Annotated in this window: 50 protein-coding genes and 1 tRNA gene; 24 read left to right on the top strand and 27 right to left on the bottom strand. The window is 56.7% G+C overall.

The genetic code is table 11. The annotated features are described in order from the left end of the window. Window positions 1-22: 22 nt before the first annotated feature. The gene (gene paaA / locus KKW20_RS12850) at window positions 23-1024 is read right to left on the bottom strand and encodes a 1,2-phenylacetyl-CoA epoxidase subunit PaaA (protein ID WP_214568307.1); all 1002 of its coding nucleotides are present in this window, start codon (window positions 1022-1024) and stop codon (window positions 23-25) included. Between the two features lie 2 nt (window positions 1025-1026). Further along, a complete protein-coding gene (gene pcaF / locus KKW20_RS12855) occupies window positions 1027-2229 on the bottom strand; it encodes a 3-oxoadipyl-CoA thiolase (RefSeq protein WP_214568308.1) in 1203 nt (400 codons plus the stop codon). Window positions 2230-2592: 363 nt separating this feature from the next. Between pcaF and KKW20_RS12860 the strand changes: the two genes are divergently transcribed. Further along, a complete protein-coding gene (locus KKW20_RS12860; protein ID WP_214568309.1) occupies window positions 2593-3408 on the top strand; it encodes a helix-turn-helix domain-containing protein in 816 nt (271 codons plus the stop codon). Between the two features lie 2 nt (window positions 3409-3410). Here the strand turns inward: KKW20_RS12860 and KKW20_RS12865 are convergent, their stop codons facing one another. The 7 genes from KKW20_RS12865 to KKW20_RS12895 are packed head-to-tail and all read right to left on the bottom strand — an operon-like array spanning window position 3411 to window position 9858. After that, the gene (locus tag KKW20_RS12865) at window positions 3411-4343 is read right to left on the bottom strand and encodes an AEC family transporter (RefSeq protein ID WP_214568310.1); all 933 of its coding nucleotides are present in this window, start codon (window positions 4341-4343) and stop codon (window positions 3411-3413) included. Continuing rightward, window positions 4344-5144 (bottom strand): MBL fold metallo-hydrolase, encoded by an 801-nt coding sequence (locus KKW20_RS12870; RefSeq protein WP_214568311.1) that lies wholly within the window; start codon window positions 5142-5144, stop codon window positions 4344-4346. Further along, the gene (locus KKW20_RS12875) at window positions 5144-5947 is read right to left on the bottom strand and encodes a TatD family hydrolase (protein WP_214568312.1); all 804 of its coding nucleotides are present in this window, start codon (window positions 5945-5947) and stop codon (window positions 5144-5146) included. Before KKW20_RS12875 ends, KKW20_RS12870 begins: the two co-directional genes overlap by 1 nt. A 46-nt stretch (window positions 5948-5993) precedes the next feature. Beyond that, complete coding sequence (locus tag KKW20_RS12880) at window positions 5994-7124, bottom strand: DNA polymerase III subunit delta' (RefSeq protein WP_214568313.1); 1131 nt, start codon at window positions 7122-7124, stop codon at window positions 5994-5996. Further along, entirely contained in the window at window positions 7121-7756 is a 636-nt protein-coding gene (tmk, locus tag KKW20_RS12885) for a dTMP kinase (RefSeq protein WP_214568314.1), read from the bottom strand. The genes KKW20_RS12880 and tmk overlap by 4 nt, the downstream gene beginning before the upstream one ends. Continuing rightward, complete coding sequence (locus KKW20_RS12890) at window positions 7756-8973, bottom strand: D-alanyl-D-alanine carboxypeptidase family protein (protein WP_214568315.1); 1218 nt, start codon at window positions 8971-8973, stop codon at window positions 7756-7758. Before KKW20_RS12890 ends, tmk begins: the two co-directional genes overlap by 1 nt. A gap of 18 nt (window positions 8974-8991) precedes the next feature. Continuing rightward, window positions 8992-9858, bottom strand: coding sequence for an SPOR domain-containing protein (locus KKW20_RS12895; protein ID WP_214568316.1), 867 nt, complete (start codon window positions 9856-9858; stop codon window positions 8992-8994). 165 nt (window positions 9859-10023) lie between these two features. Here KKW20_RS12895 and KKW20_RS12900 point away from each other — a divergent pair. After that, window positions 10024-10113: transfer RNA gene (locus KKW20_RS12900), tRNA-Ser, on the top strand. A gap of 285 nt (window positions 10114-10398) precedes the next feature. On the opposite strand, the gene KKW20_RS12905 is transcribed toward KKW20_RS12900, so the two are convergent. Together KKW20_RS12905 and mepK are read right to left on the bottom strand one after the other, a co-directional pair. Continuing rightward, on the bottom strand, window positions 10399-11142 hold the full coding sequence (locus KKW20_RS12905; RefSeq protein ID WP_214568317.1) for a glutamine amidotransferase: 744 nt from the start codon (window positions 11140-11142) through the stop codon (window positions 10399-10401). 251 nt (window positions 11143-11393) lie between these two features. Beyond that, on the bottom strand, window positions 11394-11981 hold the full coding sequence (mepK, locus tag KKW20_RS12910; protein ID WP_246534600.1) for a peptidoglycan L,D-endopeptidase MepK: 588 nt from the start codon (window positions 11979-11981) through the stop codon (window positions 11394-11396). A gap of 434 nt (window positions 11982-12415) precedes the next feature. Here mepK and KKW20_RS12915 point away from each other — a divergent pair, with 434 nt between their 5' ends. The 4 genes from KKW20_RS12915 (at window position 12416) to KKW20_RS12930 (ending at window position 16671) form a co-directional block, all read left to right on the top strand. Then, window positions 12416-13960: a L,D-transpeptidase family protein gene (locus tag KKW20_RS12915; RefSeq protein WP_246534601.1), complete on the top strand. Its 1545-nt coding sequence runs from the start codon at window positions 12416-12418 to the stop codon at window positions 13958-13960. Window positions 13961-14029: 69 nt separating this feature from the next. After that, a complete protein-coding gene (locus tag KKW20_RS12920) occupies window positions 14030-15136 on the top strand; it encodes a UDP-3-O-(3-hydroxymyristoyl)glucosamine N-acyltransferase (protein ID WP_214568319.1) in 1107 nt (368 codons plus the stop codon). 39 nt (window positions 15137-15175) lie between these two features. Then, the gene (locus KKW20_RS12925; RefSeq protein WP_214568320.1) at window positions 15176-15454 is read left to right on the top strand and encodes an acyl carrier protein; all 279 of its coding nucleotides are present in this window, start codon (window positions 15176-15178) and stop codon (window positions 15452-15454) included. A 5-nt stretch (window positions 15455-15459) separates the two neighbouring features. Continuing rightward, window positions 15460-16671 carry a beta-ketoacyl-[acyl-carrier-protein] synthase family protein gene (locus tag KKW20_RS12930; protein WP_214568321.1) on the top strand — a complete coding sequence of 404 codons (1212 nt, stop codon included), beginning with the start codon at window positions 15460-15462 and terminating at the stop codon, window positions 16669-16671. Window positions 16672-16737: 66 nt separating this feature from the next. Here KKW20_RS12930 and KKW20_RS12935 read toward each other — a convergent pair whose 3' ends face one another. Continuing rightward, window positions 16738-17373, bottom strand: a complete 636-nt coding sequence (locus KKW20_RS12935; protein WP_246534602.1) for an invasion associated locus B family protein — start codon at window positions 17371-17373, stop codon at window positions 16738-16740. 478 nt (window positions 17374-17851) lie between these two features. Here KKW20_RS12935 and KKW20_RS12940 point away from each other — a divergent pair, with 478 nt between their 5' ends. Continuing rightward, window positions 17852-19402: a helicase HerA-like domain-containing protein gene (locus KKW20_RS12940; protein WP_214568322.1), complete on the top strand. Its 1551-nt coding sequence runs from the start codon at window positions 17852-17854 to the stop codon at window positions 19400-19402. A gap of 69 nt (window positions 19403-19471) precedes the next feature. Here the strand turns inward: KKW20_RS12940 and KKW20_RS12945 are convergent, their stop codons facing one another. After that, window positions 19472-20749 (bottom strand): HlyC/CorC family transporter, encoded by a 1278-nt coding sequence (locus KKW20_RS12945; RefSeq protein WP_214568323.1) that lies wholly within the window; start codon window positions 20747-20749, stop codon window positions 19472-19474. Window positions 20750-20820: 71 nt separating this feature from the next. Between KKW20_RS12945 and KKW20_RS12950 the strand changes: the two genes are divergently transcribed. Continuing rightward, complete coding sequence (locus KKW20_RS12950) at window positions 20821-22131, top strand: MmgE/PrpD family protein (protein ID WP_214568324.1); 1311 nt, start codon at window positions 20821-20823, stop codon at window positions 22129-22131. Window positions 22132-22279: 148 nt separating this feature from the next. Here the strand turns inward: KKW20_RS12950 and KKW20_RS12955 are convergent, their stop codons facing one another. The 5 genes from KKW20_RS12955 to ispD all read right to left on the bottom strand — a co-directional run bounded on the left by KKW20_RS12955 (window position 22280) and on the right by ispD (window position 25762). Then, on the bottom strand, window positions 22280-23461 hold the full coding sequence (locus tag KKW20_RS12955; RefSeq protein ID WP_214568325.1) for an ammonium transporter: 1182 nt from the start codon (window positions 23459-23461) through the stop codon (window positions 22280-22282). A gap of 177 nt (window positions 23462-23638) precedes the next feature. Beyond that, window positions 23639-24109 carry a CinA family protein gene (locus tag KKW20_RS12960; RefSeq protein ID WP_214568326.1) on the bottom strand — a complete coding sequence of 157 codons (471 nt, stop codon included), beginning with the start codon at window positions 24107-24109 and terminating at the stop codon, window positions 23639-23641. A gap of 3 nt (window positions 24110-24112) precedes the next feature. After that, window positions 24113-24610 carry a phosphatidylglycerophosphatase A family protein gene (locus KKW20_RS12965; RefSeq protein WP_214568327.1) on the bottom strand — a complete coding sequence of 166 codons (498 nt, stop codon included), beginning with the start codon at window positions 24608-24610 and terminating at the stop codon, window positions 24113-24115. A gap of 3 nt (window positions 24611-24613) precedes the next feature. Further along, window positions 24614-25093 (bottom strand): 2-C-methyl-D-erythritol 2,4-cyclodiphosphate synthase, encoded by a 480-nt coding sequence (ispF, locus tag KKW20_RS12970; protein WP_214568328.1) that lies wholly within the window; start codon window positions 25091-25093, stop codon window positions 24614-24616. Between the two features lie 3 nt (window positions 25094-25096). Continuing rightward, entirely contained in the window at window positions 25097-25762 is a 666-nt protein-coding gene (ispD, locus tag KKW20_RS12975; RefSeq protein WP_214568329.1) for a 2-C-methyl-D-erythritol 4-phosphate cytidylyltransferase, read from the bottom strand. 166 nt (window positions 25763-25928) lie between these two features. On the opposite strand from ispD, the gene dusB reads away from it, so the two are divergent. The 10 genes from dusB to hflX all read left to right on the top strand — a co-directional run bounded on the left by dusB (window position 25929) and on the right by hflX (window position 37993). Beyond that, on the top strand, window positions 25929-26906 hold the full coding sequence (gene dusB, locus KKW20_RS12980; protein ID WP_214568330.1) for a tRNA dihydrouridine synthase DusB: 978 nt from the start codon (window positions 25929-25931) through the stop codon (window positions 26904-26906). Next, entirely contained in the window at window positions 26903-27967 is a 1065-nt protein-coding gene (locus KKW20_RS12985; protein ID WP_214568331.1) for a two-component system sensor histidine kinase NtrB, read from the top strand. The genes dusB and KKW20_RS12985 overlap by 4 nt, the downstream gene beginning before the upstream one ends. 11 nt (window positions 27968-27978) lie before the next feature. Then, a complete protein-coding gene (locus KKW20_RS12990; RefSeq protein WP_214568332.1) occupies window positions 27979-29349 on the top strand; it encodes a response regulator in 1371 nt (456 codons plus the stop codon). A gap of 170 nt (window positions 29350-29519) precedes the next feature. After that, window positions 29520-31751 (top strand): sensor histidine kinase NtrY-like, encoded by a 2232-nt coding sequence (locus KKW20_RS12995; RefSeq protein WP_214568333.1) that lies wholly within the window; start codon window positions 29520-29522, stop codon window positions 31749-31751. Between the two features lie 15 nt (window positions 31752-31766). After that, on the top strand, window positions 31767-33221 hold the full coding sequence (gene ntrX, locus KKW20_RS13000) for a nitrogen assimilation response regulator NtrX (protein ID WP_214568334.1): 1455 nt from the start codon (window positions 31767-31769) through the stop codon (window positions 33219-33221). After that, window positions 33208-33411, top strand: a complete 204-nt coding sequence (locus tag KKW20_RS13005) for a hypothetical protein (RefSeq protein ID WP_214568335.1) — start codon at window positions 33208-33210, stop codon at window positions 33409-33411. Before ntrX ends, KKW20_RS13005 begins: the two co-directional genes overlap by 14 nt. Beyond that, a complete protein-coding gene (gene trkA, locus KKW20_RS13010) occupies window positions 33408-34784 on the top strand; it encodes a Trk system potassium transporter TrkA (protein ID WP_214568336.1) in 1377 nt (458 codons plus the stop codon). Before KKW20_RS13005 ends, trkA begins: the two co-directional genes overlap by 4 nt. Next, window positions 34784-36316: a TrkH family potassium uptake protein gene (locus tag KKW20_RS13015; RefSeq protein ID WP_214568337.1), complete on the top strand. Its 1533-nt coding sequence runs from the start codon at window positions 34784-34786 to the stop codon at window positions 36314-36316. Before trkA ends, KKW20_RS13015 begins: the two co-directional genes overlap by 1 nt. Window positions 36317-36473: 157 nt before the next feature. Continuing rightward, window positions 36474-36710, top strand: coding sequence for an RNA chaperone Hfq (gene hfq, locus KKW20_RS13020; protein ID WP_055192264.1), 237 nt, complete (start codon window positions 36474-36476; stop codon window positions 36708-36710). A 41-nt stretch (window positions 36711-36751) separates the two neighbouring features. Further along, window positions 36752-37993: a GTPase HflX gene (gene hflX, locus KKW20_RS13025; RefSeq protein WP_343207594.1), complete on the top strand. Its 1242-nt coding sequence runs from the start codon at window positions 36752-36754 to the stop codon at window positions 37991-37993. 94 nt (window positions 37994-38087) lie between these two features. Here hflX and KKW20_RS13030 read toward each other — a convergent pair whose 3' ends face one another. Then, window positions 38088-40559, bottom strand: coding sequence for a penicillin acylase family protein (locus tag KKW20_RS13030; protein ID WP_214568338.1), 2472 nt, complete (start codon window positions 40557-40559; stop codon window positions 38088-38090). A gap of 78 nt (window positions 40560-40637) precedes the next feature. Between KKW20_RS13030 and KKW20_RS13035 the strand changes: the two genes are divergently transcribed. After that, on the top strand, window positions 40638-41510 hold the full coding sequence (locus KKW20_RS13035; RefSeq protein WP_214568339.1) for an NAD(P)-dependent oxidoreductase: 873 nt from the start codon (window positions 40638-40640) through the stop codon (window positions 41508-41510). A 62-nt stretch (window positions 41511-41572) separates the two neighbouring features. On the opposite strand, the gene KKW20_RS13040 is transcribed toward KKW20_RS13035, so the two are convergent. Beyond that, window positions 41573-42163 carry a lipid-binding SYLF domain-containing protein gene (locus tag KKW20_RS13040; protein ID WP_214568340.1) on the bottom strand — a complete coding sequence of 197 codons (591 nt, stop codon included), beginning with the start codon at window positions 42161-42163 and terminating at the stop codon, window positions 41573-41575. A 211-nt stretch (window positions 42164-42374) separates the two neighbouring features. Then, window positions 42375-43391: a porphobilinogen synthase gene (gene hemB / locus KKW20_RS13045; RefSeq protein ID WP_214568341.1), complete on the bottom strand. Its 1017-nt coding sequence runs from the start codon at window positions 43389-43391 to the stop codon at window positions 42375-42377. A gap of 252 nt (window positions 43392-43643) precedes the next feature. Here hemB and KKW20_RS13050 point away from each other — a divergent pair, with 252 nt between their 5' ends. Both KKW20_RS13050 and mfd read left to right on the top strand, forming a co-directional pair. Then, the gene (locus tag KKW20_RS13050; protein ID WP_246534603.1) at window positions 43644-44132 is read left to right on the top strand and encodes a component of SufBCD complex; all 489 of its coding nucleotides are present in this window, start codon (window positions 43644-43646) and stop codon (window positions 44130-44132) included. Between the two features lie 68 nt (window positions 44133-44200). After that, window positions 44201-47650 (top strand): transcription-repair coupling factor, encoded by a 3450-nt coding sequence (mfd, locus tag KKW20_RS13055; protein ID WP_214568343.1) that lies wholly within the window; start codon window positions 44201-44203, stop codon window positions 47648-47650. A gap of 53 nt (window positions 47651-47703) precedes the next feature. Here mfd and KKW20_RS13060 read toward each other — a convergent pair whose 3' ends face one another. From KKW20_RS13060 to KKW20_RS13070, 3 genes are all read right to left on the bottom strand, one after another. Beyond that, the gene (locus tag KKW20_RS13060) at window positions 47704-48921 is read right to left on the bottom strand and encodes a multidrug effflux MFS transporter (RefSeq protein ID WP_246534604.1); all 1218 of its coding nucleotides are present in this window, start codon (window positions 48919-48921) and stop codon (window positions 47704-47706) included. Continuing rightward, window positions 48918-49574 carry a DsbA family oxidoreductase gene (locus KKW20_RS13065; RefSeq protein WP_214568344.1) on the bottom strand — a complete coding sequence of 219 codons (657 nt, stop codon included), beginning with the start codon at window positions 49572-49574 and terminating at the stop codon, window positions 48918-48920. Before KKW20_RS13065 ends, KKW20_RS13060 begins: the two co-directional genes overlap by 4 nt. A gap of 186 nt (window positions 49575-49760) precedes the next feature. Beyond that, complete coding sequence (locus tag KKW20_RS13070) at window positions 49761-51320, bottom strand: class I adenylate-forming enzyme family protein (RefSeq protein ID WP_214568345.1); 1560 nt, start codon at window positions 51318-51320, stop codon at window positions 49761-49763. Between the two features lie 64 nt (window positions 51321-51384). Here KKW20_RS13070 and KKW20_RS13075 point away from each other — a divergent pair, with 64 nt between their 5' ends. Beyond that, a complete protein-coding gene (locus KKW20_RS13075; RefSeq protein ID WP_214568346.1) occupies window positions 51385-52011 on the top strand; it encodes a helix-turn-helix domain-containing protein in 627 nt (208 codons plus the stop codon). Between the two features lie 92 nt (window positions 52012-52103). Here KKW20_RS13075 and KKW20_RS13080 read toward each other — a convergent pair whose 3' ends face one another. Continuing rightward, on the bottom strand, window positions 52104-53921 hold the full coding sequence (locus KKW20_RS13080; RefSeq protein ID WP_214568347.1) for an extracellular solute-binding protein: 1818 nt from the start codon (window positions 53919-53921) through the stop codon (window positions 52104-52106). A gap of 518 nt (window positions 53922-54439) precedes the next feature. Here KKW20_RS13080 and KKW20_RS13085 point away from each other — a divergent pair. Both KKW20_RS13085 and KKW20_RS13090 read left to right on the top strand, forming a co-directional pair. After that, complete coding sequence (locus tag KKW20_RS13085) at window positions 54440-55225, top strand: 3-hydroxybutyrate dehydrogenase (protein WP_214568348.1); 786 nt, start codon at window positions 54440-54442, stop codon at window positions 55223-55225. 27 nt (window positions 55226-55252) lie between these two features. Then, the gene (locus KKW20_RS13090) at window positions 55253-56296 is read left to right on the top strand and encodes a patatin-like phospholipase family protein (RefSeq protein ID WP_214568349.1); all 1044 of its coding nucleotides are present in this window, start codon (window positions 55253-55255) and stop codon (window positions 56294-56296) included. 4 nt (window positions 56297-56300) lie between these two features. Here the strand turns inward: KKW20_RS13090 and KKW20_RS13095 are convergent, their stop codons facing one another. Beyond that, a complete protein-coding gene (locus tag KKW20_RS13095; RefSeq protein ID WP_214568350.1) occupies window positions 56301-56924 on the bottom strand; it encodes a LysE/ArgO family amino acid transporter in 624 nt (207 codons plus the stop codon). Next, entirely contained in the window at window positions 56921-57658 is a 738-nt protein-coding gene (locus KKW20_RS13100; RefSeq protein WP_214568351.1) for a DUF502 domain-containing protein, read from the bottom strand. Before KKW20_RS13100 ends, KKW20_RS13095 begins: the two co-directional genes overlap by 4 nt. Window positions 57659-57671 lie beyond the last annotated feature (13 nt).

The following is a 57671-nucleotide window of genomic DNA, read 5'->3' on the forward strand; positions in this document are numbered from 1 at the left end:
GGTGTCTCTCCTTATTCAGCGCTTATTCAGCGGCTGTCATGGCTTGTTTTCGGGCGGCTTTCTTGTCGGCGTGGGCCATCAAACCCTCGCGGACCCAAGCGCCATCTTCCCAAGCTTTGATGCGTGTGTTCATACGATCTGTGTTGCAGGGGCCATTGCCCTTGATCACGTCAAAAAACTCGGACCAATTGGGGTCAGAGTAATCATGCGCCCCGCGTTCCTCGTTCCATTTCAGATTTTCATCGGGAATGGTCAGGCCAAGGTATTTGGCTTGCGGCACGGTCTGATCGACAAAGCGCTGGCGCAGCTCATCATTGGTGTCGATCTTGATTTTCCACGCAAGGGACTGCGCTGAATGCACGCTATCCTTATCCGACGGGCCGAACATCATCAGCGATGGATACCAAAGACGGTTCAGGGCATCTTGCGCCATTTTCTTTTGTGCATCCGTGCCTTGCGCCATCTTCATCATGATGTCGTAGCCTTGGCGCTGGTGAAAGCTTTCCTCTTTACAGATGCGGATCATCGCGCGGCTATATGGCCCGTAGGATGTGCGTTGCAGTGGCACCTGGTTCATGATCGCCGCCCCATCCACAAGCCAACCCACTGCGCCAATGTCAGCCCAGTTCAGCGTGGGGTAATTGAAGATGGACGAGTATTTCATCCGGCCCGACAAAAGCTCTTCTGTCAGCTCATCGCGGGTCACACCAAGGGTTTCAGCGGCGCAGTAGAGGTACAGACCATGGCCCGCCTCATCCTGCACTTTTGCCAGCAAAATCGCCTTACGCTCCAACGTGGGCGCGCGGGTGATCCAATTGCCCTCGGGCAGTTGGCCGACAATCTCAGAGTGGGCATGCTGGCCGATTTGGCGGATCAGGGTCGCGCGGTAATCATCCGGCATCCAATCCTTGGGCTCGATCTTTTGGTCGGCATCCACGCGATTTTGGAAATCCTGTTCGTTTTCAGACATTTCCTCGCGAGACTTCACGCCAGATCCTGCGGTTTTCACCAACTGTGCATACATCGTCAGATCCTTTCCAGAATAAGGGCAACACCCTGTCCAACGCCCACACACATGGTGCAAAGCGCATATCGCCCGCCTGTGCGTTTGAGTTGATAGGCGGCGGTCAGCACCAGTCGCGCACCGGACATGCCAAGGGGATGCCCCAGCGCAATGGCGCCACCGTTTGGGTTCACATGGGGGGCGTCATCCGCCAGCCCCAATGCGCGCAAGCTGGCCAGACCTTGGGCCGCAAACGCTTCATTCAGTTCAATCACATCCATGTCGTGAATGCCAAGCCCGGCCTTGGCCAGCACCTTTTGGGTGGCGGGCACGGGACCAATGCCCATGATCCGCGGGGCCACGCCCGCCGCTTGCATCGCGACCACACGCGCCATTGGTTTCAGACCGTTTTTGGCGGCTGCGGCTTCCGATGCGATGATCATCGCGGCGGCACCATCGTTCACGCCAGAGGCGTTGCCTGCGGTCACGGTTTTGCCGGGGCCATTCACGCCGCGCAGGCCGGACAGTTTTTCGGCGGATGTGCCCGGGCGGGGGTGCTCGTCCGTGTCGACCACAATAGGATCGGTTTTGCGCTGCGGGATCTCTACCGGGATGATCTCATCCGCAAAATGGCCAGCCGCATGTGCCGCCGCCCAACGGGCTTGGCTGCGGGCGGCAAAGGCGTCTTGGTCGGCACGGTTTATCCCGTAGTCTACTGCAACATTGTCAGCGGTTTGTGGCATGCTGTCGGTGCCATGCATCGCATCCATCGCCTTATTCACAAAACGCCAACCGATGGTGGTGTCATAGACGGCATTGGCGCGCGAAAAGGCGTTTGTGTGCTTGGGCATCACGAAGGGCGCGCGGCTCATGCCTTCGACGCCGCCAGCGATGCAAAGGTCATAATCGCCCGCTTTGATCCCGCGTGCGGCCATGCCCACGGCGTCCATCCCCGAGGCGCATAAGCGGTTCACGGTGGTGCCGGGGACATCAGTGGGAAGCCCCGCGAGCAGGGCGGCCATGCGCGCCACATTGCGGTTGTCTTCGCCCGCTTGGTTGGCGTCGCCATAGATCACATCGTCGATGCTGGCCCAATCTACATTTGGATTGCGCGCCATCAGGGCTTTGATCGGCAAGGCCGCCAAATCATCCACACGCAGCTGCGAAAGCCCCCCGCCATAGCGCCCAATCGGCGTGCGTACAGCGTCGCAAATGAAAGCCTCCATTTGATCCTCCCAAGATCCAAGAGTGCCGGAGTATTCCCGACCGTCTGGTCAATAGTACGTTCAGAGGGGCGATACGGCAAGAACATTTATAAAAAAAGGCGCAGACCATTGACCGGCGTTTGGTGACAAAAAACATCGGATTTGTGATCTGCAAAGACGGATTGACCAAGCCAGGCAGGTTCATTTGCCCTATTGCTTTGATTATGCGAAATTTCTTTGATGTCTTTTGCATAATGCAACGATATGTGCTAAAGTTGTGTGGTGCAGGAGAGAGTTCAATTTGCGCCTGCACGTTGCAGAGTTCATCCGTGAGTTTAGACAGTTTCGTCAATCTTTGTGAGCTTTGAAAGGCTTCGATACTCAATGTCTGCATCTTCTGATCATAAGAGCCCGCGTGAGATCTATGGCATCTTTTCTGCCAATCTACAGCAACTGATATCGCGTAGGTCGACATCCGTGGCGCAAGCCTGTCGGGATCTTGGCATCAATCGCACTCAGTTCAATCGGTATCTTTCGGGCCAGGCGAGCCCTCGGCCAGACGTCTTACACAAAATCTGCTCTTATTTTGAAACCGATGCCCGCGTGTTGCTCACGCCACTTTGCGAGATTGAGGACAGCCCAGATACGCGGGCGCAGCGGTGGTTGGTTGACAGCCCGTTTCGGAAATTCGTGCTGCCGCGTGATGATCAGTTGCAACTGAAAGTGCCGCTTCGCGTCGGCATTCACCGGTATTGGCAGCGATCGGCGCTGCACAAAGATTGGGTGAACAGCTGTACGATGCGGATTTTCAAACTGGGTGATGTCACGGTTTTTCGGGCCTTTGCCGACCCCGGGCGCGATAAAGTTGACGTCGCCGGACCGCGCCAGCGGCAACCGGAAATCCGCGGCTTTTTTCTGTCACAAGTTGACGGTGTTGCGCTGGTCTCGTTTCAGGGGGAAAGCCATCGGATCAGTATCAGCTATTTGACCAGCATGCTGACCGCGGGCAATACTGTCTATCCTGGGATTGTGATGGTCACTCGGCCGGAAATTTCGGGCACCACGCGTGTTGCGCGTTGCGCATTGGAGTTCCTCCCCCAAGGGCCGGGGCTTTTGTCGGCTTTGCGCGGCCGGGGCGGTCGAAAGGTAACGGAGCTTCCAGACTATCTGTCTCATGGTCTGCGCGGTAAGGTCAGATAAACCTACATTGCCAACAATGAGAGCCATCCCCAAGCGGTGACAATAGAGGCCACCGTGGCAACCAGAACCGCCGTGGCCGCGGCACGTTTTGCCACGCCATAAAGATTGGCAAACACATAGGCGTTGACGCCCGGTGCCATGCTGGCGGTGATGATGGCGGATCGGAACGGCGCCTCTTCCAAACCGACAAAACGGCCCACACCCCAGGTCACAGCGGGATGCAGGATCAGTGAAACCGCGCAGATATAGGCCACTGTTTTCACATCCCCCTCGGGGCGATACCGATAAAGCACGCCGCCCAACCCAAACAAAGCCGCGGGGATTGCTGCGCGGGCGATAAGTTCAAAGGCATCGGTGACAACAAGCGGCATTGGAATGGCACTTAGGTTCACCACAAATCCCAAGATGATCGCAATCACCAATGGGTTTCGGGACATAGAACGCGCAAACCCCTTGAGAGCGGCGCCAATTCCATTGCCCTGCGACTTGGCAATCTCCATCGCCATCACACCGATCACATAACAGGTGGGGGCATGGATCGAAATAATCGCAAAGTTTGGCCCCAAGGCATCGGATCCAAAGGCGCGTTCAGTGATGGGAAGGCCCAGCAAAAGCGAGTTTGAGAAGAGCGTGACAAAGCCAATCGCCACGGAATCCATCCAGGGGCGGCCAAACAGATATCGCGCGCCCAGAAGACCCGCAAAGAAACCGGAAACCGCGCCAGTATAAAAACTGACCAGAAGCTTTGGGTCAAAGCTGCGCCCCAAATCCAGCCGCGAAATGGCCAAAAACAACAGGATTGGCACCGCGAGATTAGTGGCGAAATACATCAACCCCTCAACCGCGTCTTTGCTGATCAATTTGGCCCAAGTGGCCAGCCACCCAATGCCGATGACCAGAAAAACCGGCAAGATAACTTCGATCAGCGCGCTCATCTACGGCTCAAAACTGATGGTCATCCCATCATAAGCGGCCAGAACGTGATCGGGTGTTTCCGCCTCAACCGTCGCATGATCAAGGTCGATGTGCATATTGGTGATAATGCCCTGTTTGGCGCCCACGCGGGCAAACCATTCAAGCGTCTTGTCCAGATGGAAATGGGTTGGATGCGGGGTATAGCGCAGTGCGTCCAGCACAAAATAGTCCAGCCCCTGAAGGGCGGCGGTGGCGTCTTCGGGAATGTCGCTCACGTCAGGAAGATAGGCAAGATTGCCGATGCGAAAACCAAGCGCGTCGATATTGCCGTGCTCCACCTCAAACGGGGTCAACCGGATTGCCCCCCCCGCGCCGTCAATCACAACGTCACCGTCAATGGTGTGCAGATCCAAAATGGGCGGATAGCTTGAGCCTTCGGGTTGCACAAAAGCATAGCCAAAACTTGACATCAGTGATTGTTGCGTGGCGCCATCCGCCCAAACAGGTAAGCGTTGGCGCATGTTATAAACGATCATGCGCAGGTCATCGATCCCATGCATATGGTCCGCATGGCTGTGGGTATAAAGCACCGCATCCAAGGTGCCCACCTCCGCCGCCAACAGCTGATTTCGCATGTCGGGTGAAGTGTCGATCAACACCCGCGTGACGCCACCATCGTCCCCGGTGCGTGTGACCAAAGCCGAGCATCTGCTGCGGCGGTTTTTTGGGTTCTGCGGATCGCAAGCCCCCCAATGTCCGCCAAGACGCGGCACGCCGCCAGAGGATCCGCACCCCAAAATGGTGAACTCAATGCGGGCCATCAGGCGGACGCCTCATATTGGGCAGCCTTTTGAAACACGCGATCAAAATTGGCTTGGGTCTGGGCGGCAAAATCTTCATAGCTCAGCCCAAAAACCTCGGCGCCCACCTTGGCGGTGTGGGCGGAATAGGCGGGTTCATTGCGTTTGCCGCGAAAGGGGGGCGGGGCCAGATAAGGCGCGTCGGTTTCCACCAAAATACGGTCCACCGGGGCCGCGGCAAAAATATCGCGCACCTCTTGGCTGCGCGGAAAAGCAGCGATGCCCGACATCGACAGATAAAAGCCAAGATCAATCGCCGTGCGCGCCAGATCTGCGCCCGAGCTAAAGCAATGCATGATGCAATCAAATGCACCGGCTTTGTGGGCGTCCGTTAATATCCGCGCCATATCCTCATCCGCATCGCGCGAATGAATGATCAGTGGCAGGCCCGTTTGGCGCGCGGCTTCGATGTGGATCAGCAGGCTTTCTTGCTGCACCGCTTTGCTGTCCGCGGTGTAGTGGTAATCAAGCCCGGTTTCGCCGATACCAACAAACTTGGGATGCGCAGCGAGGGCGACAAGATCGTCCACCGTGACCATTGGTTCATCCGCAGCACTCATTGGATGGGTGGCAGCGGCAAAAAACACAGGGGCATATTTTTCTGCAATATTCTGTACTTGCGAGAGGTTCTTCATCTTTGTGCAAATGCTGACCATCCGGGTCACCCCTGCGGCCTGCGCACGTTCAATCACGGCGTCAAGCTCGCCCTCGAAATCGGGAAAATCTAGGTGACAATGGCTGTCGGTAATCTGCGGAAGGTTCATTGCATTACTCTTCAAGGGCATTTGAAATTGCGCCAAAGCGCATGTGTTATGCGGCCAATTTGGCGGCGGTGTCATTCATCTTAAAAACCATATCAAGGATCAGCGCGGCGGGGTCAAGATTGACCGCTTGCCCATGTCCGGCACGGGCCGACAAGTCTTGCTGTAATTCCGCCCATTTGCGCGCGGCATGTGGTTGCGAGGAAAGGCGGTTAAAAAGGGCAAACTCGCCCTCGGCGGCCTCAACCCTTGGGGCAACTCCTGCGCCAAAACGCGCCATACGGGCCAGAAACAGGTCCATCAAGCGCAAGGTCAGGTCAAATTTTGCCGCATTTGCCTTGCCCACACAGCCATCGGCCATCTTTAATGCACGCGGGCGGTCGTAATTGGGCGACGAGCGGAAGCAACTCACCAATTCCTGATAAATTCCCAACCCGTTTAGGTTCAACATCCGCAACGCTTCGCCCACCGACCCACCGGCAAGTTCGCCAAGTTTTTGTGTTTCATCCGCCGAGGGGGTTTCGTCCAAACTGGTCATAATCTGGCTCAGGTCGTCGGGGCCCAAAGGCGCCAGCCGCAATTCGCGACAGCGCGACCGGATCGTGGGCAACAGGCGCGAAGGCTGATGGCTGATCAACAGCAAAATCGCGCCTTCGGGCGGCTCTTCCAACAGTTTCAACAGCGCGTTGGCCGCAGAGTTGTTCATCTCGTCGGCGGCATCAACAATCACAACACGACGGCCACCACCGGCTGAACTGAGCGCAAAAAAGCTTTTCAGCTTGCGCACTTCATCCACAGTAATGTCCTGTTTGTGGCGCTTTAGCTTCTCATCCCAAGGGCGGCGCAGCAGAAACAGGCCCGGATCAGACATGGCATTCACGCGGCGCGAGATTGGGTTTTCCGCTGGTATATCAAGGTTTTGTGGGGCAGGGGCCGCAAACATTCCCCCGTCATCAGCTGGGGTTGCCAGCAAAAATCGCGCCAACCGCCACGCCAAAGTGGCTTTGCCAATGCCACGCGGGCCGGTGATCAACCAGCCATGATGCAGGCGATCGGAACTGAAGGCCTCTAGAAACGCATTTTCGGCGCTGTCATGGCCGACGAGGCGGGCGGCCTCACGGGGATGGGGGACGCCTTCGATTTGGTCGGATTCAGGGATGTCGTCGTAACTTGCGCTCATGATTGCGGCCCATGCGTAAGCGCCTCGTTTGCAAGGGCAAGCACGTCTTTTGCCACGTCCAGCACGTCCCGGTTTCCGTCGACCAAACGGATCCGATCTGGCGCATCCTGGGCGAGGTTTAGGAACCCTTGGCGCATCTGACGCTGAAGATCGGCGCCGAAATCCTCAAACCGTTCTTCAGTGCCGCCGCGCCCTTTGGCACGCGACAAGCCCATGTCGGGATCCATATCAATAAGGAATGTCACATCCGGTTCGCGCCCAATCATCAGATCGTGCAGCGCATCCACAGTGGCGCGCAAATCCCCCGATCGCATGCCTTGATACATACGTGTGCTGTCCGCAAACCGATCGGTAATGACAATTTTGCCATCCGCCAACGCGGGATTGACCAGACGTTCCATATGATCGCGCCGGGCGGCGGTGAAAAGCAGCAATTCAGTCTCGGCAGACCAGCGGTCCGGATCCCCCTGAAGTACAAGCGCGCGGATTTCTTCGGCACCCGGGCTGCCACCGGGTTCGCGCGTGAGAACCACATCATGGCCAGCATTTTCCAACGCTTCGGCCAGTAATTTGGCTTGTGTCGATTTTCCGGATCCGTCGATGCCTTCAAAGCTAATAAACAAGCCAGCCATCAGTTGGTGACCACCGTCGCTGTCGCCGAGGCCCCCGCAGGGGCGGTCACCGCAGTCGGCATGGTTTCAGGCCCGATCACTTTGCTTATCAGCTGGGTTGCCGCCACGCCCATGCGCTTGGCAACCCCCGCCGCAGCAATGCCTTCTGCGGCCACCAGGGGAACGGTTGCATCCGGCAGGCCGGGACGTTCAATCACCATTTCTCCAAGCTGTTGGCCCTGTGCGATTGGGGCCTCAACTGGGCCGATCCAATTGACCTTGGCGCTTAATCCTTCGCGTTGCAGGGCTGGGACCAAAAGTGACACATCTTCGGTGGTGGTCAGGCCAACACTGTCTTTTGCGCCCAACCAAACGGGCACTTCTGCCACGCGATTTCCGGCTTTCATGGGGGTTTTTATGGCGAACTGGCGAAAGGCCCAATTTACAACGGCTTCCGCTTCTTCCGCACGCTCTTTGCCCGATGCCATGCCCGAAATCACAAAGACAACGCGTCGATTTCCTTGACGGGCAGAGCCCACCAAACCGTACCCTGCCTCTTGGGTGTGTCCGGTTTTCAGCCCATCGGCGCCGATGCCAAGCTTCAACAGCGGGTTGCGGTTAAAGCGATTGTCGGGCGCACGGTCTTTGTAGTGATATTCGGTCTGGCTGAAATAATGATAGTAATCGGGAAACTCCGTGATGATACGAGTTGCCAGAATTGCTAAATCTTTCATGGACATACGCTGTAATGGATGCGGCCATCCAGAGGCATTTCCAAAGCTGCTGTTGTCCATGCCAAGTGTTTTGGCACGCTCGGTCATCATCCGGGCAAATGCGTCTTCTGTGCCCCCCAACCCCTCGGCCACCGCGACACAGGCATCATTTCCAGATTGGACAATGATCCCTTGTATCAGGTCCTGAACCGTTGGGCGGTCAGATTTGCTGAGAAACATAGTGGAACCGCCCATGTCTTGGGCGCGTTGAGACACGCCAAAGGGGGTTTCCATGGTCACGCGACCGTCCGCCAAAGCCTCAAACAACAGATTGACCGTCATCAGTTTGGACATCGACGCAGGGGGCAGTGCCACATCGGCGTTTTTTTCCAAAAGCACCGTTCCCGTGGTCACATCCAGCACATAAGCGGAAGAGGCGCGGGTTTCAAAGGCCCGTGCGGGCAGGGTGGCAAGCAAGATCACCGAAGCGGTCAGGATCAGCGATGAAAGGATGCGAAAGCTCATATCAGGGATCCGTCAGTCTTAATTGGTCACGAAATAGGCGTCATTAAAGCCCAGATCTTTTACCTTTTTCAGGATGGCGCCGCGCTCAGATTTGCTGGTCGTCGGCCCGACAATCACGCGCCAGAACGCTTTGCCACTGCTGTTTCCTGGCTTGACCGTGGGCAACATACCCGCGCGTTTCAACGATTCCGCGGTGTTTTTTGCGTTGGTTTCGATGCTGAAAATGCCGATCTGGATATAAGGTTTGGACAGGCCAGAGGTTTTTGGCGCGGCTGCGGGTTTCGGTGCAGGCGCCGAGGCGACGACAGGTTTGGCGGCAGGCGCCACGCCCTCGGCGCGGTCAAGTGCGGCGGCGGCCGCTTCAATGGGGTCTTCCAATGTGCCTTCCGAAATGCTTCCGGGGGCGGGAACTGGGGTATCCTCAACGTCGGGTTCCGGGGCGATTTTTTCTTTTCGCAGGGCCGTGACAGACAGATTTGCAGGATTACCCGCCAGCATGCCCAGGGCTTCTGCTGCGTCTGACGAGACCTGGAACCGTGGCCCCGGCACGTCACGTTCGCGGCGGAACAGGGCGCCGATCACGAATTTTCCATTGCTTTCATTGCGGATAATTACGCGTTCCGGATCTGTGGCCCCGGCATGGGCAACCCAAACGCCGCCAAGGCTGGGGCGTCCGTCCCACAACCCGGTTTCCGACATTTGAAAGGTCTCGGGCGCTTCTACATCGCGCTCAACCGTGCGGCTTGTGGTGGTGCCTGTGGTTTGTTTTTCGCCTGCGGAGCTGTTTTTTTTCATAAACGCAGGAAGGTTCGTGTCATCGCATCCCGCAAGCGCCAATGCGCCCGTCAGAATAAGCGCCACTTTTATAGTGGTCTTTTTCGCCATCTCATGCCCCTAAATTTCGCGTTGGCATACTGCCATTTCTGCCCATTTGTGGGCATACTAGCGGTTCGTTCCTGTCGTGAAAAGGCTTGAGGATCCGATGGGCGGGATATGGCACGTCTTTCGGGGTTTTAGAATCAATTCTTCGACGTTATGACATTCCTCGTCGGAGGAGTGGCAGAGTGGTCGAATGCACCGGTCTTGAAAACCGACGAGGGTGAAAGTCCTCCCAGGGTTCGAATCCCTGTTCCTCCGCCATTTTGGCTCAATTGCGTTGACGCGCTGCTTTACGGCGCAGTCTTTTGTCATGTGCGGTTTCTCTGAACGCGCGCCGGCCGCTCATTTTCTGACGTTCATGACGATCACAGAATGACCCTCATAGTGTTCCCCGCACATCTGAAGTCGCAGCCCCTTGGCAGATTGAAAATCCTCTGCGGCCCGTTTTTCCCCCCGGTCTTTCCCAAAGGGGTGTCCCTTTTGGGAATTAGCGGCTTTCGGGTCAACAAAACTGCGGTGGTTTTTCCCTCTGACCCGTGACCTTGCTCAGACCTGCCGATACCGTTTCACAAAATTGGCAAGGATTGTTGCGGGATGGATCACGTTTGAGGCGTGGCACATCTCGATCAAGCCCTGTGCCTCTTCGGGCGGAAAATAGCCGTGATGTTTGTAGATCCCGATCCGCGTTTCAAAGCCATGCGCATCGGCCTCTGGGTGAAATTGCGTGGCATAAACGTTTTCACCAAAGCGGATCATCTGAAACGGGCATTCTGGCGCGCTGACCAGATGCACACATCCTTCCGGCAGGGTTTGCATCGCCTCTTTATGGGCAACAAAAGCTTCGAATTCCGTAGGGATGCCGGTCAATAATGGATCAATTTGGCCGTCTTTGGTGATTTGGCAGGGGTTTGCGCGCACCGGTTCACCAAATCGCTCTTTTGACACCACTCCGGGGGCCAGATGATGCCCCAAAATGCCAATTCCATAGCAACACCCAAGGAAAGGAATGTCCTCATCGGTGATACGGGGCATGATCGACAGGCATGCGGCTTCGATTTTTGCCTCTTGTGGGGATTTTTTGTCTGCTGGATCTGACACGCACCCCGGACCACCGCCAACAATCACGCCAGAATAGCCCTTAAGATCAAGGTCCTGGGGGAGTTCCTCTTGGTCAAGGCGAATGCGGTGAACCTCATCCCGCGCCAATCCCCCTTTGTCGAGAAACGCCTGAAATTCATCGTCAGATGCATCCGTCTCTGGGCGCAATTGCAAAATCAAAAAGGGTTTCATCACCGCCTCATTCGTTTTCGAAACCCTGCCCGACTTTCGATCCAAGCGCAATTGTTTGGGCGGGTCTGCGGCATTTTGAAAGTTGTTCTTTTATTGGGGGGGAGATCGGCAAATATAGAAATTTACGATATGTCCCTGCGCCGCGCGACCCGGAGATAACGCCGCGCGGTGTCTAAACAAACAAAAGGCCCGCCAAATGGTGGGCCTTTATGAGATCGCAGATTGAATTATACCGGGTTTTTATACAGGGTTTATCGGCCCCAGGTGCGCACCGTGCCACAATCCATATGTACAAAGTTGGATCCGGAGTATTTACCCACACCACCAGCGTGGCAGGCAGAGGCCGCTTTGAACATCTGAGCCACATTGCGCGATTTCAATCGAAGATCAGCGGCCATTCCCTTCATATGAAGGGAATTCTTGGCCACACCTCGTGACTTTCGGCGCAACATCGCATTGGTCTGTGGTGAACGATATCCTGACAACATCATGTAGGGTTCGCGCACATCCATCAGGCTATGGGCGGCGGCCATAATGTCGACGGTGCGCGCGTCCATTTTGACGGATTGATCCACGCGCCAGTCGCGCATGAAATGGTTAACCTCTTTCAGGGCTTCTTTAATATACTGGCCTTCAACCCAATAAATCATGTTGATCGATTCACCGGTGCGGCCAGAGAACATAGCAATGCGCCGAACATCTCCACCACCGCGAAGAAACCCTGTTGCATTTGCGTAAAAAGGGGTGGCGGTCACAGCCGTGGCTGCAAATGCACCCAGCAGCCCGCGGCGCGTCATACGCATGCCACCTTGCTGCATGTTCGAAAGGTTGTCAGTCATCGTCCAGCGTGTCCCGTCGCTTGCCTGTACTGCGCTGTCCCGGCTACGCGGTTCTTAACGCAGATATTGTTGTCACCATCTCCCCCGGTGCGCCTGTTTTATGGCATATCTCGAATCGCAGGCCAAGCGAAGTTTTCGAGGGATTAATGAATTCAAGGGTTATAGGCAAAATTTTGCTGAAATTCGCGAAAATTTGGTTAATCGTGGCCTAAACGCGCCAAATTCGGTGGCAACGGTCAAGGAATGCTCAAATGCATCTCGTTTTTCGTATTTGTGAATGGACTAACGACAACAGATTGCAGATTATCGCGGAATCTAGACATATTAATATGCATGGGATTGAGATGACAACGAACACGCTGCCACGGATTCGTGCAAGATTTCTGCACCTCCTATTAGTTTGGGCATTTACCGCCGTATTTTCCATTTTCGCAATGCCGTCGATTGGGGGCGCACAAAGCCAGCCCTCTGCATTTGCACAGGCGGTGGCCGAGGCCGCAGCCCGCGATAAAAGCGTCGCTGCCTTTTATAAAGCCAATGGATATAAGGCGATTTGGACCGGGAAAGGGTCAAAAGACCGTTCGCGTCGCCAAGCGCTTTTGAAGGCAATGGCGCGTGCTGGCGATCATGGGTTGCCGGTTGCGGCCTATGATACGGACCTTTTGAAAACCAATCTGCGTCAGGTGAAGTCGGTGCGGGATTTGGGCAAGCTCGAAGTGCAAATGTCCAAATTGATGCTGACCTATGCACGCCACGTTCAGACCGGTGTGTTGACACCGTCGCGTGTGGATTCGGGCATCGTTCGCAAAGTCCCGCTTCGTGATCGCGCACAGCTTTTGGCGGCATTTGCCAAATCTAGCCCGTCAAAGTTCCTGAAATCTTTGCCGCCGAAGTCACCCGAATACAAACGGTTGATGAAAGAGAAGCTGCGCCTTGAAAAACAGCTCGCCAAAGGCGGGTGGGGCGCCAAAGTGCCGGCAAAGTCGCTGAAACCCGGTCAATCGGGCAATGCGGTGATTGCGCTGCGCAACCGTTTGATCGCGATGGGCTATCTGAAACGCTCTGCCAGCCAGACCTATGACGCCACCATCCAAAAAGCGGTGCAACAGTTCCAATTGAACCACGGCCTGTCGCCTGACGGCGTTGTGGGCGCGGGCACGATGAAAGAGATCAATACGCAAGTTGAAAAGCGTCTGGCCTCAATCCTTGTGGCAATGGAGCGTGAGCGTTGGATGAATATCGAACGCGGCAAACGTCACATCTGGGTCAATCTGACCGATTTTACCGCACAGATCATTGATGGCGGTCGTGTGACGTTCGAAACCCGTTCGGTGATCGGTAAAAACCAATCAGATCGTCGCAGCCCAGAATTTTCAGACGTCATGGAATTCATGATCATCAATCCAACCTGGAATGTGCCACGTTCGATTGCGACCAAAGAATACCTGCCGATGTTGAAGAAAAACCCCAATGCCGTTGGCCATCTAAAGCTGATCGACAGCCGGGGGCGGACTGTTAGTCGCGGATCTGTGGATTTCACTCAATACACCGCAAAGACGTTCCCCTTTGCGATCAAACAGGCGCCGTCGAACCGGAACGCGCTGGGGCTGGTGAAGTTTATGTTCCCCAACAAACATAACATTTATCTGCATGATACCCCGTCCAAAAGCCTGTTCAGCCGCGAAGTGCGCGCATTCAGCCACGGGTGCATTCGTTTGGGCAACCCGTTTGAGTTTGCCTATGCGCTGTTGGCCAAGCAAACCTCCGACCCCAAAGGCACCTTCCACAAGGCGTTGAACTCGGGCGTTGAAACGCGGATCGACCTGAAAAACCCGCTTCCGGTGCATTTGGTGTATCGCACCGCCGTCATGCCCGCCAAAGGCCGCGCCAATTATCGTCGTGATGTTTATGGTCGTGACGCAAAGGTATGGTCGGCATTACGCAAAGCTGGGGTGGCGCTTCGCGCCGTAGGCAGCTAAATCCTTGTATAAGAGATGCCGAGGCAGGGAGAGACCCCTTGCCTCGGGTCATCCAACAAGGAGAGCGGAATGCAATTCACACTTGCCGATATTGCGAATGCCCTTGGAACCGAGGTTCTTGGGCGTGGCGATCTTGTACTGACCGGTGCGGCCGAACCCGCCGATGCGGGGCCAGATCAGATTGCGCTGGCGATGGATCCCAAATATGCGGGCGGGCTGGCCCAAGGTCAGGCGCGAACGGCCCTGTTGTGGCAAGGCGCGGATTGGCAAGCTTTGGGGCTTGAGGGGGCCGTGTGTCTGGCGCGCGGCAAAACCGCGATGCCGCTTTTGACCAAGACCCTGGATCCCGGATTGGGGATTGAACCGGGCATTCATCCAAGCGCCATTGTGCATCCAACCGCCGTGATCGGTGACGGGGCCGCCATTGGCCCGTTTGTGGTGATTGAAAAAGACGTGGTGATTGGCGCAAACGCGCGTATCGGGCCGCATGTCTCGGTTGGTTACGACACGCAAATCGGCGCTGATGTGACGCTTCATGCCGGCGCACGGATTGCGCATGGGTGCATCATTGGCGATCGGTTCACGCTGCAATCCAACGCGGTGATCGGCGGGGACGGGTTTTCCTTTGTCACGCTTGAAAAAGAAAGCGCTGTGGAAAGTCTGCGCGGCAATATGGCTGAGGGCGAAGAGGCCAGCACCGTGGAAGGCAGCGCGCATTGGGCGCGGGTGCATTCGCTGGGCGGTGTTGAAATCGGTGACGACGTCGAAGTGGGCGCGACCTCGACCATTGATCGGGGCACCATTCGCGCCACCCGCATCGGCAGCGGCACCAAGATCGACTGTCAGGTGCAAGTGGGCCACAACGCCGTTGTCGGCGACCATGTGATGATGTGCGGCAATGTGGGTGTGTCAGGCTCGGCCAAAATCGGCAACCGCGTGGTGCTGGGCGGCAAAGTCGGCGTCAGCGACAATATCTTTATTGGCGATGATGTGATTGCGGGCGGTGGCACCAATATTTACACCAATGTACCTGCTGGGCGCGCCGTTTTGGGCAGCCCCGCAGTGAAGATCGAGACGGAAATGGCCATTCGCCGCGAATTGCGCCGCCTGCCACGTCTTGCACAAACCCTGCGCGACCTTCAAAAAACTGTTTCAAACCTTGTGGATAAGACCTAAGAGCAGCTCCGCTGATCGGGGCCAGAGATGGGGCCAAAGATGACCAAAGAAATGACGGACACAACCACAACCCGCGTGATCGAAATCATCGCCGAACAAGCCGTGCTTGAACCCGGCGATGTCAGCCTGGATCAAACGCTTGAGGATCTGGGCATCGACAGTCTTGGGCTGGTCGAAAGCATTTTTGCAATCGAAGAAGCCTTTGATATCTCGGTGCCGTTCAACGCCAATGACCCGTCGGAAAGCGATTTTGATATCTCATCCGTGGCGGCGATTGTGGCGGCGGTGAAAACCCTTGTGACGCAGCAGGCCAGCTGATCATCATGCGCAGAGTTGTCATCACCGGGCAGGGCACCATCAACGCCCTTGGGCGCAATGTCCCACAGACGTTAGAGGCGATGCGCGAAGGGCGTTGTGGCATTGGCCCGCTTGAATTTCAGGATGTGGAACGCCTGTCGATCCGTATTGGCGCGCAGGTCAAAGGCTATGATCCCGAGGCCCATTTCAACCGCCAAAAGATCGCGCTTTTTGACCGGTTTACCCAGTTCACAATGTTGGCGGCCGCAGAGGCGATTGGCCAAACTGGCCTGAGCTTTTCGGGCGAAATGGCCACGCGGGCAGGGGTGGTTTTGGGCACCTCGGGCGGGGGGATGAACACGCTCGATGAAAACTACCGCTCGGTCTATGAAGACGGCAAAAACCGGGTGCATCCTTTTGTCGTGCCAAAGCTGATGAACAATGCCGCGGCCAGCCATGTGTCGATGGAATGGAACCTTAAGGGGCCAAGTTTCACCGTGGCGACAGCCTGCGCCAGTTCAAATCACGCGATGGGTCAGGCAATGCAGATGATCCGCGGCGGCATGGCGGATGTCATGGTTGCCGGCGGGTCTGAGGCGATGTTGTGCTTTGGCGGGATCAAGGCGTGGGAAGGGTTGCGCGTGATGTCAAAAGACGCCTGCCGCCCCTTTTCAGCCAATCGCAACGGCATGGTTCAGGGCGAGGGGGCAGCGGTCTTTGTGTTCGAAGAATATGAGCATGCCAAGGCGCGCGGTGCCGACATTCTTGCCGAAATCGTCGGATTTGCCATGACCTCTGATGCCTCTGATATTGTGATGCCGTCCAAACAAGGGGCCGCGCGGGCCATTACAGGTGCGCTTCGCGATGGGGGACTGAACCCTGAAGACATTTGTTACATCAACGCCCATGGTACCGGCACCGCCGCCAATGATAAATCCGAATGTGCGGCGGTGGCTGATGCGTTTGGGCATCATGCGGATGATTTGATGATCAGCTCCACAAAAGCGATGCATGGGCATCTGATCGGTGGCACCGGCGCCGTAGAGTTGCTCGCCTGCATCATGGCGCTTCGTGAGGGGGTGATTGCACCCACCATTGGCTATCAGGATGCCGACCCGGAATGCGCGTTGGATGTGGTGCCCAATGAGGCGCGTGAGGCAAAGGTCGGCGCAACCCTGTCCAACGCCTTTGCCTTTGGTGGGCTAAACGCCGTCTTGGCTTTGCGAAAAGCACCGTAACGACCCCAATTCCAATAAAAAACGCCGCCTCAACCGGGCGGCGTTTTCTTCTGTTCCACAGGGGATTTACTGGGCTGGGGCGTCCGACGTTTCAGGTGTGACCAGTTTGTCATAGGCGGCGGTAAAGCCCTTTAATGACATGGTCAGGTTGACCTTCTGCGCGGGGGCCGCGGCATGCACGATTGTCACCGTGGATTTGGCACCTTTTTTAAACGAAGTGATCTCGGCGCCGGTGAAACCGATATTGGCCACACAGCCGGGCTGTGCACAAAAACGGAAGGGATAGCGACGGGTCTGGCCGCCATCAACCGCCAAGGTCAATTGCTGGGTCAGCAGTGTTTCAAGCGGCACCACGATGGTTGCGCCAGAGACGGCTTGACCGCCTTTTGGCAGTTTGCCCAAGGACACTTCTGCAACCGAATTGCCCTGTTCGTCTTTCAGCAATTGGTACATCTGGCACGGGTCATCGCCGTTCGGATTGGTCAGGCATTTCATTTCCCAATCGCCCACCACTTCGGTGACATAAGGTTGACCTGGCACGCGCTCTTCACTGGTGACCTCGGTGCCCATATCGACCGCGGGCATCTCTGCGTCAGGCGCCGGCGTTTCGGCGGTATCTGTGGGGGTGGCTGTACCGCTGTCCTGCGCCAAAGCCGGGGCGCCCAAAGCAAAAAGGGCAGCAATGGTAAGGGGTTTAATCATATCGATTTTCATCATCCGTCTTCCAACGTCTAGTTACCGTTTGAACCCGGCATATCATGCAGCCCAGTGGGTGTCAGGTGGAAAAGGCGTCGAGTGGGGAAATCCGCTGGCTTTACAAAAGGAATGAAAAGAGAGGGGCGGATCGCCAATGATGCGGCCATATTTATCATCACGACTGGTCTGATCGAGATGACAAGATAGAAATAAGAAAAGGACCCGTCTTCCGCGGATCCTTTTCTAATTCTCTCCCTGCCGGACTGACCGGCATATTGCTGTTCAGACGCTAAGTCACGTAAGGCAAACGGTCAAGACCATTTTGATCCAGATCAAAAAAAAGCCGCGCCAAAAAGGCGCGGCAGTCTGACAGGGAGGAAGTATTCCCGGGCCGAAGCCACATGGGAATAAATTCACTCTGGCGTATATAGGTTAATTAAGTATTGTTTTTGAGAACGTTATTAGAACAGAGGCAACAGCACAGATGAGCGATGCAATTTTCATTGGCGGTGGCGGCGAAGATTACGCCGAAAAACAAGGCTTGTTGCTGAAGTATGCCAACAGACATGGGCTGATTGCCGGGGCCACTGGGACAGGGAAGACCGTCACGCTTCAGATCATGGCCGAAAATTTCGCAGCACAGGGCGTTCCGGTATTTTTGTCCGATGTGAAAGGCGATTTGTCTGGCTTGGCTGCGGCCGGATCTGAGGCGTTCAAACTGCATGATGCCTTCACCTCACGCGCCGAAAAGATCGGTTTTGACGACTACAGCTACGGGGCGTTCCCCGTGACGTTCTGGGATCTATATGGGGAACAAGGCCACCCGATCCGCACCACAGTCACCGAAATGGGCCCTCTTTTACTGGCCCGTATGCTGGAACTGACGGACGCCCAGGAAGGGGTGTTGAACATCGCGTTCCGTGTGGCGGATGAACAGGGGCTGCCGCTTTTGGACCTCAAAGATTTGCAAGCTTTACTCGTTTGGGTCGGGGAAAATGGCAAAGATCTCAGCCTGCGCTATGGCAATGTTTCCAAAGCCTCTGTCGGGGCCATTCAACGGTCTTTGCTGGTGCTGGAAAACCAAGGTGGCTCCAAGCTTTTTGGGGAACCCGCGTTGGAGCTTTCGGACATTATTCGCACGGATGCGGATGGGCGGGGCCGCATTTCGATCTTGGCGGCGGACAAGTTGATGGGGGCACCGCGCCTTTATGCGACATTCCTTTTGTGGCTCTTATCTGAATTGTTTGAAGAGCTGCCAGAGGTGGGCGACCCGGACAAACCCAAGGTCGTCTTCTTCTTTGACGAGGCGCATTTGCTGTTTGATGATGCGCCCAAAGTCTTGGTCGATAAGGTTGAGCAAGTGGCCCGTCTTATTCGTTCAAAGGGCGTAGGGGTTTATTTTTGCACACAAAATCCGGCAGATGTGCCCGAGGATATCTTGGGACAACTGGGCAATCGTATCCAGCATGCCTTGCGCGCCTTCACCGCGCGTGACCGCAAACAATTGCGATTGGCGGCGGAAACCTATCGCGACAATCCGCGGTTCTCGACCGAAGATGCCATTCGCGATGTGGGTGTGGGCGAGGCTGTGACCTCGTTTCTGGAACGCAAAGGCGCGCCAGGTGTGGTTGAACGGACGTTGATCCGCCCCCCCAGCTCGCAACTTGGTCCATTGGCCCCCAGCACGCGGCAAGCGGTGATCAACGCGTCCCCCATTGCGGGCAAGTATGAGGCGCTGAAAGATCGCGAAAGCGCTTTTGAGGTTCTAAAAGCCCGCGCGGATAAAGCCGCAAAAGAAGCCGAGGATGCCGAGCGCGCCGAGGAAGAGATTGAAAGTGCGGCGGAACGTGAATACCGCGCTGGTCGTCGCTATTCTGGTTCCAAAGTGGGCCGGTCCACCTCGCGCCGCAGCACGCGCAAATCCGACAGCAGCTTTGGCGAAGCCATGGCAGAAGCTGTGATAAAAGAGTTAAAAGGCACCACGGGGCGGCGCATTGTTCGTGGCATCTTTGGGTCGCTTTTCAAAGGGCGCTAACACACAGGCTGGCACAACACTTCACACCAAATTTGGCACAAACGGCCCGCGTGTGAAGTGTTCAACGCCTTACAACGGATGGATTTTCAGCTGCGCAATGCGGTTGCCTTCGCGTTTCAACACCTCAAAGCGAAAGCCGTGAAAGCTGAACACTTGCCCCTCATTTGGGATCATCTGCGCCTCATGGATGACCAACCCGGCGATGGTGTTGGCCTCTTCATCCGGCAGGTTCCAATCCGTCGCGCGGTTCAGATCGCGAATGGTCATCGCACCGTCGATCAGGAAATGCCCGTCGGGGGACCGCTCGATTTCATGTTCTTCATCGGGGTCAAATTCGTCGGTAATTTCACCCACAATCTCTTCCAGAATGTCTTCCAGCGTGATCAACCCCTCAAGCGAGCCATATTCATCCACCACCAGCGCAAAATGGGTGTGACGGCGCAGAAACTGGCGCATTTGATCGTCAAGCGTGGTGGTTTCGGGAATGAAATACGGCTCCATCACCACCTGCATCACATCAAAATCGTCCAGAGGTTTCCCTGAAGATTGAAAGGTATACATGGCGCGGCTCAGGTCTTTTGCGTGAATCACGCCGATGATGTTTTCTTTTTCGGTGCGATAGACCGGGTGGCGGGTGTGCGGCGAGGCCAGGATTTGTTCCAGCACGGTTAACGGGGCAGCGTCGGCATCAATCATTTCAATCTTAGAGCGATGCAACATGATCTCTTCCACCACGCGGTCGCCCAAATCCAGCGCGCCCAAAATCCGGTCGCGGTCTTCTTTCTCAACGGTGCCTTCGGAATGGCCAAGATTGATCGCACCGACAATTTCCTCACGCACGGCCAGAACGTGGCTGTCGGGGTCGATCTGCACACCAAACAGGCGCAACACACCACGAGTGATGGCGCGCACAGCGGCAACAATCGGCGAAAACACCAAGATGATCGCGGCAATCGGACCAGAGGCATAGCCCGCGGCCGCTTCGGGGCGGGTGATTGCATAGGTCTTCGGTAGGACTTCGGCGAAAATCAACACAAGAAACGTCATCACAAGCGTTGCCATTGCCACGCCGCTGTCACCAAACATGCGGGTAAAAAGCGCGGTCGCCAATGATGTGGCCAAGATGTTCACAAGGTTGTTGCCCAACAGAACAGACCCGATCAGACGTTCGTTGTCTTCGGTGATATCCAAAGCCCGCTCCGCCCCGCGATCGCCTTTGTCGGCCCGCGCGCGCAATTTCCCCCGAGAGGCCGCCGTCAGCGCCGTTTCAGAGCCGGAAAAGAACCCGGACAGCACCAAAAGCGCCAGAATGGCGGCTGCGGTGGCCCAAAAACTCGCGTCGATCATATCGGTTTGCCTTTTCTTTCTATGATAGGTCTTATGGGGACAAAACCTGTTGTTTTCAAGGGAGTGCCCCAATGTCTGATGTGATTGATGCGTTGGTGAATTTTACCCATGCGCCGCTGGATGAAAGCGCGGAGACCGCTCAGGCGCTTGAAATGATGCGCCTTTCGCTTTTGGATTGGGCGTCTGTGGCGATTGCGGGGGCGGGGGAACCTGTTGCCAAGATCACGCGCACTTTGGGGATGTCGGACGGGGGAACGCCCGCGGCAACCGTGATTGGGTGCGCCACGCGACTTCCGATGCCAACGGCTGCGCTGATCAACGGGGCAACCAGCCATGCGCTTGATTATGACGACACGCATTTTGCCCATATCGGCCATCCCTCTGTGGCGGTGATTCCGGCGGCTTTGGCGGTGGCCGAAGCGTTTGATCTTTCGGGGGAACAGACGTTGCAGGCCGCACTGATCGGGATAGAGGCCTCTATCCGCGTCGGGATCTGGCTGGGGCGCGCGCATTACCAAACCGGGTTTCATCAAACCGCAACGGCGGGCGCCTTTGGGGCAACGGTGGCCGCGGCGCGCTTGATGGGGCTGGATGCCGATCAAACCGCCCATGCCCTTGGGCTGTGTTCCACCCGTGCAGCAGGGTTGAAAAGCCAATTCGGAACGATGGGGAAACCTTATCACGCGGGTATGGCGGCCCAAACCGGGGTCGAGGTTGCACGCGCGGCCCACGCTGGTTTTATCTCATCCCCACACGGGCTTGATGGCGCACAAGGGTTTGGACCAACCCATGCAGGCGAAGGTAATATCCACGCGTTTGCCGGCTTGGGAACCATGTGGAAGATCCAAACCATTTCGCATAAATTTCACGCTTGTTGCCACGGCACCCACGCGATGATCGAGGCGTTGTCGCCTTTGATGCTGAGCCCTGAAAAACTGGTGCGCTTGCAGATGGAAACCCATCCGCGCTGGCTGAGTGTTTGCAACAAAAACGCGCCTCGAACCGGGTTGGAGGTCAAGTTTTCCTATGCTCATGTGGCCGCGATGGTGGTGGCAGGACAGGACACTGCCGCGCTGGACAGTTTCACCGACGAGATCGCCACGGCCCCCGCGCTTATGGCACTTGCGCAAAAGGTCGAGGTGGTTGGCAATGACGCCCTGTCAGAAACCGAGGCGCGCCTTGTGATCGACACCACAGATGGGCGCAAACAGGCGCAGTTTGATCTGGCGGCGCCGATGGAAATAGACACGCGGCGCCGTAAGTTGCGGGCCAAATCGCGTGCTTTACTTGGGGCGCAGGCTGATCGCCTGTGGGCGGCAATTGAAGGGCGCGGGGATGGGGTAGAGCTGTCCTCGCTTACGCGGTTGTTGCGATTGGCATGACGATCCTATGAATAAAAGCGGGGACCCATCTCAGGATCCCCGCTTTTGCTTGCACCCGCCCGTGAGTGGTGGTGTGAAAGAACGGCTGTTACGCCTTCTTTTTCGGGTGCTGTAACGCGGCTTTGCCGATTGGCTGAAGGATCAGCTTTTAGGACATAAAGTCGTACGCCCGCTCGCCATGCGCTGTCAGATCCAACCCGTTGGTTTCGGTTTCCAGATCGACACGGATGGGCGTCACCAGCGCCACCAGCTTGACCAGCGCCAGCGTGACCACAAAGGTAAAGACGCCAACAATCGCGAGCGCGCCCAATTGGGCGACCCAAGCACCGTGGCCGAACACAGCGATCATAATGGTGCCAAAAATGCCGCCCACACCGTGCACCGCAAAGACATCCAATGTGTCGTCAATCCGCAGCTTATTGCGCACCAGATTGACTGCTTCTTGGCACAAGACCCCGGCCACAGCGCCAATGACAAGGGCCTCAAGGGGGCCGACAAAACCAGATGCGGGCGTGATCGAGGCAAGCCCTGCGATGGTTCCGGTCACGATGCCCACCAAAGACGCCTTGCCGTATTTGATTTTCTCCCACAGCGCCCATGTCAGGGACGCGGTCGCGGCAGAAATATGCGTGACGGTGATCGCCATCGCGGCGCCGCCGTCTGCCGCCAGTTGCGACCCGCCATTAAAGCCGAACCAGCCCACCCACAGCATACCTGCGCCAATGAACACAAGACCCGGCGCATGTGGCGGCGTGGTGCGATGTTTGCGTGGGCCAAGCACATAGGCAATGATCAGGGCGGCGATGCCAGCGGTTTCATGCACGGTGATGCCGCCTGCGAAATCCTTGGTGCCCACGGCGCCAAAAATGCCACCGTCCGACATCATGCCGCCCCCCCAGATCCAATGCACCACAGGCGCATAGACCATCAGCATCCAAAGGCCAGAAAAGAGCATCACAAAGCCAAAGCCGACCCGCTCTACATAGGCGCCGACAATCAGCGCAGGGGTGATGATTGCAAAGGTCATCTGGAACGCAAAGAACAGGATTTCAGGAAGAGTGCCCGACAGGCTGTCTGCGGTGACCCCGTTCAAAAACACTTTGCCCAAACCGCCCCAGACGCCGTGATCAGAGCCGCCAAAGGCGATCGAATAGCCGACGACCAGCCAAAGCACGCTCATCAAACAGGCGATCGCATAGACATGCATAAAGACGCTCAGCACATTTCGTGCACGCACCAATCCGCCATAGAAAAGCGCCAGACCCGGCAATGACATAAACAGCACCAAAGCCGTTGCGGTAAGTATCCAGGCGGTATCAGCCCCGTTCATAATCCCCTCCTTAGGGTTATTTCGCGTTTGCCTGTTTTTCTGGCGCGAAAGAGGGCGAAAGGTGAAAGGGGAAGCAGAAATTATGGGGGCGGAGGGTTAAGATTTTGCAATCTGCCCAAAATATAGGCGCGAAGTGTCGGTGTTTGGCGCATTAACGGGCGCCGGTAACACGGGGTGTCAGGCGTCACTTGCGGCTGTTGCCAACAGGATCAAGGCATGGCGTGCGGCGTTCATCCGCACATTTTCGCGGCCAATTGCGCCAAACTCCACCGTTTCTGTGGTGATGCCATTGGGGCTTGCGACGCCAAAGCACACGCGGCCTTCGGGTTTATGCTCTGACCCGCCGGGGCCAGCGATCCCCGTGATCGATACGCTTAGGTCGGCGTCAGATTTGGCCAAGGCCCCCGCCGCCATTTCGCGGGCAACCTCTTCGCTGACCGCGCCAAATCGGCCAAGCGTATCAGCTGAGACATCAATCATCGTCTGTTTGGCGGCATTGGAATAGGTGATGAACCCGCGATCATAGACATCCGAGCTGCCTGGAATTTCGGTCAGCCACGCGCCGACCATGCCACCCGTACAGCTTTCAGCGGTGGCAATTTTCAGCGATTTGGTACGGCAAAGGTCTAAAAGATCAGCGGCTTGCATGGATCACATCATCGCATGGCCAAGATAGGCGGCGCCAGCCACCGTGATCGCGGCAGCAATGCCCGCATAAACGTCATCCATCATCACTCCCGTTGCGTCCCCACGACGATCCGCCGTGCCAATTGGGCCAAATTTGGTGATGTCAAAAAAGCGAAACGCCAAAAAGCCGACAATCCAACCGGGGTAAAGCGCCAGAATGTCTGCCCCCATCATCTGCGCGCCAAAAGACACCGGGAAGAGGGTGATCCACATGCCGACCACCTCGTCGATCACCACTTCGGAGGGGTCATGATCGTCGGACCCGGCCGTATAAGCTTCGGTGGCTTTCAACCCGATCAAATAGGCGGCAATTGTCGCCCCGGTCAGCGCAATCGGCCCGCCGATCACATGCAACAGCCACGCAAAGGGCAGGGCGGCCAAAGTGCCCCACGTCCCGGACGCAGGCTTCAGCAGCCCAGAATAAAAGAAGGTTGCAATCAGTTTCGCGGTAGAGCGCTGCATGTCTTAATCCTTGATCAATGTGGCGACAGCCATTGAGGCAATTCCCTCTTCACGCCCCGTAAAGCCCAAACGCTCAGATGTGGTGGCCTTGACCGACACGCGGTCCACCTCCATCCCCATAATCTGGGCCAAAGCGTTGCGCATCGCAACCGCATGGGGGCCAATTTTGGGCTGTTCACAAATCAAGGTCACATCGACGTTTGAAATTTGATACCCCCGATCCGTGGCGCGTTTTACGGCGTGACGCAGGAAAATATGGCTTTCAGCGCCTTTCCACTCTGCCTCTGAGGGGGGGAAATGCTGGCCAATGTCGCCATCTGCCAATGCGCCGTAAATTGCATCTGTCAGCGCGTGCATGCCCACATCCGCATCAGAATGGCCCTTTAAGGCTTTGGTGTGCGGGATGTTTACGCCGCACAGCACCACATGATCACCGGCTTCAAACGCGTGAACGTCATACCCTTGTCCCACCCGAATATCCATGTGTCAGCCTTTCAAATAGCGCTCAGCCCGGGCGAAATCCTCAGGCGTGGTGATTTTCATATTCCGCTCCTCGCCCGGCACGATGGCGACGTCAAGCCCCGCGTGGCGGGCCACCTCAACATCATCGGCGGCGCCGCCGGGGTGGGCGTGATGTGCCGCAAGGATTTTGTCGAAATGAAACCCTTGCGGAGTTTGCGCGCGGTACAGCCCTTCGCGGTTTTCTGTGCCAGTGACCAGACCGTTGTTGCCACGCCACAAGGCGTCTGTGACGGCGATTGCGGGGGCCGCGCCGGGCGTGGTGCTTAGCGCGGCAATCACATCATCAATCACCTGCGCACTCACCAAAGGGCGGGCAACATCGTGGATCAAAACGAGGTCAGGTTTTGTGTGGGTGAGCCCCTCAAGCCCCGCCAACACAGACGCATCGCGCGTGGCCCCACCCTGGATCAGGCGCACCCCGGTCAGCTGCTTCGCGATGTCACGATCATCACGATGAATAACCATCGCAATGTCAGTGATTTGGGTGTGGGCTTGAAACACCGAAACCGTTTGGGCGGCCACCGTGCCGTTTCCCAAAGAACGCCACTGTTTCGGCGCACCAGCGCCTGCCCGCGTGCCACGCCCCGCCGCCACAATCAAAACGGCAATTTTACAAGGTTTCTTTTCCATGCCTCCTGTTTAGGGGGTGCTGACAAAGGTGACAATGGGGGCATTTGCGGCATGGAAACCGCCTAAATTTTGTGCAACTATGAAATTCAACAGGCGCGCGACACGGGAATTCTTGTGGATTTGCAGGGGCGCGCGCAGGGTTTTCCCAACTGCTCAAGGAATAGGCATGACGCTGAAGGTTGGAAATATCACACTTGATGCCCCCGTTATTCTGGCCCCGATGGCCGGGATCAGCGATTTGCCGTTTCGCGCGCTTGTGGGCGGGTTTGGTGCCGGTCTTGTGGTCTCTGAAATGGTGGCAAGCCAAGAAATGGTGCAAGCCAAACCCGGCGTGCGAGAGCGGGCCGAACTGGGCTTTGGGCTGGAAAACACCGCCGTTCAACTGGCCGCGCGTGATGTGTATTGGGCGGGTGAAGCGGCGCGCATGGTGGAAGCCAATGGTGCCAAACTCATCGACATCAACATGGGCTGCCCCGCGCGTAAAGTTGTCGGCGGGCTGTCTGGCTCTGCCCTGATGCGCGATCTGGATCATGCGCTTCGGTTGATCGAGGCGATTGTGGGCGCGGTGGCCGTGCCCGTGACCCTAAAGACCCGCCTTGGCTGGGATGACGACAGTATAAACGCGCCTGAATTGGCCGCGCGGGCCGAGGCGGCGGGCATTCAGCTGATCACCATCCACGGCCGCACACGGTGTCAGTTCTACAAAGGCCATGCCAATTGGGCCGCCATTCGTGCGGTGAAAGACGCGGTGAGCATCCCGGTGATTGCCAATGGCGACATCATCGACACGGCAAGCGCACGCATGGCCTTGGAACAATCCGGCGCCGATGGTGTGATGATCGGGCGGGGGGCCGGTGGGCAACCTTGGCTGTTGCAACAGGTGGCCCATGATCTTTTTGGCGCGGCGCCACCTGTGATCCCCGCCGGCGATGGGCTGATACACATGGTGCAGACGCACTATCGCGACAGCCTTGCGTTTTATGGCGCGCATCTGGGCGCGCGGGTCATTCGAAAACATCTTGGTTGGTATATGGATCACGCCGGCACCACGCCGGATTTGCGCCGCAAAATCCTGTCTTCTCGTGATCCCAAAGAGGTGCTCGACCTGATCCCAGTGGCCCTCCTTGAAAGGGAAGCTGCATGAGCGATCTTTTATGGTCCGCCCTTCCTGTCCCCGCGCTTGAATTGTCCTCAGACGGGGCCATCCAACGGGTCAACGGCGCAGGCGAGGTGTTCTTGAACCTGTCTGAACGCAGCCTTCGTGGTAAATCCTGTGCAGACACGCTGTCGCTTGGATTGGATCTGGCGGACGCGGTGGCGCGGGTCACACAGGTGCAAGGGCCGCTTTACGTGGACGCGGTGAAATTCACCCCGCATCACGGTGCGCCGCGCGACGTCACTGTGCAAATCTCGCCGATGGGCGAGGGGTTGCTGATGTTGCTGCATCCACGACAGGCCGAGCATCTTGGCCAGCTTCAGGGATCAAAAGCCGCGCGTCAGGCGATCGGAATGGCGGAAATGCTGGCGCATGAGATCAAAAACCCGCTGGCAGGCATCACCGGGTCCGCGCAATTGCTGTCGATGGGGCTGAGCCCTGAGGATCGCGAATTGACCGACCTTATTGTCACCGAAAGCCGCCGGATTGTCGCCCTTTTGGATCAGGTGGAGCAATTTGGCGATCTGCGCCCGCCCGCGTGCCAACCGGTGAACATCCACGATATTCTTGAACGCGCACGGGCCACGGCGCGGGTTGGGTTCGCGGGCGGTTGTGACATATCCGAAAGCTATGATCCGTCGCTTCCCTTGACCTTTGTGGACGAAGACCAGTTGATGCAGGTGGTCTTGAACCTTCTGAACAACGCATCAGAAGCCGCTGGCAATAAAGGGAAAATCACGATCAGAACATTTTACGATCCGGGCGTGCGCCTGCGCAAAGCTGACGGGGAACGCGCAAACTTGCCGCTTCAGGTTGAGATCATAGACAATGGCCCCGGATTGCCCGCAGATATTGCAGAACAGGTGTTTGATCCCTTTGTCTCTGGGCGGGAAAACGGCACCGGACTTGGCTTGGCTCTGGTGTCCAAAATTGTCACTGACCACGGTGGATTAATCGCGGTGAACAGCCGTCCGGGCCACACCGTGTTTCGCCTGTCTCTGCCCGTTGCGCCACGCGCGCCCTCAAATCAACTTTCGAGCGACGCTTAAGGAGCTGACCGATGGATGGAACCGTCCTAATTGCTGACGATGACCGCACAATTCGAACCGTGCTGACACAGGCGTTGACGCGGGCGGGGTGTCGGGTGCATGCCACCGGGTCGATGGTCACCCTGCTTCGGTGGGTCGAGGAAGGGCGTGGGGATGCGGTGATCTCTGACGTCATTATGCCCGATGGAAATGGGCTGGAAAGCCTGCCCAAAATCGCCAAAATGCGCCCGGATTTGCCGGTGATTGTGATTTCCGCGCAAAACACCATTATGACCGCCATTCAAGCGGCCGAGGCAGAGGCGTTTGACTATCTTCCCAAGCCGTTTGACCTTCCTGACTTGATGAAAAGGGTGGGGCAGGCGTTGGAACGCAAACGCCTGCGCCCGTCACAATCGCCAGAAAATGTCATCAATGCGCCTGCCGGCTCCGACTTGCCCTTGGTCGGGCGCAGCCCTGCGATGCAAGAGCTGTATCGCCTTGTGGCGCGGGTGTTAAACGTGGATTTACCGGTGTTGATCACTGGCGAAAGTGGCACCGGAAAATCGTTGATTGCCCAAGCGATCCACGATTTCTCGTCGCGTCGTGATGCGCCGTTTGTGGTGGCCACACCGGATGATTTGGGGCCTGCCGATGCGCTGTTAGATTTGATGACAAGGGCAGGGAAAGGCACCATCCTTTTTGATGGTATTGGCGATCTGGACAGTGACGCGCAGGCGCGGCTTTCCCGGTTCCTTGACGGGCTCGGCAGCTCGGGCCCTCGGGTTGTTGCCACGTCACAGGGGATGCTTTCGGGGTCAATTAACGACGGAAGCTTCCGCGAAGATCTCTACTATCGCTTGGCCGGGGTGGTGATCTCTGTGCCTGCTTTGCGCGAACGGCTGGAGGATATTCCTGCCCTGGCGGAGCATTTCATTGCCCGCACCGCAGGAGACGGATTGGCAGAGCGGCGGTTGAGTACATCGGCGATGGATCGGTTGCGCGCTCAGCCCTGGCCCGGAAACCTGCGGCAGTTGGAAAATCTGATGACCCGATTGCTGGTCACAGGAGGCGAAAATGACATCACGGGCGAGGAAATTGACCGTGCGATGGCCGGGGATGTTGGGGGGCGTGCGCCCTCTGGTGCGCCAGATGAGCGGCTTTCCGCCTCGGTTGCCCGCCACCTTAAGCATTATTTTGATTTACACGGCGGCGCGTTGCCCCCTGCGGGGCTGTATCAACGAATTTTAAGGGAAATTGAGCTTCCCTTGTTGGAGATTGCCTTGGATGCGACTGGGGGCAATCAGGCCAAATGTGCTGATTTACTTGGGATCAACCGCAATACCTTGCGTAAAAAGATCACAGATCTCGAAATCGAGGTGACACGCCGACGCAAGTTGATGTAAAAGGGCAACAAGCGTGGCAATTTGGCACCGTGCTCCTGCAGGCACAGTCAATTCACGCGATGTATGTTGGCCGGTTGGTTCGGTTGTCACGCCGACTTGTGCGTAAAAGACACAGAGTGGTTTTGCACGGTTTGGCTTTTTTGGGGGGCAATGTGTTGGCAGAGCGCAGGATGCGTAAAACCAGCCTGGAGCGGTATCTGGCCCTGCGCAAAACGCGCAGGCTGCGGACGTTTTTTGCGTTTGGTCTGATTGCGCTTGGTCCGGTTTTGGCGGTGGCCACTTTTCTTGTGTTGGGCCCATTTGCCCAAGGGGCGACGAGTCAATCTCTGCGTCTGATCCTACTGACGGACATCCTTTATATCATCATTGTGGCCGGGTTGGTTTTGGCCGGCATTATGCGGATGATCGCAGCCCGACGGACGGAAAGTGCTGGCTCGCGGTTGCATTTGCGCCTGACTGGCGTGTTTGCGTTTATTGCGCTCAGCCCCACGGTTCTTGTGGCGGTGTTTGCGATGCTGACGCTGAATATGGGGCTGGAAGGCTGGTTTTCTGATCGCGTGCGTTTGGTGGTTGGCAATTCGCGCGCCGCGGCCGAGGCGTATAAGGGCGAAAGTCGTGATGGATTGGTGCAGGATGCCCGCGCCATTGCGTCATTTTTGTCCGTGGAACGTCAGCGACAGTTTTTGCTGACCGAAGGCGAGCTGTCGCAGCTTTTGATCCAATCGCAAAATCGCATTCAGCGGGGGCTGAGTGAAGCCTTTGTGCTGAACAGTGACGGCGAGATCCGCGTGCGCGGCAACAGCTCTTATCTGTTTAATTTCGACATGCCGACCCCGGATCAGATTGCCAAGGCGCTGAGCGGGGAAACTGTGGTCATCGAGGATTGGGCGCAAAACGAGTTTCGCGTGTTGCTGCAATTGCAGGGGTTCACCGATCACTTGCTGTATCTCACCCGCGAGGTGAACGGCGAAATTCTGGATCTTGTGGATGAAACCCAAGAGGCCGCGCGGCTTTATAATCAATTGGAAAGCCAGCGGGGACAACGATTGTTTCAGTTTGGTCTGATCTATTTGGGATTTGCACTGATCCTTATCCTTGCCGCCGTCTGGATGGGCATGTGGTTTGCCGAACGCCTTGCGCGCCCAGTGGGGCGGCTTGCGGGGGCGGCAAAACGGGTTGGCGCCGGGGATCTTGACGTGCAGGTTCTTGAAGAACGCGGTGATGATGAGATCGCGATGTTGGGGCGCTATTTCAACCAAATGACCAAACAACTAAAAGGCCAGCGCGCCCGCCTTTTGGAAAACACCCACCAGATTGATGAACGGCGACGGTTATTTGACAGCGTTCTTAGCTCGGTCACCGGTGGGGTGATTGGGTTAAACGCCTTGGGGCGGGTGACCTTTTTGAACCGGGCGGCAGAGCAGCTGTTGGAAGTGCGCGATGAAACCGGGCAGGAACACGAGCTGTCGCTGGTCGTGCCGGAATTCCAACCTATGTATGATGACCTCAGCCGATCATCGCGTGAAAGCGTGCAGCAAGAGGTGCGCCTGGCCCGCGACGGCAAGCAAGAAAGCCTGTTGGTGCGCATTGCCAAGCGGCGCAATGAAGATGGCGAGCTTGAGGGGTATGTGCTGGCCTTTGATGATGTGACGGACCTCGTTTCCGCACAGCGTATGGCGGCTTGGGGCGATGTTGCGCGTCGTATCGCGCATGAGATCAAAAACCCGCTCACGCCGATCCAACTCTCTGCTGAACGCATCAAACGTAAGTTTAGCAAGGTCGAAGGGCTGGATGTGGCGGCGCTTGAGCAATACACCGATGTGATTGTGCGCCAGACAGGGGATTTGCGTCGGATTGTGGATGAGTTCTCGAAATTCGCGCGGATGCCAGAACCAGAACGCCGGCGCACGGATATCGTTGCGCTCACCCGTGATGCGGTGTTGTTACAGCAAGCTGGCCAAGAGGGCGTGTCAATCCGTGCGCAACTGCCGGATGGCGAAGTTTTGGTGGATATTGACGCAACCATGATTGGACAGGCGTTGACCAACCTAATCAAAAACGCCGGGGAAGCCATTGAAACACTTCAGGAACGTGGGGCGCCCGAAGGGCATAACCCCGAGGTCCGTATCGAGATGACCTGTCGCGAAGGCGGTGTGCGCATCACCATTGCGGACAATGGGATCGGCCTGCCAGAAGATCGCTCGCGCCTGTTTGAACCCTATGTGACGACCCGTGATAAGGGCACAGGGCTGGGGCTGCCGATCGTGAAAAAGATTATCGAAGAACATGGCGGCACTTTGCTGCTGGACGATGCGCCAGCTTTTGGCGAAAACGCCCTTCCGGGGGCGATGGCAATTATTTGGCTGCCGGTGGACACCCCACCCGACGCCCAAAATGTTTAAAAGAAAGAGGATCACATGACGGAAACGCGGGGCGATATTCTGATTGTCGATGATGAACGGGACATCCGGGAATTGATCTCGGATATTCTTGAGGATGAGGGGTTTACCACTCGTTTGGCGGGCACGTCGGACGAGGCGGTCGCACAGGTTAAGGCGGATATTCCGGCGCTGATGATCCTCGATATCTGGTTGAAAGACAGCGCGATGGACGGGATTGATATCCTGAAAATGGTCAAACGCGAACATCCCGAGGTGCCTGTGGTCATTATTTCCGGCCATGGCAACGTCGAAATTGCGGTCGCGGCGATCAAACAGGGCGCTTATGATTTCATCGAAAAGCCGTTCAATATTGATCAATTGATGGTCGTGATTGGGCGCGCGATGGAAACCAGCCGTTTGCGCCGGGAAAACACGGCACTACGGCGGCGCGACGGCGCGCCAAGCGAGATGATTGGATCCAGTTCCGCCTTTAAGGCGCTGAAAAATAACCTGGAAAAAGTCACCAAGTCCAATGGTCGAGTGTTGCTGAGCGGCCCGGCCGGCTCGGGTAAAGAACTGGCCGCGCGCTATATTCACGCAAATTCCGACCGCGCGTCTGCGCCCTTTGTGGTGGTCAATTCCGCCTCGATCGAAGCGGACCGGATGGAAGAGGTGCTGTTTGGGCGCGAAAGCGCTGAGCGCGGCATTGAACCGGGCCTGTTGGACGAAGCCAATGGCGGGGTGATTTACTTTGACGAAGTGGCCGATATGCCCCTTGGCACGCAATCAAAAATCCTGCGGGTGTTGGTTGATCAACGGTTCCAGCGTGTTGGTGGCAACGACAAAGCGAGTGTGGACATTCGCGTTATTTCCAGCTCTAACAAGGACTTGCAGGCCGAAATTGAGGCGGGATCCTTCCGCGAAGAATTGTTTCACCGCCTAAATGTGGTGCCAATCACCGTGCCTGCGCTGTCTGAGCGTCGTGAAGATATTCCCCAACTCGCGCAACACTTTCTCGAGATGTTTAATCGCGAACAAGGGCTGAACCTGCGTGAGCTGAGCGAAGATGCGGAAGCAATGTTGCAGGCGATGGGGTGGCCGGGCAATGTGCGCCAGCTGAAAAATGTGATCGAACGCGTGTTGATCCTTGGCGACGGCACGGGGCCGATTTCCTCGGGTGAATTGCCGGGGGCGGACCACGGCGCTGGCGAAGAGGGCGCGGCGGATCAAGCCGTCACACTGCCCACGGCCTTGGCAACCCTGCCTCTGCGCGAGGCACGCGAGGCGTTCGAACGGGAATATCTGTTGACGCAAATCAACCGGTTTGGCGGCAACATCTCGCGGACAGCAAATTTTGTTGGCATGGAACGCAGCGCGCTGCACCGGAAACTGAAATCACTTGGGGTGGTGACGGGCAACAAAGCCGGGGCCCGGGTGGCCTATGTGGCAGAGGAGCCTGGTGACGAACAGGGCGAGGATGTCGGAGCCTGAGGCCGTGAACACACTATGTCACGCCCTGATCCCGTCCCAAAGTCCCGATGGTCAAATGGACGGGGCAGTTGACCTTGGCGATCATGAATGTCACATCATTGGCAACCGCTGTACGGTTGGCGCGGGACGTGATGCAGTGGCTGACACAGACATCGGCGCAGAATTTCAACAAGGGGTCGATCAGCCATGAAAGTGATCATTTGCGGTGCGGGTCAGGTTGGCTGGCAAATTGCCCGCCATCTTTCCAATGAAAACAATGATGTGACGGTGGTGGACAATAATCCCGACCTGGTCAACCGCGCGACAGAGACGCTGGATGTTCAGGGAATTGCGGGGTTTGCGTCCTATCCGGATGTGCTGGAACGCGCGGGCGCGGAAGACGCGGATATGATCATCGCAGCGACCCATTCGGACGAGGTGAATATGGTTACCTGTCAGGTGGCCCATTCCGTTTTTGCCATTCCGCGCAAAATCGCGCGTCTGCGCAGCCAGTCCTATCTTGATGCGATTTACGCCGATCTTTACCGGCGCGATCACCTTCCAATTGATGTGGTGATCAGCCCCGAACGCGAGGTGGCCGATGCGGTTCTAAAACGCCTACGTGCGCCCTCGGCCTTTGATATTGAAAGCTTTCTTGACGGCAAAGTGCAGCTTTTGGGTATCCAGATGGAGGAAGACTGTCCGGTTTTAAACACGCCTTTGCGCCAGTTGACCGACCTCTTTTCCACCCTTTCTGTGATTGTGGTTGGGGTGCGCCGCGAAGGGTCCTTGTTTGCCCCGGAACCTGGCGATCAGCTGTTTGCGGGCGATCAGATCTATGTGTTCACGAAAACCACCGATATGGACCGCACGATGGAGGTGTTCGGCAAGTCGACCAAACGCCAAAGCCGCGTGGTGATTTTGGGGGGCGGGAATGTCGGTCTGGCCGTGGCCAAGGCGCTGGAAACGCAAACCGACCGGATCCGTGCCAAGGTGGTTGAGCTTAGCCGTCCGGTGGCCGAGGTTGCCGCGGATGCCTTGGAACGCACGGTTGTTTTAAACGGCGACGGCATGAATTTAGAGCTTATGAAAGAGGCGGGGGTGCCGCGGGCAGATGCAATTCTGGCGGTGACGGATGATGATAAGGTCAACCTGCTTACCTCGGTTCGGGCGAAATCTGTCGGCTGTCAGATGTCGATCTGTCTGATCAATGATCCGTCGTTGGTGGGGCTGATGGATCCGCTGGATATTGATGCCTATATCAACCCGCGCACCCAAACCGTCAGCTCGATCCTGCGCCATATTCGCCACGGGAAGGTGCGCGAAGTGTATTCACTGGGCGATGCCGAGGCCGAGGTGATCGAGGCGCAAGTTCTGCCGACCTCGCCCGTTTCCGGCAAGGCAATCCGCGACATTGATTTCCCGGAAGGCGTGCTTGTGGGCGCAATTCTGAAGGGGTCTGAGGTGATCAAACCCACCGGTCGCACCCGCATCGACGAAGGCGATATCGTCACGCTGTTTGCCCTGTCCGATGACGTGCCAGAGGTCGAGCGGCTGTTGCAGGTCCAAATCGACTTTTTCTGATGCTGAACTGGATCGTAAAATTACCGCTTCTGGTGATCCTGATGGGGATCGGAGTGCTTGCCATGATGGTGCCCGCTGGCTTTGGCTGGTTCACGGGGGCGTTCTTTGAGGCGCGGGTGTTTCTTTACGGCGCAATCCTGTTTGGGTTTCTGACCTCCTTTTTGGCGTTGGCCATGGTTGGGCGACCAAGATCCAACCGCCCGCGTCGGCACCTGATGGCGTTGCTTGGTCTGTTTGTTTTATTGCCCATTATGCTTGCGGTCCCCTTTCATCAAGCGGTGAAAAATACAAGCTTTCTAAATGCTTACGTTGAAATGGTGTCCGCGCTGACCACCACAGGCGCGACCCTGTTTGATGACCCAGGGCGGCTGTCGGACACAGTGCATTTGTGGCGGGCGTTGGTGGGCTGGCTTGGCGGGTTGTTCATCTGGGTCGGGGCCATCGCGATTTTGGCGCCGATGGCCCTCGGTGGATTTGAAGTGCGCGCCCGGTTCGGCGCCCGCAGTGACGCGGGGCGCTTTGGGGCCGGGGTTAGCCAGATCACAAAAGTGGCCGACATATCAGACAGAATTCGCGCGTATGGGGTGCGGCTGTTTCCGGTTTACGCGGGGCTGACGCTGGTGTTGTGGATTGGGTTGATCCTCGCAGGGGACACAGGTTTTGTGGCCCTTTGCCACGCAATGTCGACCATGGCCACAAGCGGGATTTCCCCGGTTGGGGGGCCTGCTGGGGGCAATGCGGGTTATGGCGGCGAGGTGATGATTGCGGTCTTTTTAATCTTTGCCATTTCCCGTCTGACCTTTGCGACGGATATGCAAGCGAATGATTTAAAAGGTTTATTTGACGACGCCGAAATCCGTATGGCGCTTGCGATCATCACCGTAGTGCCGGTGTTTCTATTCGTGCGGCACTGGATTGGTGCCATTGAAGTTGACGAAGAAATGACGCTATTGACCGGGCTAACTTCGCTTTGGGGCGCTGTTTTTACGGTTTTGTCCTTTCTCACCACAACCGGGTTTGAAAGTGCGGCCTGGACCGCCAGTCGCGATTGGTCCGGGTTGCAGACACCGGGCTTGATCCTGATGGCGGTGGCGTTGGTGGGCGGGGGCGTGGCCACCACAGCGGGCGGCGCAAAACTGATGCGGGTCTATGCGCTTTATGTGCATGGGCGGCGCGAGCTTGATAAACTGGTCCACCCCTCATCGGTGGGGGGAAGCGGCACCGATGCGCGGCATATGCGCGGCCGCGGTGCCTATATGGCTTGGGTGTTTTTCATGCTGCTTGCGATGTCCGTGGCCTTGGTGGCGTCGGCTCTGGCCCTGACCGGGCAGGAGTTTGAAAGCGCGTTGATCCTGACGCTTGCGGCGCTGACAACGACCGGCCCCCTGGCGCAAATTGCAGCTGTTGATCCGATTTCCTACGCGGACTTGAACGATGCCGCCAAATTGGTCATGGCCGCGGCCATGGTGCTTGGCCGGCTCGAAACATTGGCCATTATCGCGCTCTTTAACCCTGAAAGCTGGCGCAGATAGGCGGAAATCTGTGTTTTTGTCGCCATACTGCACCTTTACGGCGCGTTTGGGGCTGGAAACTGTACACATGCCACGCCATATTGGTTGAATAGGTTCATAAAACCGCCGGGAAACCGGTTGGATAAGACACAGCACGAGATAACAAAGGAAAAAAACGATGGCTGCCGATAAGCAAAACCTGCAAGACGCCTTTCTCAACCATGTTCGCAAATCCAAAGTCCCCGTGACGATCTTTTTGATCAACGGTGTGAAGCTTCAGGGCGTGATTTCATGGTTTGACAATTTCTGTGTGCTCCTGCGCCGTGACGGGCAATCGCAACTTGTGTATAAACACGCGATTTCGACCATTATGCCGGGTGCTCCGATCAACCTTTATGATGGCGAAGACAGCTGACCGACCTCGTAGATCAAGAGGAACAGCCCACGCGCGCGTGGGTGATCCATCCCGAGCTGACAAACAACCGCAACCGCCGTGCCTCGGGGCCGGCGCTGGAAGAGGCCGAAGCCTTGGCCGAAGCGCTCCCGCATCTAGAGGTGCAGGGGCGCGAGATTGTGCGTTTGTCCAAACCCCATGCAGGCCATCTGTTTGGCACCGGTAAAATCGAAGAACTGCGCCAGCGCATTCAGGCTGCGGAGATTGATCTGGTGCTGGTCGATGGCACCGTCAGCCCCGTGCAACAACGCAATCTGGAAAAAATGTGGGCCGTGAAAATCCTCGATCGCACGGGTTTGATCCTTGAGATCTTTTCCGATCGTGCGCGTACCCGCGAAGGGGTGTTGCAGGTTGAAATGGCGGCGCTGAGCTATCAACGTACCCGGTTGGTGCGCGCCTGGACCCACCTTGAACGCCAGCGTGGCGGGCTTGGCTTTGTTGGGGGGCCTGGGGAAACCCAGATCGAGGCGGACCGCCGTGCAATTGATGATCAATTAAACCGCTTGCGCAAGCAGTTGGAAAAGGTTGTTAAAACACGCGAACTGCACCGCGCAGCGCGTGCCAAAGTTCCTTACCCGATCGTGGCGCTTGTCGGTTATACCAATGCCGGTAAGTCCACCCTTTTCAATAAGTTAACCGGCGCTGATGTGTTCGCGAAGGATATGCTTTTCGCCACGCTGGACCCGACAATGCGACAGGTGGAGCTGCCCGGATCCGGGCGCAAAGTCATCCTGTCCGATACGGTTGGTTTTATCTCGGACCTGCCCACCCAGCTTGTCGCGTCCTTCCGCGCCACTCTGGAAGAAGTGTTGGCCGCGGATCTGGTGCTGCATGTGCGCGATATCTCGTCTGAAAACACCGATGAGCAGGCCAAGGATGTCACGCTCATTATGGAAGAGTTGGGGCTTGATGAAACCACCCCGATGCTGGAGATCTGGAACAAGATCGACTTGCTTGAGGGGAGCGAGGCGGACGCCCGTCGCGTCGAAGCCAGCCGGATGGATGAGGTTTTCAGCCTTTCAGCGGTGACCGGTGAAGGGTTCGAACCGTTGATGGCGGCCATCGAGGCCAAGCTCGACACTGTACGTGAAACTGTGACGATGTTGCTGGCGTTTTCAAAAGGCAAACAGCGTGCGTGGTTATTTGCACAAGGTGTGGTGGATAAGGAAGAGCCCGGTGAAGAGGGATGGAGTGTGACCGTCACCTGGACCGAGCGTCAAAAGGCGGAATATGCTTCCTTGTAAGCGCCGCCTTACAGTCAAATCAAAAAGACCGCCTTTTGGGCGGTCTTTTTTTATGTGTTTGTGCCAAGGCGGGATTGTGCCAAGGCGGGCGGGGCTAGGGTGCTTTTGGGATCAGATGGGTGATGCCCACTGACGCAGCCCGCGCGAGATCGGGATCAAGCGACATGGGGGTATATTCGCCACGGCGCCACAGCTCGCCCAGATCGTCATAATGACGTGACAGCGGATGACCTGATTGCCCGGTGGACACGACAAACAGGGAACTGTCGGGATCAGATAGGTCATAGACTCCGCGATAGCCCGCACCGTGGACGTTCAGAAACGGGTCAGGATCCGTGCCAGAGGTGCGCCCACGCAACAGCGTGTTATCCCCCCCGGAGGTTGATTGGCGAATGTTCACAAAATACTTTAAAAACGGCACCTTGCCCAACACAGGATGGTCCTGTGTTGCCACATGATAATCCCCCCAGCGCAGGCTTTCTTGTTCGCCTCGGGTGTGTTCATCCAGCCATAACAGCGCGTCATCAAGGGCGGCGCGCGCCACATCGGTACAGGTTTCAACCGGGGCCGATTGGATCACGTCACACCAGACCTCTGCGCCGTCGATATTACGAAAGACGCGTTCGATAAACAGCGGTTCCAGATGCGGAAACTCGCTGGTCAGTGGGCCCATTTCGTCACGGATCAATCTGTTTTGCAGCGCCCGCATCCAAGCCGAGTAAATCAGCGGTTCGGGCATGTGTTCGTTCATCTCGCCGTTCCAATTGGCCAACAGCGTCAAGGCCCGTTGGCGTGCGCGCTCGGGGGTGCCTTCAGGGGCGGCCTCTCCGGTGAACCACAGATCTGCCCCGACAAGTGGCAACAAGGTGCGGGCGGTGACGGACACCGGGTCCAACTGTGCCTCGATGAAACTGTCGCGTGTGTGCACGGCGCGCGCTTGCATCAACCGGTTCCAGCGCTGCACGCGCTGACTGTCGCCCCAATCAAAGCTCATATGAAGCGGAAAGGGCCGGTCGACGACTTTATTATTGGTGTTGCCGACGATCCCGCCTGAAGGCTGCACAAATTCCGGATTTGCGGTGTAGCTTTCAAGCCCCATCCAACGGTTGTCTGCCACGGCGCCAAGGCTGGGCATGCGCCCCTTGGTCTGGTGATTTCGGTTGCGCCGGGGCATCGCGCCAATCACCTTCATCGCGATCTGGCTTTTGTCGATCATGGTCAGGTTCTGGCTCGGGGCAAGGTAATCCGCACCCGCAGCGATCCCTTCGGTGACGGAATTTGAACGCATAAGGCGAATGCCCGCGCTCATTGATCGATCCCTGGGGCCCAGCAAGGTCCAGCTGAGGGCGGTCACATGTCCCGGTGGTGTGATGGTTGCGAGGTCGTAAAGGGACCCCGGAAGCACCGGGCCATTGTCGGACCATTGCAACGTGATGGTCACGGGCGGTGCGTCTTTGATGCGAATGATTGTGGGGCGTTCGCGCAGGGGCTTGAAGCCATCCGGCGTGCGCACCTCGGTTGGGGCATCGGGGTTTACTTCTTCGATGAAAAGATCCTGATCATCCAGATAAGACGAGGTCACCCCCCAGGCAAACTCATCAGATCGGCCCACCATCATGATCGGCATACCGGGTATGGTGCCGCCAATGACACCGCCGGTCGACAGCTCCAGTCGCGCCAGATACCACACGGTTGGCGCGGTCAGACCAAGATGGGGATCATTGGCCATAAGCGATCCACCGGCGGCGGAGCGTGACGGCGCGGCCGCCCAAGCATTTGAGGCCCCTGCAAAGCCTCGTCGTGGCGAGGGCCACATGTCTGGTCGTGTTTGACGGCCCTCAAGTGTGGCGAATTGCTTGGGGTCTGTTTGCATTAAGCTTGCATAATCGGGCAGGGCGGCCACACCGGCCCCCGGCATATCGGGCAGGATGTCTTTCACGCGCTCTTCTGGCAAAGCCAAAGACACGCGTGCCCGCAGGACTTCCTCTTCGATCTGACCCGAGAGTTGCACCCCCATCAGCTTCAAAATTGCAAGACTATCTGCCGGTTGCCACGGGGATATGTCATTGGAAAAGAGGAAAAATTCCGGCGCGCCCCGACCCAAAGCATCAGAATTAATGCGCGACAAATAGGCATTCACACCAGAGGCATACGCCTCAAGGGCCGCTTTGGTGTCTTTGTCCTGATCGTCGACCGCCTCTTGGGCGAGGTGATAAATATCAAGGCGGCGCATCAGCTCATCCACCTTCAATGTGCGTTCGCCAAACAGCTCAGACAAACGCCCTTGTGCGGTGCGGCGCATCATCGTCATTTGCCACAATCGGTCCTGTGCATGCACATAGCCAAGGCCGAAAAACACATCCTGATCGGTCTGACCAAAGATATGCGGGATATTGGCGTTGTTGCGCACAATTTCCACCGGCGCTGTGATGCCTTTGGTTTCGCGCGTCACGTCATAATCCGGCAGCGATTGCGCGGCCAGATAATACACCAGTGCCACGCCCAGTATGGCCAAAACCAACAAACCTGAGACAATGCGGATCAACCACTTAAATACCAGCGCCATAAATCCCTCGTGTTGACGTATCTGACCTGAGCGGTAACTACTGTGCCTGACAAAAGAATTCAACGATAGGGAAACATCATGGCAAAATGTGCGTTTTTGGGCTTGGGGGTCATGGGATATCCGATGGCCGGGCATTTGGTCGCCGCAGGTCACGAGGTGACGGTTTACAATCGCACCACCGCGAAAGCAGAAGCTTGGGCCAAGGAACATGGGGGCAAATGGGCCTCGACCCCGCGCGAGGCCGCAATGGGTGCGGATTTTGTCATGTGCTGCGTGGGCAATGACGATGATCTGCGCGGCGTGGTGCTCGGCGATGCGGGCGCGCTGGCGGGCATGGCGGATGGGGCGATTTTCGTCGACCACACAACCGTGTCGGCCAAAGTCACGCGTGAACTTTATGCAGATGCGAAAACCGCTCGGGTTTCTTTTGTTGATGCCCCCGTGTCTGGCGGGCAGGCGGGCGCCGAAAACGGTGTTCTGTCGATCATGTGTGGTGGCGATGAGGCGGCATATAACGCTGCGGAGCCGATCATGCAGGCTTACGGTCGCACCGTGAAACGCTTGGGTGAATGTGGTGCCGGGCAACTGACCAAGATGGTCAACCAAATCTGCATCGCCGGATTGGTGCAAGGTCTGTCAGAGGGGCTGCATTTCGCCGAAAAAGCAGGCCTTGATATTCGCGAAGTGGTTGACGTGATCCAAGGGGGGGCTGCGGGCAGTTGGCAGATGGTCAACCGGCATGAAACCATGGCGGACGATCACTTTGAACACGGGTTTGCGGTGGATTGGATGCGCAAAGATCTGGGCATCTGTCTGGCCACCGCAGATGAGAATGGCGCGAGCCTTCCGGTCACGGCCCTCGTGGACCAATTCTACAAAGACGTGCAGAAGATGGGCGGCGCGCGGTGGGACACATCAAGCTTGTTTAAGCGGTTGAAAGACGGCGGATAACATACGATTTTACACAAAAAAAGGGAGGCGTGAATCCTCCCTTTCTCATATATATCAATATCTTACGGAATGATGCGTGTGTATTTCGCACCCTCAAGAGCGGCCCCCGCAATCACGCCCGCTTGCCCAAACACCACCGCAACAACCGGATCGGATGAGGTGATGGTATCAGCCGTCAGGCGATCGCCCACAGTTTGGAACGCGTATTTGATGTCGGCCGACGCCACCCAGCCAGAGGCGGTGCGGAATTCTTGCAACGCTTGATCCGTCATGAAAAACAACACATGGGCGTATTGCTGTGCGCCGATTTGAAACCCAACGCTGGCTTGGGTTTGCAGATAATAATCAACAGTGGCACCGCCCACGCGCAATGCGCCACGGCCGTAAGCACCGCCCACCACAAACCCGGCTTCTGTCACCAGCGGCATGACCAGCATACCAGTTGCTTTCGACGCAAGCTGCTGTGTGTCAGGGTAGCGGTTGTAAAGATAGCGCAGGGTTTGATCCGCGCGGGCATCAATTTTGGTGCCATCTTGCGATCCAATACCATTGGCACAGCCTGCGACGGCCAGCCCAGCCCCGCCAAGCCCGACCATAAAGCCACGTCTGGAAAGAGGGTGAGATTGATTTGGGGAATTCTCTGATTTGCTCATGTTATGCCTCGTATCGCCAATTCAACTTGCGACAAGGGCGCACCCTGTTTCGCGTTGTTGAAGCCTGTGTGTCATGACAGGTCTATGCCTGTTTCTGCCTGCAATATAGCCCAATCGCACCACAGTGTCACGCACCCAGCAAGGATCACGCGGAAAATCGCTGTTGGGCGAAAAATCAACCGCTTACGCGAAATTGATGCTTTGAAAAAGCCTAGGCCTCTGACAGCATTTTTGCCATACGCGGGGCATAATAGGTCAAAATCCCGTCGCAGCCAGCGCGTTTGAACGCCATCAGGCTTTCGGCCATCACTTTGTCACCATCAAGCCAGCCATTGGCGGCGGCGGCTTCTTGCATCGCGTATTCGCCGGACACTTGATAGGCAAAGGTCGGCACGCCAAATTCGGTTTTCACGCGGCGGCAAATGTCCAGATAGGGCAGGCCGGGTTTGACCATAATCATATCCGCGCCTTCCATCAGATCCCGTTCCACAAGGCGCATCGCCTCATCCGTATTGGCCGGATCCATCTGATAGGTCTTTTTGTCGCCCTTCAGCGCACCAGACGCCCCAACCGCATCGCGGAACGGGCCATAATAGGCAGAGGCATATTTGGCGGTATAGGACATGATGGTCAGGTTGCGATGGTCCGCGCCTTCAATTGCGCTGCGAATGGCGCCAATGCGCCCATCCATCATATCGGATGGCCCAAGGATATCGGCGCCGGCCTCAGCCTGCGCAAGCGCCATGCGCACAAGGGCCACATTGGTTTCGTCATTCAGGATCTCGCCGTCCTGCACAATACCGTCATGCCCGTTTGCGTTATAGGGATCCAGCGCAATGTCGGTCATGATCGCAATATCCGGCACCGCCTGTTTGATCGCCCGAATGGCGCGGTTGGACAGGTTGTCAGGGTTCCACGCCTCTTCGCAGGCCTCGGATTTCAGCGCGGGATCGGTGTAGGGAAAGAGGCAGATCGCCGGGATGCCAAGATCCGCGGCCTCATGGGCGGCCTCGACCAAGCGGTCGATGGATTTCCGGGTTACGCCGGGCATCGAAGCCACCTCTTGCTCGACATCATCCCCTTCAACCACAAACACCGGCCAAATCAGATCGTTCACACCCAAGGAATTTTCCCGAACCAAATCACGAAGCGCAGCCGAGGATCGGGTGCGGCGCAGGCGCGTCGTGGGAAATGGGGCAACGGTGCGCGAGGGAATGGGGCGGTTCATCTGGCTCTCCTGACTTGATCCATATCGTCCTTGCCACGGGATTTGCGATGGGGCAAGGGCTCAGGTCAGATCTGCGACCCGTTCACAATGGAATTTACTGTCTGTTTCGCATACGAAAACCGCTTTTCATGCGCGAACCGCAAGCGTATGGTCGCCGAATATATTGGCCGGGCCTGATCACGATGGGGCAAGCGGTTGCAAGATAGGGCAGACAGAGTGGACTGGTTTTCAACACTTTTTGAAATTATCGACATGCGATCATTTTCCAATCTGTGGTATTGGATCGCGCTTGCGGTGTTGTGGTCAACCACCAGCCACTGGGTGATTGGCGTGCCTTATGATCTGGTCCAGCGCGCAGCGCGCCACGAAGGCCAAGCGCAGGTCGATCTGGAGCTGTTGACCCGCATCTATTGCTCGCGCTTGCTTTATATCGCGGCAACCTCTGGTCTGTGGCTGCTGGGCTTTGCCTGTGCCGCCCTTACCAGCCTGTTTTTGCTTGGTTTTGTCTATGGGGTTGAGTTTGCGCAGGCCCTGTTGCTGATCGCCTTTCCCATGACATTGGTTGGGGTGATGTCGCTTAACACAGCGCGGATCATTCAAGATCAAACGCTGGATGGTATCGATTTGCGGGACCGGTTGAACCGCCATCGCATCCAGACACAAGTGCTTGGTATGCTTTCGATTTTTGTCACCTCCATGTGGGGGATGTATCAAAACCTGTCGCTGCATGCCTGGAGCTGATCTGGCGTGAGCCTATTTGAACGCGGCGCAGGGCTTGACACCACGCCACGCTCCGTTACCTCAATCCTATGACACATGTGCTTTTATCCGGTGCCCCCGAAGGGTTTGACGCGCAGCTTTTGCTGAAAGAACTTGATCGCAGCGAGGCCCCCGTTCTCCATGTCGCGCGTGACGATAAACGCATGGCCGCGATGAAAGAAGCGCTGTCATTTTTTGCCCCCGGCGTGACCGTGGTACAATTCCCCGGATGGGATTGCCTGCCGTTTGACCGCATGTCGCCAAACGCCGATGTGTCCGCCACCCGTATGGCCACTTTGGCGGGGCTGGCGACGGGGGCTTTGTCTGGCAAATTTGTCCTTCTAACGACACTGAATGCGGCCACCCAAAAACTGCCCGCGCGATCAGTGCTTGAGGGGGCAAGTTTTTCGGCCCGTGTGGATTATCAACTCGACGTGGACAAGCTGCGCAGCTTTTTGGTGCGCATGGGCTTCAGCCAGTCGCCCACAGTGATGGAACCGGGTGATTTTGCCGTGCGCGGCGGCATCATCGACATCTATCCGCCCGGCGAAAGCGGCCCGGTTCGGTTGGATCTGTTTGGCGATGTTTTGGATGGGATCCGCCGTTTTGACCCCGTCACCCAGCGCACAACCGACAAGCTGAAGGGCATCGACCTTGCCCCGGTATCCGAGGTGCTGTTGGATGAGGCATCCATCACGCGGTTTCGGCAAAACTACCGGATCGAATTTGGCGCGGCAGGGTCGGATGATCCGCTTTACGAAGCGGTTTCAGCTGGCCGTAAACATCAAGGCGTGGAGCATTGGCTGCCGTTTTTCCACGAAAAGCTGGAAACGCTGTTTGATTACCTGCCGGATGCGTCCATTCTGTTGGATGATCACCTGACCGCCGCCCGCCTGTCGCGGTGGGACAGTATCGAAGACCAATATGAGACCCGAAAAATCGCCATGAAAGCCAAAAACCGGATGGACACGGTGTATAAACCCTGTCCGGCAGAGCTTTTGTATTTGGATGATGCCGCGTGGGACGCGCAGATCAAATCACGCCGTGTGGTGCAGTTTTCGGCGTTGCCACAGGCCACAGGCCCCGGTGTTGTGGATGGTGGCGGGCGCATCGGGCGCAATTTCTCGCCCGAGCGCCAACAGGAAAACGTCAATCTGTTTGAGGCGTTGGCGGCCCACATTAAGACAAAATCCAGCATGCCTGTAATTGTCGCAAGCTACTCCGAAGGGGCGCGCGAACGCTTAACCGGGCTGCTGGCCGACGAAGGGTTGATCGGCGCCACGCCGATCGACAGCTTCCGCGATGTGCCCGACAGCGGCGGCGGGACCTATCTCGCGGTTTGGCCGCTGGAACATGGGTTTGAAACCCCACATATCACAGTGATTTCCGAACAAGACGTGCTGGGCGATCGGCTGATCCGCGGTCAGAAACGCAAACGCCGGGCTGAGAATTTCCTGACCGAGGCCAACAGCCTGTCGGCGGGCGATTTGGTGGTGCATGTGGATCACGGCGTTGGCCGCTTTATGGGGTTGGAAACTGTCACCGCAATGGGCGCGCCGCATGAATGTCTTTTGCTGGAATATATGGGCGGCGACCGTCTGTTTATTCCGGTGGAAAACATCGAGCTTCTGTCGAAATTCGGCCAAGACACCGGGCTTTTGGACAAGCTCGGCGGTGGGGCGTGGCAGGCGAAAAAGGCCAAGCTTAAGGAACGTATCCGCGAAATTGCCGATAAGCTGATCCGGTTGGCCGCTGAACGCGAGCTGCGCAAAGCCCCGATTTTGCAAGCCCCCCACCACGCGTGGGAAGAGTTTTCGGCCCGGTTCCCATATCAGGAAACCGACGACCAAATGGGCGCAATCGAGGATGTGATTGATGACATGGCCACCGGTCGCCCGATGGATCGGTTGATCTGTGGCGACGTGGGCTTTGGCAAAACCGAAGTGGCCATGCGCGCCGCCTTTGTGGCCGCCATGTGTGGACAACAAGTGGCCGTGATTGCGCCGACCACTTTGCTGGCCCGCCAGCATTACAAAAGCTTTGCGGAACGCTTCCGTGGCTTTCCAATCAATGTCGGGCAACTCAGCCGGTTTGTGGGCCAGAAAGAGGTCAAACTGACGCGAGATGGCATTTCACGCGGCACGATGGATATCGTGGTCGGCACCCATGCGCTTTTGGCAAAAGACGTGCGGTTCAAAGACCTCGGTTTGTTGATTGTCGATGAAGAACAACGCTTTGGCGTGAGCCATAAAGAACGCCTGAAAGAAATGCGATCGGATGTGCATGTGCTGACCCTGTCTGCCACGCCGATCCCGCGCACCTTGCAAATGTCGCTGTCTGGGGTGCGGGATCTGTCGATCATCGGCACGCCGCCGGTGGACCGTTTGTCGATCCGCACCTATGTCTCGGAATTCGACTCTGTGACCCTGCGCGAAGCCCTGCTGCGTGAACATTACCGAGGCGGGCAGTCGTTTTTCGTCGCCCCACGCGTGAAGGATTTGCCCGAGCTTCAGGCCTTTTTGGAAAACCATGTGCCAGAGGTCAGCTTTGTCATCGCTCATGGGCAAATGGCGGCAGGCGAGCTGGATACCCGGATGAACGCGTTTTATGACGGGAAATATGACGTGCTTTTGGCGACCAGCATCGTTGAAAGCGGGATTGATATTCCCACCGCCAATACGATGATTGTGCATCGCGCGGACATGTTTGGTCTGGCGCAGCTTTATCAAATCCGTGGCCGTGTGGGGCGATCCAAAACCCGCGCTTATGCCTATCTGACCACCAAACCGCGTGTCCCGCTGACGGCCACGGCCGAAAAACGCTTGCGGGTGCTGGGATCCTTGGATGCGCTGGGGGCGGGGTTCACGCTCGCCAGTCAGGATCTGGACATTCGCGGGGCGGGCAATTTGGTTGGCGAAGAGCAATCCGGCCAGATGCGCGAAGTGGGCTATGAGCTTTACCAACAGATGCTGGAAGAGGCGATTGCCAAGATCAAATCAGGGCAGCTTGAAGGGTTGTCCGAGGCGGATACCGGTTGGGCGCCGCAAATCAACTTGGGCGTTCCTGTTTTGATCCCAGATACTTACGTGCCCGATCTTGATGTGCGTCTGGGTCTTTATCGCCGGCTGTCTGGCCTGTCGACCAAGGTGGAATTGGAAGGCTTTGCCGCAGAGTTGATCGACCGGTTCGGGACTTTGCCGAAAGAGGTCAACACGCTTTTGTTGATTGTGCGCATCAAAGGCATGTGTAAACGCGCGGGGATTGCGAAACTGGATGGTGGGCCAAAGGGCGCGACAATCCAGTTCCACAACGACAAATTCGCCTCTCCGCACGGGTTGATCGAGTTTATTCAGGCCCAAGACGGCTTGGCCAAAGTGCGCGACAATAAGATTGTCGTGCGACGTGACTGGCGCAAAACCTCTGACAAGATCAAAGGGGCCTTTGCGATTGCGCAGGATCTTGCGATCAAGGTGAAAGAGGCCACAAAACAAAAGGGTTAGGGCCTTAGGCGGCCTTAACATTGGTCCGGCAGTGTCGACGCAATGGCGGGGCGCTAGTTCGGGTTGTGGCGGTCAATTTGGATCAAGATAAACGACAAACCGGAACAGATCGTCACCCCAACCAACAGCGGTAAGGGGGTGCCATTAAAGGCCAAGCCAACTGGCCCGGCGATAAGCACGGCAAGCATCGTCGGAAGCGCGCCAATCACGGCCGCAGCAGTGCCCGCAACATGGCCAAGCGGTTGAATTGCCAGCGCGTTCAGGTTTCCAAAGCTCAGCCCGTTCAGGAAAAACAGCGTAATCGACCAGGCGACAAACAACCAAAGCGCAAAGGCCCCCTCTGGGGACAGCAGGGTCCAGACAATCAGCGTTGTCCCCGCCAGAACCGTTTGCGCGGCAAAGCCAGCCATCGCCAGACGACGCATGCCAACGCGAACCACCAAAACCGAGTTCAGGAACCCCGCGCCCGCCGATAAGATCGTGACCAGAGCGAAGTAATAAGGAAAGGAGGTGCCAGTCCCCAGAACATCGACGAAAATCTGCTGGGCTGAACTGAGATAGGCCATCAACTGCCCAAAGGCAAAGGTGATGACGGTCATGTAAAGCAGGGTGACACGGTTGCTCAGCACCATGCCAAAGCCCTCAATCACCGGCTTAAACCGCAACGCTCGACGCTTTTCTGTCGGCAAGGTTTCCGGTTGGCGCAGCCAGAACCAGGCCAGGATCAACATCGCGACGATAATATATGTGGTGAACATGTGGCGCCACCCAAAGGACAGGATCACCCATTGCCCAAACATCGGGGCGATGGCCGGCACCAATACAAAAAAAGAAAAGGCAATCGATGTCACTCGGGCCATCAGGCGCCCTTCATAGAGATCGCGGGTCAACGCCATCGCACTGGTGCGCGGACCGGCCGCCCCCAAACCTTGTACAAAACGCCAAAACAACAGCGCCTCAAGAGACTGCGCCGTGATTGCCGCCGCCGCAGCGATCATATAAAGCGCAAACCCGGCGCCCATCGACACACGTCGCCCGAAGGCATCGGACAAGGGGCCAAAGAACAACTGCCCTAAGCCCGCGCCAACCACAAATGCCGTAATCACCAATTGCGCGCGGTTCACATTGTCCGGCACCATTTCGCTGGCAATCTCAGGCAAGCCCGGCAGGATGGAGTCGATGGAAAACGCCACCATCGAGGACAGCGCCGCCAAAAGCGCGATAAACTCAAACAGCGGCAGCGGTTTTTTAGGGGTGAAAATCGAACTCAAGTTGCCTCGCTTGGGGCAGCGTCAATCTGCTCCAAAATTTCGTCGATCACGCCCACCCACAGATCTGCCGGTTGTGCGCCAGGAACAACATGTTGATTTGAAATAACAAAAGTAGGAACTGAATTAACACCCTTGGCGCGGGCATCCGCATCACGCGCAGAGATTTCCTCGCCGTCCGCGTCAGAGGCCAACAGCCGCGCGACTACATCACGCTCCATCCCGGCCTCTGCCGCCAGATCCGCCAGAACCTCCAGGTCGCCCAGGTCTTTGCCTTCAACAAAATAGGCTTTGAACAAGCGATCCACCATGGCGTTTTGCTTTTCTTCAAGCCCAGCCCATTGGATCAACCGGTGGGCGTTCAGCGTGTTGGGCGTGCGGGTGATGGCCTCTAGATTGATCTCAAGCCCGCTGTCCTCTGCCTCTTGGACCACAGGCAAATAGGCTTGGATCGCGCCCTCTTTGCCGCCGAATTTCGCCTCAAGATACGCGCGGCGATCCATGCCGTCTGCCGGCATGTCAGGGTTCAGCTGAAAAGGATGCCATTGGATCAGAAAGGGGTGGTTTGGTCGTGCCTCTAGCGCGCGTTGCAATCGGGCTTTCCCGATGTAGCACCACGGGCAAATTGGGTCTGAGAAAATATCCAAACGGATCATCGCACTCTCCTCTTCAGACACTCGCCTTATCGTGGATTTGCAGTGATGAAAAGGGGGGAGAGGCGCAACTTGGAAAATACTTAGCACGTTAAGCAAATACCCCCGTGTTACAACCAACCCAAAAAAGGCGACGCAAAAGGGACCCAGTCAGTGTGGCGATGTTTTGTCCAAACCCGTGTTTCACTTTCATCGCAAACCGCCGTCGTGCTGCGTCTCATAGGTTTCGCGCAGCTTGGCGCGCAACAGCTTGTTGTTGGCGCCACGGGGCAAGGTTTCGACCGGCACAAACAGGCGGGGGCATTTGTAATGGGCCAAACGGGCGTGGGCATGATCCAAAAGGGTTTGCTCTGGCATCTCATGCGTTTCAGGGATGTAAAAACAGGCGATGATAGTGGTATCTGCCTTGATCGCAACCTCGGCACAGGCCGCTTCATGCACACCGGGATGAAGCGCCATCGCGGCCTCGACCTCTATCGGAGAGACGCGAAACCCGCCCGCATTCATAATGTCATCCGAGCGTCCTTCAAACGTAATGGCACCCGCGTCATCCATGCTGACCGTATCACCCGTCAAAAACCATTCCCCAAGAAAACGGTCGGCCGTGGCCGCGTCAGCGCCTAGATAACCAAGCATCAGACCCGGATCTGATCGGTGGACCGCCAGAATACCCGACTGGCCGAAAGGTACAGGGGTTCCGACCGGGTCCAACACAGCGATTTGACGCCCGGGTTGTGGATATCCAAGCGTGCCTTTCGGCGCCGGGCGTGTGGGGCTTGCGGACACAAAGGTAGAGCATTCCGACATGCCATACGCCTCATATATGCGCGTCCCGGTGCGTGTGTTCCAGGTCGCCCGGGTTGCCGAGGGTAGCTTTTCGCCCGCTGACAATCCGTGACGCAGATCTGACAGACTGGGCAGATCGTGTTTCAACATCTGCCGGTAAACCCCCGGTGCAGCGGCAAAAATCGTGGCCTTATGTGCCGCCAATAAAGCCCCCAATTGATCCGCGGTGGTGCCCGCTGCCGGGATCAAGGCGGTGGCGCCAATGGTCCAGGGATCCATCAATCCCGTGCCCAGCGTATAGGTCCAGTTAAAGGCGCCTGCGTGCAGGATCCGGTCGCTGTCGCGCAGACCATACCAGCCCTCCCACATCATTCGCCGCGCCCAAATGGCCCGGTGCGCGTGGGTGACCGCGCGGCTTTGCCCCGAGGTGCCCGAGGTGAAAATGATATAAGCGGGGCGATCCGGGTCGCCTTGATGAAAAGGGGCAGGGGTGTGATCGGCCAACCCGTGCAGTTGCTCTGCCGATAAGATCGGGGGCACCGGCAGGTTTGGTTGCGCAGCAGGGCGTGTGACGCCCTCGCTTGCAACAATCAACTTGGGGCCAATCAACGCCGACATCTTGGTGATTTCAATCTCCGTCAGTTGTGACGAGGTTGGAACCGGAACCAGCCCCGCCGCAATTGACGCCAGAAAAGCCAGTGGGAAATCCACATCATTGCCAAGGCGTAAAAGCACGCGATCCCCCGGCGACAGGCCTTGCGCCAACAATCCACCCGCCACATTGCGCACCGCGCGCGACAGGGTCGCATAGGTCCAATGGCGGTCGTCATTGCCATCCGCAGCAACCACGGACAAGGCCGTTTTGTCGCCCAAATCGGCCGCATGGCGCAGCACATATTGGGCCATGTTAAACGGGTTCGGCGCGGCAGGATGAGGCGGGTTTGGTGTGACGACTGATTGCATAATCCACATCTGCCAATCCTTTGTCCCGGTTGCAATAGGCCCGTGTTGGTGCCAATAGGGGGATATGACGGAAAACAGCACACCCAGCCTGATCCAACTGGCCCGCGAAAGTGGCGATGCGGGCCCAGATCCGCTTCCCTTAAATCTTGGCGAACGCGTGCGTGACTTGCGTAAGTCGCGTGGTTGGACGCTGGAACAAGCCGCAGGTCAGGCCGGATTGGCCCGCTCCACCCTGTCGAAAATCGAAAACGGACAGATGTCACCCACGTATGATGCGCTGAAAAAACTCGCCATTGGGCTTGAGATTTCGGTGCCACAGCTTTTCACCACGCCAAAAACCGCGCAAGTGTCTGGCCGCATGACCGTGACCAAATCGGGCGAGGGCGCGGCCCACGCCACCACCACCTATGAACATGAACTTCTGGGCGGTGCGCTGACCAAAAAAGCCATGCTGCCGTATCGTGCCCGCGTGCGTGCGCGCGCCTTTGACGAATTTGACGGTTGGGTGCGCCATGACGGGGAAGAGTTTCTTTACGTGCTGACGGGCGCCATCCGTTTGATCACAGAATTCTACGAACCCGTTGAAATGAAACGCGGCGACAGCGCCTATTACGATGCCTCGATGGGGCATAATGTCGTGTCGATCAGCGAAGAAGATGCAACGATTCTGTGGATCACGTCGCTGACCTAGGTGATGCACGATAGATCGCCGCCCGAGGGTTGGACAAAAAAAGCCCACGAAGACAACGCTTCGCGGGCTTGGGTTTTTTGCGATCGAACAGCTTACTCTTCAAACCACCAAATCTCTGGCTGGAAGCCCAGATAATCGCCGTACATCGGGATGGTTTGCGGGAACTTCAGCTCCTTTATATGCGCGATATGTGAGGTGTTGGAATAGCCGACCGGGATCACGTAACGTCCGGCGGTCAACACACGATCAAGCGCCTTGGTGGCCGCGCGGAAATCCTCTTGATCCTTGGCCGTCAGCATGGTGTCAATCAGGCCGTCAATCGCCGCGGATTGCACCCCCATCCAGTTGCGTGACCCCTCTTGATTGGCACTTTCAGACCCCCAATACAGCTTTTGCTCATTGCCGGGGCTCAGCGACAGCCCGCGCCAATAATAGGCCATGTCGAAATCAAAGGCGTTCACCCGTTCTTTGTATTGCGCATTGTCGACAGAGGTGACGACAGGGTTGATCCCCAACCGTTTCAGCGCCGACACGTAAAGATCAATGGTTTGGCGTGTCCCTGTTGCGCCGTTTTTCAAAAGAATTTCAAAGCTGAACGGCGTGCCGTCGGCGTTTTTCATCTCGCCATCCTGCACGGTCCATCCGGCCTCTTCCATCAGCGCCATGGCACGACGCAGCCCCGCGCGGTTGCGTTCGGACCCATCAGAGACAGGCAGGCTGTAGCCCTCCACCGCGCCCTCTGGCAAATCAGAATAGCGCGCGAGCATTTCAGCGACACGTCCTTCGGCGGGTTGCCCCGGCGCCATGCCAAGAACCGAGTTGTGGAAATAGGACAAGATGCGCTTTTGTGCCCCGCCATCAAGGGTTTGGTTGATAAATTCAAAGTTAAACGCATGGATCAGCGCATCGCGCACGCGGATATCGGCAAACACGTCGCTGCGCGTGTTCATAACATAGCCTTTGATCCCCGTCGGTCTTTGATGCGGAATGTCGGACAGCACCACATCGCCTGATTGCACCGACGGGAAGTTATATTGTGTGGCCCACTTTTGTTCATTCGTCTCACGATAGGTCGACGCCTCGCCGGCCTTAAATGCCTCAAATGTCACGTCACCATCGCCGTAATAATCAAACCGGATCTCATCCAGATTGGCCTGACCCCGCATGAACGGCACGTCTTTGCCCCAATAGTCCGGATTGCGTTTCAGGGTCAGATAGCGCCCCGGTTCAAAATCCCCAATCACATAAGGAGAGGATCCAATCGGGATCATTTCGACCCCAGACGTATCAAACGCCTTGCCCTCCCATTGGGCTTTTTTCAGCACTGGGCGCATCCCCAGGATCAGCGGCAATTCGCGATCTTCGGTGTTGAAGGTGAATTTGATCGAACGCGGGCCGGTCTGCTCCATCGTGTCGACTTTTTTCCACGCGCCTTGGTAACGCGGATGACCTTGGGTGCCGAGCGTTTCATAAGACCACATCACATCCGCAACGGTCACCGGGCTTCCGTCCGAGAATTTTGCGTTGTCGCGTAGGGTGAATTCGACCCATGTGCGTGCCTCATCCGTTTCAATCGATTCGGCCAAAACACCGTAAAGCGTAAATGGCTCATCCCAGCTGCGGCCCATAAGGCTTTCAAACAACATAAATCTCAACTGCCACGGCGCGCGGCCTTTGCGAATCAGCGGGTGAATCGAATCAAAGCTGCCCGCCTCGGCAAACACGATTTTTCCACCTTTTGGCGCCTTCGCATTTACGTGGGGTAGGGACACAAAATCCGGTGGTAGGGCAGGGTCACCATACATAGCTATGCCATGTTGCGGCTCTGCAACGGTCATTTGACCGGCCGATAACACAATCGCACCTGCCCAAATCGTCTTGCGCAGGAATTGGAATAAATCTGATTTCATTTCGGCAACAATCCTTCATGTCCCTCGTTTGCTTGGCAAAAGCCTAACCATGTCAAATAGTCTTTTCAAACTTTTAGCTTGGAACCGGCTGGGGTTAGCGGTATAAAGATCTCACTGCTCGATAGGTTTCTTGCCTGTATGAAACCTGCCTCAATAACTTGCGCCCGCCTTGTGCGGGCGTTTTTTTTATGGCGATGATGCCCGTGCAGCAATTCATAAATATGTGACCAAACACGCAGAGAATCGGTCTGGTTGCCCTTTGCAAAACCACGCGTTTGACGCCTTGACCATTTCGCTTATGCCGTGGGGCGGTCTGCGCGCTGGGGCCGGGTGGGATTAAAGCGTTCCGCCATAAACTTGAAACACGCGTTTTTGGCGAAACCCCGCAATAGTAAGAGGTTCCGCCGCGCCCCGCGTTTTCCCTGTCTCAGGGTAAAGGCCGGACGCTTTAGGGCTGGAATTGCCGGCCTCTGTCGTTATGCTGCAAAGCAGAAAAATATCTCCAAAGGAATGCTCTCATGGCCATCACCACCTCGCTTGCCGGCAAAACCGCGATTGTAACCGGGTCGAACTCGGGCATTGGCCTTGGGGTTGCAACTGAATTTGCGCGGGCTGGGGCGGATGTTGTTTTGAACTCCTTCACCGACCGTGACGAAGACCATCAGATCGCCTCGGATATTGCCGCCGCCCACGGGGTGAAGGTGCGCTATATCCAGGCGGATATGTCCAAAGGGGATCAATGTCGCGCGCTGATTGAAAAGGCCGGCGCGTGCGATATTCTGGTCAACAACGCGGGCATTCAGCATGTTGCGCCTGTGGATGAGTTTCCGGTGGAAAAATGGGATGCGATCATCGCGATCAACCTGAGCTCGGCGTTTCACACCACCGCCGCCGCGCTGCCGATGATGCGCAAAGCCGGATGGGGCCGCATTGTGAACATCGCATCGGCCCATGGCTTGACCGCATCGCCCTATAAATCCGCCTATGTGGCCGCCAAGCATGGCGTGATTGGCCTGACCAAAACCGTTGCCCTGGAAACCGCCGAGGAACCGATCACCGTGAACGCCATTTGCCCGGGCTATGTGTTGACCCCACTGGTTGAGGCGCAAATCCCCGATCAGATGAAAACCCACAACATGAGCCGCGACGACGTGGTGCGCGAGGTCATGTTGGCCCGTCAGCCCTCAAAAGAATTTGCAACCGTCGAACAAATGGGCGGCACCGCCGTATTCCTGTGTTCAGGCGCAGCGGCGCAAATCACCGGCACTTCAATTTCTGTCGATGGTGGCTGGACCGCGCTGTAACGGCGCACGCGTGTTGGAGTAATGAGTATGAAACGGATCAACCTCGCCCTGCAGGGCGGCGGCGCACATGGGGCATTCACTTGGGGCGTGCTGGACCGGCTGCTTGATCAAGAAGATGTTGAGATTGCAGCGATCACCGGCACCTCAGCGGGTGCGTTGAATGGCGCGGCGCTTAAGGCTGGGTTGCTGGCGGATGGGTCAGGTTACGATCGCGCCTCCGCCAAAGCCGCTTTGGACGATCTGTGGCACAATGTGGCGGGGGTTCAGGACCTGCGCATGACCAATTGGATGGCGTCATTCGCAGCGTCAAACGATGTGATTGCCCGCACGTTGGAATTGTCGCCCGTTAACATGATGGCGGATATGGCCACGCGCTTTGTCAGCCCCTATCACCTTGGCCCATTTTACGCGAACCCTTTGCAACAAGTTGTTGATAAGTTTGCATTTGATCAGGTTTGTGCAGACACAGGCCCCAAGCTTTTCATCTCTGCCACCAATGTACGTTCGGGTAAAATCCGGGTGTTTCAGGGGGATGAGATTTCCACCGATGTGATCCTTGCCTCGGCCTGTTTGCCAAGCGTGTTTCAAGCGGTGGAAATTGACGATCCCAAAACCGGCCAACGCGAAGCCTTTTGGGACGGGGGGTACACCGGAAACCCCGCATTATTCCCGTTGTTTCACAAAGACTTGCCTGATGACATTATGGTGGTGAACATCAACCCGCTGTGGCGCGACGACATTCCACGCGAACCGATGGATATTCAAAACCGCATCAATGAAATCAGCTTCAACTCCTCGCTTTTGCGAGAGCTGCGCGCGATTAGTTTTGTCAAACGTCTGATCAAAGACGGGCAAATGAGCAGCGACCAGATGAGCGATGTTTTGGTGCATATGATCTCTGATGATGATCTGATGCGGGATCTGAGCGTGGCGACCAAACTCAGCCCGTCCCCGGTGGTTCTGTCGCGCCTGAAAACTGCAGGGCAAGACGCCGCTGATCGGTTTTTATCCAACCATATAAATGACTTGGGACAGCGGGCGACGGTCGATCTGGAACAGATGTTCGGTTGAAAATTCAGTGAATGGCCCCGGTCATCACACCGCGGATCAATCCAAACGCAATCAACCACATGGTAACGCCAATGATCACATCAAGCGCGCGCCACGACGATGGTTTTTGCATGATGGGCGCCAACAGCCGCGCGCCATAACCCAATGAAAAGAAAAACACAAAGCTGGATGTAATTGCACCGGCGCCAAACCAAAGACGCTCTGCCCAACTGTCATAAGAGGTCGAAATCGCGCCGATCAAACCCAGCGTATCCAGATAGACATGCGGATTGAGCCAGGTAAACGCCGCGGCAATGGCGAGGGTGGCCCGTAAGGATCGAGACTGGCCGGCCAGCTCCATTTTATAGTGACCTTTGAGAGCCGCTTTAAAGCGTAAAGCGCCGTAAACAATCAAAAATCCGGCGCCAGAAAGCCCCATGACAATCGGCAACGCGGGCAGAGCCGTGACCAAAGCCCCAAAACCCAAAACACCGGCGGCAATCAGCACCGCATCTGACAGCGCACAAAAGAGCGTCAGTGCAAAGACATGTTTGCGCAACAGCCCTTGCCGCAGCACAAACGCGTTCTGCGCGCCAATTGCCAAAATCAGCGAAAATCCTGTGGCAAACCCTGTCGCAGCAGCAATCATTTATCTGTAATTCCAATGGGTTGTGATGGGTCTTTTGCATTTGGATAAACCAAGCCGGCCGAGATCACCAATTTCGCGCAATCTTCCACCGACATGTCCAGCTTGATCACCGAATGACGGGGGACAAACAACAAAAAGCCGGATGTCGGGTTTGGCGTTGTTGGTAAAAAGACCGAGATAATATCCTCATCCGCCGGGATTTTTGCGTCAATCTCGCCTTTGGCTTTGGTCGAGATAAACGCAATGGCCCAAATGCCCTTTCGCGGATATTCCACCAGACAAGCGGTGTCGAATTTCGCTTCGTTGGATTGGTTGAACACAGTTTCTGCGATTTGTTTCAAGCCGTTATAAAGCGATCTGACCACAGGCATCCGGTCGACCAACCGTTCACCCCAAGCCAGAAAAGATCGCCCAATTAACCCTTTGGCAATCCAACCCACAAATACCGTAAAGACCAAAAAGACCACAACGCCAAGGCCGCGCACATTCACCCGCACGTTTTCGCCAAAGATCATCTTGAACCATGCGCTGTCGCCGAAAAACCGGTCAATCAGCGCGTCTGGGTGGTAATAGCCCGGCACAAACGGCAACACCCAACTGTCGATCCAGCCCACAAAGGTCCAGATCATCCACATGGTCAGGGCGATCGGCACAACCACAACCAACCCCGCAAGGAAGTTGTTGCGAAGACCGGACAGCATGCGCCAGCGGCTGCGGTGGGGGTGATCGTCCATGAGATACCTTTGT

This window comes from Aliiroseovarius lamellibrachiae (assembly GCF_018599245.1).
GTDB classification, from domain to species: Bacteria; Pseudomonadota; Alphaproteobacteria; order Rhodobacterales; family Rhodobacteraceae; genus Aliiroseovarius; species Aliiroseovarius lamellibrachiae.

Bases quoted from the DNA above. Each gene is read 5' to 3' on its own strand.
- pcaF (WP_214568308.1), bottom strand. From the start codon at position 2,229: ATGGAGGCTTTCATTTGCGACGCTGTACGCACGCCGATTGGGCGCTAT.
- KKW20_RS12950 (WP_214568324.1), top strand. From the start codon at position 20,821: ATGTCTGATGTGATTGATGCGTTGGTGAATTTTACCCATGCGCCGCTG.
- trkA (WP_214568336.1), top strand. From the start codon at position 33,408: ATGAAAGTGATCATTTGCGGTGCGGGTCAGGTTGGCTGGCAAATTGCC.
- KKW20_RS12960 (WP_214568326.1), bottom strand. From the start codon at position 24,109: ATGCAAGCCGCTGATCTTTTAGACCTTTGCCGTACCAAATCGCTGAAA.
- KKW20_RS12965 (WP_214568327.1), bottom strand. From the start codon at position 24,610: ATGCAGCGCTCTACCGCGAAACTGATTGCAACCTTCTTTTATTCTGGG.
- KKW20_RS12995 (WP_214568333.1), top strand. From the start codon at position 29,520: ATGCGTAAAACCAGCCTGGAGCGGTATCTGGCCCTGCGCAAAACGCGC.
- KKW20_RS12930 (WP_214568321.1), top strand. From the start codon at position 15,460: ATGCGCAGAGTTGTCATCACCGGGCAGGGCACCATCAACGCCCTTGGG.
- KKW20_RS13035 (WP_214568339.1), top strand. From the start codon at position 40,638: ATGGCAAAATGTGCGTTTTTGGGCTTGGGGGTCATGGGATATCCGATG.
- KKW20_RS13050 (WP_246534603.1), top strand. From the start codon at position 43,644: ATGCGATCATTTTCCAATCTGTGGTATTGGATCGCGCTTGCGGTGTTG.
- KKW20_RS12935 (WP_246534602.1), bottom strand. From the start codon at position 17,373: ATGATTAAACCCCTTACCATTGCTGCCCTTTTTGCTTTGGGCGCCCCG.
- KKW20_RS12990 (WP_214568332.1), top strand. From the start codon at position 27,979: ATGGATGGAACCGTCCTAATTGCTGACGATGACCGCACAATTCGAACC.
- mfd (WP_214568343.1), top strand. From the start codon at position 44,201: ATGACACATGTGCTTTTATCCGGTGCCCCCGAAGGGTTTGACGCGCAG.
- KKW20_RS12920 (WP_214568319.1), top strand. From the start codon at position 14,030: ATGCAATTCACACTTGCCGATATTGCGAATGCCCTTGGAACCGAGGTT.
- hfq (WP_055192264.1), top strand. From the start codon at position 36,474: ATGGCTGCCGATAAGCAAAACCTGCAAGACGCCTTTCTCAACCATGTT.
- ntrX (WP_214568334.1), top strand. From the start codon at position 31,767: ATGACGGAAACGCGGGGCGATATTCTGATTGTCGATGATGAACGGGAC.
- ispD (WP_214568329.1), bottom strand. From the start codon at position 25,762: ATGGAAAAGAAACCTTGTAAAATTGCCGTTTTGATTGTGGCGGCGGGG.
- KKW20_RS12890 (WP_214568315.1), bottom strand. From the start codon at position 8,973: ATGAGCTTTCGCATCCTTTCATCGCTGATCCTGACCGCTTCGGTGATC.
- KKW20_RS12870 (WP_214568311.1), bottom strand. From the start codon at position 5,144: ATGGCCCGCATTGAGTTCACCATTTTGGGGTGCGGATCCTCTGGCGGC.
- KKW20_RS13075 (WP_214568346.1), top strand. From the start codon at position 51,385: ATGACGGAAAACAGCACACCCAGCCTGATCCAACTGGCCCGCGAAAGT.
- KKW20_RS13015 (WP_214568337.1), top strand. From the start codon at position 34,784: ATGCTGAACTGGATCGTAAAATTACCGCTTCTGGTGATCCTGATGGGG.
- KKW20_RS13080 (WP_214568347.1), bottom strand. From the start codon at position 53,921: ATGAAATCAGATTTATTCCAATTCCTGCGCAAGACGATTTGGGCAGGT.
- paaA (WP_214568307.1), bottom strand. From the start codon at position 1,024: ATGTATGCACAGTTGGTGAAAACCGCAGGATCTGGCGTGAAGTCTCGC.
- KKW20_RS12915 (WP_246534601.1), top strand. From the start codon at position 12,416: ATGCCGTCGATTGGGGGCGCACAAAGCCAGCCCTCTGCATTTGCACAG.
- KKW20_RS13070 (WP_214568345.1), bottom strand. From the start codon at position 51,320: ATGCAATCAGTCGTCACACCAAACCCGCCTCATCCTGCCGCGCCGAAC.
- KKW20_RS12865 (WP_214568310.1), bottom strand. From the start codon at position 4,343: ATGAGCGCGCTGATCGAAGTTATCTTGCCGGTTTTTCTGGTCATCGGC.
- KKW20_RS12875 (WP_214568312.1), bottom strand. From the start codon at position 5,947: ATGAACCTTCCGCAGATTACCGACAGCCATTGTCACCTAGATTTTCCC.
- dusB (WP_214568330.1), top strand. From the start codon at position 25,929: ATGACGCTGAAGGTTGGAAATATCACACTTGATGCCCCCGTTATTCTG.
- KKW20_RS12925 (WP_214568320.1), top strand. From the start codon at position 15,176: ATGACCAAAGAAATGACGGACACAACCACAACCCGCGTGATCGAAATC.
- KKW20_RS13085 (WP_214568348.1), top strand. From the start codon at position 54,440: ATGGCCATCACCACCTCGCTTGCCGGCAAAACCGCGATTGTAACCGGG.
- KKW20_RS13090 (WP_214568349.1), top strand. From the start codon at position 55,253: ATGAAACGGATCAACCTCGCCCTGCAGGGCGGCGGCGCACATGGGGCA.
- mepK (WP_246534600.1), bottom strand. From the start codon at position 11,981: ATGACTGACAACCTTTCGAACATGCAGCAAGGTGGCATGCGTATGACG.
- KKW20_RS12945 (WP_214568323.1), bottom strand. From the start codon at position 20,749: ATGATCGACGCGAGTTTTTGGGCCACCGCAGCCGCCATTCTGGCGCTT.
- ispF (WP_214568328.1), bottom strand. From the start codon at position 25,093: ATGGATATTCGGGTGGGACAAGGGTATGACGTTCACGCGTTTGAAGCC.
- hemB (WP_214568341.1), bottom strand. From the start codon at position 43,391: ATGAACCGCCCCATTCCCTCGCGCACCGTTGCCCCATTTCCCACGACG.
- KKW20_RS12860 (WP_214568309.1), top strand. From the start codon at position 2,593: ATGTCTGCATCTTCTGATCATAAGAGCCCGCGTGAGATCTATGGCATC.
- KKW20_RS13005 (WP_214568335.1), top strand. From the start codon at position 33,208: ATGTCGGAGCCTGAGGCCGTGAACACACTATGTCACGCCCTGATCCCG.
- KKW20_RS12905 (WP_214568317.1), bottom strand. From the start codon at position 11,142: ATGAAACCCTTTTTGATTTTGCAATTGCGCCCAGAGACGGATGCATCT.
- KKW20_RS12895 (WP_214568316.1), bottom strand. From the start codon at position 9,858: ATGGCGAAAAAGACCACTATAAAAGTGGCGCTTATTCTGACGGGCGCA.
- KKW20_RS13065 (WP_214568344.1), bottom strand. From the start codon at position 49,574: ATGATCCGTTTGGATATTTTCTCAGACCCAATTTGCCCGTGGTGCTAC.
- KKW20_RS13100 (WP_214568351.1), bottom strand. From the start codon at position 57,658: ATGGACGATCACCCCCACCGCAGCCGCTGGCGCATGCTGTCCGGTCTT.
- KKW20_RS13040 (WP_214568340.1), bottom strand. From the start codon at position 42,163: ATGAGCAAATCAGAGAATTCCCCAAATCAATCTCACCCTCTTTCCAGA.
- KKW20_RS13095 (WP_214568350.1), bottom strand. From the start codon at position 56,924: ATGATTGCTGCTGCGACAGGGTTTGCCACAGGATTTTCGCTGATTTTG.
- KKW20_RS12880 (WP_214568313.1), bottom strand. From the start codon at position 7,124: ATGAGCGCAAGTTACGACGACATCCCTGAATCCGACCAAATCGAAGGC.
- KKW20_RS12985 (WP_214568331.1), top strand. From the start codon at position 26,903: ATGAGCGATCTTTTATGGTCCGCCCTTCCTGTCCCCGCGCTTGAATTG.
- KKW20_RS13030 (WP_214568338.1), bottom strand. From the start codon at position 40,559: ATGGCGCTGGTATTTAAGTGGTTGATCCGCATTGTCTCAGGTTTGTTG.
- KKW20_RS12940 (WP_214568322.1), top strand. From the start codon at position 17,852: ATGAGCGATGCAATTTTCATTGGCGGTGGCGGCGAAGATTACGCCGAA.
- tmk (WP_214568314.1), bottom strand. From the start codon at position 7,756: ATGGCTGGCTTGTTTATTAGCTTTGAAGGCATCGACGGATCCGGAAAA.
- KKW20_RS12955 (WP_214568325.1), bottom strand. From the start codon at position 23,461: ATGAACGGGGCTGATACCGCCTGGATACTTACCGCAACGGCTTTGGTG.